At 61.7% G+C, this 40,731-nt stretch carries 33 protein-coding genes (1 of these 33 only partly in view); 21 read left to right on the top strand and 12 right to left on the bottom strand.

Annotated elements, in window-relative coordinates; genetic code table 11:
- Positions 1 to 1,330, bottom strand: a protein-coding gene (locus QSV36_RS12940) for an IS3 family transposase (RefSeq protein WP_289132088.1) whose coding sequence is annotated in 2 segments (ribosomal slippage) — positions 1 to 854 and positions 857 to 1,330 — 1,328 coding nt annotated over the 2 segments. Because the reading frame shifts where the segments join, the coding sequence is not laid out codon by codon here. This gene is flagged as partial in the annotation.
- A gap of 93 nt (positions 1,331 to 1,423) precedes the next feature.
- Positions 1,424 to 1,717, bottom strand: coding sequence for a DUF1330 domain-containing protein (locus QSV36_RS12935; RefSeq protein WP_225777299.1), 294 nt, complete (start codon positions 1,715 to 1,717; stop codon positions 1,424 to 1,426).
- A gap of 78 nt (positions 1,718 to 1,795) precedes the next feature.
- On the opposite strand from QSV36_RS12935, the gene ribBA reads away from it, so the two are divergent.
- From ribBA to QSV36_RS12900, 7 genes are all read left to right on the top strand, one after another.
- A complete protein-coding gene (ribBA, locus tag QSV36_RS12930; protein ID WP_289132086.1) occupies positions 1,796 to 2,917 on the top strand; it encodes a bifunctional 3,4-dihydroxy-2-butanone-4-phosphate synthase/GTP cyclohydrolase II in 1,122 nt (373 codons plus the stop codon).
- A gap of 256 nt (positions 2,918 to 3,173) precedes the next feature.
- A complete protein-coding gene (locus tag QSV36_RS12925; RefSeq protein ID WP_289132085.1) occupies positions 3,174 to 4,199 on the top strand; it encodes a polyamine ABC transporter substrate-binding protein in 1,026 nt (341 codons plus the stop codon).
- Positions 4,196 to 5,113: an ABC transporter permease gene (locus tag QSV36_RS12920; RefSeq protein WP_289132083.1), complete on the top strand. Its 918-nt coding sequence runs from the start codon at positions 4,196 to 4,198 to the stop codon at positions 5,111 to 5,113. Before QSV36_RS12925 ends, QSV36_RS12920 begins: the two co-directional genes overlap by 4 nt.
- 6 nt (positions 5,114 to 5,119) lie before the next feature.
- On the top strand, positions 5,120 to 5,929 hold the full coding sequence (locus tag QSV36_RS12915; RefSeq protein ID WP_289132081.1) for an ABC transporter permease: 810 nt from the start codon (positions 5,120 to 5,122) through the stop codon (positions 5,927 to 5,929).
- Between the two features lie 19 nt (positions 5,930 to 5,948).
- Positions 5,949 to 7,097: an ABC transporter ATP-binding protein gene (locus QSV36_RS12910; protein ID WP_289132080.1), complete on the top strand. Its 1,149-nt coding sequence runs from the start codon at positions 5,949 to 5,951 to the stop codon at positions 7,095 to 7,097.
- A 384-nt stretch (positions 7,098 to 7,481) separates the two neighbouring features.
- Positions 7,482 to 8,783: a substrate-binding domain-containing protein gene (locus QSV36_RS12905; protein WP_289132078.1), complete on the top strand. Its 1,302-nt coding sequence runs from the start codon at positions 7,482 to 7,484 to the stop codon at positions 8,781 to 8,783.
- Positions 8,784 to 8,963: 180 nt separating this feature from the next.
- Positions 8,964 to 10,028 carry a TerC family protein gene (locus QSV36_RS12900; protein WP_289132076.1) on the top strand — a complete coding sequence of 355 codons (1,065 nt, stop codon included), beginning with the start codon at positions 8,964 to 8,966 and terminating at the stop codon, positions 10,026 to 10,028.
- 204 nt (positions 10,029 to 10,232) lie between these two features.
- On the opposite strand, the gene QSV36_RS12895 is transcribed toward QSV36_RS12900, so the two are convergent.
- The 4 genes from QSV36_RS12895 to QSV36_RS12880 all read right to left on the bottom strand — a co-directional run bounded on the left by QSV36_RS12895 (position 10,233) and on the right by QSV36_RS12880 (position 13,136).
- The gene (locus tag QSV36_RS12895) at positions 10,233 to 10,424 is read right to left on the bottom strand and encodes a hypothetical protein (RefSeq protein WP_289132074.1); all 192 of its coding nucleotides are present in this window, start codon (positions 10,422 to 10,424) and stop codon (positions 10,233 to 10,235) included.
- Positions 10,425 to 10,829: 405 nt separating this feature from the next.
- Positions 10,830 to 11,246 carry a hypothetical protein gene (locus QSV36_RS12890; protein ID WP_289132073.1) on the bottom strand — a complete coding sequence of 139 codons (417 nt, stop codon included), beginning with the start codon at positions 11,244 to 11,246 and terminating at the stop codon, positions 10,830 to 10,832.
- Complete coding sequence (locus tag QSV36_RS12885) at positions 11,227 to 12,627, bottom strand: PAAR domain-containing protein (RefSeq protein WP_289132071.1); 1,401 nt, start codon at positions 12,625 to 12,627, stop codon at positions 11,227 to 11,229. Before QSV36_RS12885 ends, QSV36_RS12890 begins: the two co-directional genes overlap by 20 nt.
- Positions 12,628 to 12,767: 140 nt before the next feature.
- Positions 12,768 to 13,136, bottom strand: coding sequence for a histone-like nucleoid-structuring protein, MvaT/MvaU family (locus QSV36_RS12880; RefSeq protein WP_289132069.1), 369 nt, complete (start codon positions 13,134 to 13,136; stop codon positions 12,768 to 12,770).
- Between the two features lie 172 nt (positions 13,137 to 13,308).
- Here QSV36_RS12880 and QSV36_RS12875 point away from each other — a divergent pair, with 172 nt between their 5' ends.
- Positions 13,309 to 14,103, top strand: a complete 795-nt coding sequence (locus QSV36_RS12875; protein WP_289132068.1) for an OBAP family protein — start codon at positions 13,309 to 13,311, stop codon at positions 14,101 to 14,103.
- Positions 14,104 to 14,191: 88 nt separating this feature from the next.
- Here QSV36_RS12875 and QSV36_RS12870 read toward each other — a convergent pair whose 3' ends face one another.
- Positions 14,192 to 15,421: an acyl-CoA dehydrogenase gene (locus QSV36_RS12870; RefSeq protein WP_289132066.1), complete on the bottom strand. Its 1,230-nt coding sequence runs from the start codon at positions 15,419 to 15,421 to the stop codon at positions 14,192 to 14,194.
- Positions 15,422 to 15,561: 140 nt separating this feature from the next.
- Here QSV36_RS12870 and QSV36_RS12865 point away from each other — a divergent pair, with 140 nt between their 5' ends.
- Together QSV36_RS12865 and QSV36_RS12860 are read left to right on the top strand one after the other, a co-directional pair.
- Positions 15,562 to 16,488: a LysR family transcriptional regulator gene (locus tag QSV36_RS12865; protein ID WP_170029332.1), complete on the top strand. Its 927-nt coding sequence runs from the start codon at positions 15,562 to 15,564 to the stop codon at positions 16,486 to 16,488.
- Between the two features lie 194 nt (positions 16,489 to 16,682).
- A complete protein-coding gene (locus tag QSV36_RS12860) occupies positions 16,683 to 17,837 on the top strand; it encodes a cysteine desulfurase family protein (RefSeq protein WP_289132064.1) in 1,155 nt (384 codons plus the stop codon).
- A gap of 5 nt (positions 17,838 to 17,842) precedes the next feature.
- On the opposite strand, the gene QSV36_RS12855 is transcribed toward QSV36_RS12860, so the two are convergent.
- The 3 genes from QSV36_RS12855 to nfsB all read right to left on the bottom strand — a co-directional run bounded on the left by QSV36_RS12855 (position 17,843) and on the right by nfsB (position 19,524).
- Positions 17,843 to 18,280 (bottom strand): RES family NAD+ phosphorylase, encoded by a 438-nt coding sequence (locus QSV36_RS12855; protein WP_289132063.1) that lies wholly within the window; start codon positions 18,278 to 18,280, stop codon positions 17,843 to 17,845.
- Complete coding sequence (locus tag QSV36_RS12850; RefSeq protein WP_225777285.1) at positions 18,277 to 18,726, bottom strand: Xre family toxin-antitoxin system antitoxin; 450 nt, start codon at positions 18,724 to 18,726, stop codon at positions 18,277 to 18,279. Before QSV36_RS12850 ends, QSV36_RS12855 begins: the two co-directional genes overlap by 4 nt.
- A 144-nt stretch (positions 18,727 to 18,870) precedes the next feature.
- Positions 18,871 to 19,524, bottom strand: a complete 654-nt coding sequence (gene nfsB / locus QSV36_RS12845; RefSeq protein ID WP_200626111.1) for an oxygen-insensitive NAD(P)H nitroreductase — start codon at positions 19,522 to 19,524, stop codon at positions 18,871 to 18,873.
- Between the two features lie 104 nt (positions 19,525 to 19,628).
- On the opposite strand from nfsB, the gene QSV36_RS12840 reads away from it, so the two are divergent.
- The 3 genes from QSV36_RS12840 to QSV36_RS12830 are packed head-to-tail and all read left to right on the top strand — an operon-like array spanning position 19,629 to position 22,062.
- Entirely contained in the window at positions 19,629 to 20,552 is a 924-nt protein-coding gene (locus QSV36_RS12840; protein WP_289132060.1) for a LysR family transcriptional regulator, read from the top strand.
- A 47-nt stretch (positions 20,553 to 20,599) separates the two neighbouring features.
- Positions 20,600 to 21,430: an AraC family transcriptional regulator gene (locus QSV36_RS12835; protein WP_289132058.1), complete on the top strand. Its 831-nt coding sequence runs from the start codon at positions 20,600 to 20,602 to the stop codon at positions 21,428 to 21,430.
- A gap of 50 nt (positions 21,431 to 21,480) precedes the next feature.
- Positions 21,481 to 22,062, top strand: a complete 582-nt coding sequence (locus QSV36_RS12830) for a LysE family translocator (RefSeq protein WP_289132056.1) — start codon at positions 21,481 to 21,483, stop codon at positions 22,060 to 22,062.
- A gap of 61 nt (positions 22,063 to 22,123) precedes the next feature.
- Here the strand turns inward: QSV36_RS12830 and QSV36_RS12825 are convergent, their stop codons facing one another.
- Positions 22,124 to 23,323 carry a sugar transporter gene (locus QSV36_RS12825; RefSeq protein ID WP_289132054.1) on the bottom strand — a complete coding sequence of 400 codons (1,200 nt, stop codon included), beginning with the start codon at positions 23,321 to 23,323 and terminating at the stop codon, positions 22,124 to 22,126.
- A 206-nt stretch (positions 23,324 to 23,529) separates the two neighbouring features.
- Between QSV36_RS12825 and QSV36_RS12820 the strand changes: the two genes are divergently transcribed.
- From QSV36_RS12820 to tssJ, 4 genes are all read left to right on the top strand, one after another.
- Positions 23,530 to 24,846: a PQQ-binding-like beta-propeller repeat protein gene (locus QSV36_RS12820; RefSeq protein WP_289132099.1), complete on the top strand. Its 1,317-nt coding sequence runs from the start codon at positions 23,530 to 23,532 to the stop codon at positions 24,844 to 24,846.
- Positions 24,847 to 25,367: 521 nt separating this feature from the next.
- On the top strand, positions 25,368 to 26,378 hold the full coding sequence (tssG, locus tag QSV36_RS12815; protein WP_289132052.1) for a type VI secretion system baseplate subunit TssG: 1,011 nt from the start codon (positions 25,368 to 25,370) through the stop codon (positions 26,376 to 26,378).
- A complete protein-coding gene (locus tag QSV36_RS12810) occupies positions 26,375 to 26,953 on the top strand; it encodes an FHA domain-containing protein (RefSeq protein WP_289132048.1) in 579 nt (192 codons plus the stop codon). The genes tssG and QSV36_RS12810 overlap by 4 nt, the downstream gene beginning before the upstream one ends.
- A complete protein-coding gene (gene tssJ, locus QSV36_RS12805; RefSeq protein WP_289132045.1) occupies positions 26,950 to 27,699 on the top strand; it encodes a type VI secretion system lipoprotein TssJ in 750 nt (249 codons plus the stop codon). Before QSV36_RS12810 ends, tssJ begins: the two co-directional genes overlap by 4 nt.
- Positions 27,700 to 27,907: 208 nt before the next feature.
- Here tssJ and tssM read toward each other — a convergent pair whose 3' ends face one another.
- Positions 27,908 to 31,585 (bottom strand): type VI secretion system membrane subunit TssM, encoded by a 3,678-nt coding sequence (gene tssM / locus QSV36_RS12800; RefSeq protein ID WP_289132042.1) that lies wholly within the window; start codon positions 31,583 to 31,585, stop codon positions 27,908 to 27,910.
- Positions 31,586 to 31,875: 290 nt separating this feature from the next.
- Between tssM and tssF the strand changes: the two genes are divergently transcribed.
- The 4 genes from tssF to QSV36_RS12780 all read left to right on the top strand — a co-directional run.
- Entirely contained in the window at positions 31,876 to 33,639 is a 1,764-nt protein-coding gene (tssF, locus tag QSV36_RS12795; protein ID WP_289132039.1) for a type VI secretion system baseplate subunit TssF, read from the top strand.
- A gap of 15 nt (positions 33,640 to 33,654) precedes the next feature.
- The gene (gene icmH / locus QSV36_RS12790; protein WP_289132036.1) at positions 33,655 to 34,458 is read left to right on the top strand and encodes a type IVB secretion system protein IcmH/DotU; all 804 of its coding nucleotides are present in this window, start codon (positions 33,655 to 33,657) and stop codon (positions 34,456 to 34,458) included.
- Positions 34,459 to 34,698: 240 nt separating this feature from the next.
- Positions 34,699 to 37,440, top strand: coding sequence for a type VI secretion system Vgr family protein (locus QSV36_RS12785; RefSeq protein ID WP_289132033.1), 2,742 nt, complete (start codon positions 34,699 to 34,701; stop codon positions 37,438 to 37,440).
- Positions 37,437 to 40,731: the 5' portion of an RHS repeat-associated core domain-containing protein gene (locus QSV36_RS12780; RefSeq protein ID WP_289132030.1), read on the top strand. It continues 1,193 nt past the right edge of the window; the window shows 3,295 of its 4,488 coding nt (coding positions 1–3,295); its start codon is at positions 37,437 to 37,439; the stop codon falls past the right edge of the window. The genes QSV36_RS12785 and QSV36_RS12780 overlap by 4 nt, the downstream gene beginning before the upstream one ends.

Genomic DNA, 40,731 nt, shown 5'->3' with positions numbered 1-40,731 from the left:
TCCACAGGGCTCAGGCCATTGAGCCTCAGCTTGATGCGATCATGGTTGTAGTAGTGAATGTACTCATCCAGACCCGCTCTCAGCTCATCAATGCTCTCGAAACGCTTCAGGTAGAAAAACTCAGATTTGAGCGTGCCGAAGAAGCTTTCCATGGCCGCGTTGTCCAGGCAATTGCCTTTTCGAGACATGCTCTGCTTTATCCCGCATTCGCTTAGCTTACGGCGGTATTGCGCCTGCTGGTAATGCCACCCCTGATCCGAATGCAGCACGAGCTTCGGTTTCTCTCCCAGGCAATCGAGCGCTTTGCCAAGCATGTTCCCAACCAGGCTATAGCACGGGCGGCTGGCCATTTCGTAGGCCACGATTTCGCCGTTGTACAAATCCATCACGGGCGACAGATAGAGCTTCTGTTGAGCTACTTTGAACTCGGTTACGTCAGTTACCCACTTCTGGTTTGGGCGTTGAGCGACAAAATTTCGCTCCAGCACATTCGCTGCCACTTTGCCGACGGTACCTCGATAGGAGCGATATTTCTTGGGGCGCACTACTGATTTCAATCCCTGCTCAGCCATCAGCCGTTCAATGACCTTTTTGTTCACCCGCTTTTCCTTCCTGATTACGAGTGCGATACGGCGATAACCATAGAGCCGTTTCTGCTCGTGATAGACACGATGCACCAATGCCTTGAGCTCAGCATGCCGGTCTGGCTTCTGCTGAGCTTTGAGCTGGTAGTAGAAGGTGCTGCGCGCCAGCTCGACCAACTGAAGGAGGTCAGGCAAAGGAAACCTGCGCTTGAGTTTGGAAACGATCAGGACTTTTTCCCGCGTATTCGTTCTTTTTCCTCGCGCAGAGCCTTGAGCTCCTTTAGGACAGCATTCTCCATGCGCAGGTACTCAAGTTCAGCCATCAGCTGATCTCGAGACTTCTGATCATCATTGGTATCGGTGGGTTTGACAGGCTTGATCTTCTTCGACACGTCGATTGGCTTTCTTGGCTTGATGGCAGTAGAGGGTGCAGGACTGCCACTGTAGTACTGCCGCTGCCAAATGCCTATCTGAGAGGACTGCCCAAGACCAAAGTGGGCAGCGGTCTGGCGCAGCGAAAGCCGATGCTCGCGCATATAACTGAGCACCTGCTGTTTGAAATCACTGGTATAGCGCCGCCCATGCGAGCCTGGACCAATGCCATTATTGGCCTGATATCTGGCCACCCAGCGTCGAAGCAGGCTGAAATCGATACCTAAGTGTTGAGCCACCTTTCGGAAACCGTTGCTGCCATCCAGGTAGGCTGTGATCGCTGTGAGCTTGAATTGCTCGGTGTACTTACTCATAGATCCCCCCAAGGGTTGGATTGGTGTCCAACTTCTTGGGGGCAGTCCAACCTGTGGGAGCGGGTTTACCCGCGAAGAGGCCGCAAATCCAACTCAGGACTCGACCCCTTCGACGATGATCACTTCGGCTTTCGCCACCCCCTGGCGATGGCTGCATGCCTCCTGGTACAGCGCCGACCGGTAACACGCCAACGCCTGCTCGTACGAATCGAACTCGATCACCACGCTACGCTGAGGGGTAGGCCGCCCTTCCAGCGCCTCGCTGCGCCCGCCACGGGCCAGGAAGCGGCCGCCGAACGCCTGGAAGGCAGCCGGGGCGCGCTGGGTGTACTGCTGGTATTGCTCGGGGTCGGTCACGTCCACATGGGCGATCCAGTAGGCCTTCATGCGCTGCTCTCCTGTTACGGCGATATTTATGTATGATGGTATACCATAATAATCACCCTATCATCGTGAGCGTGCAACATGGCATTCAACAGCATCGAGGAACTTCTCGACGATTACCGGCAGGGCAAGATGGTCCTGCTGGTGGATGACGAGGACCGGGAAAACGAAGGCGACTTGCTGATCGCCGCCGAGCGTTGCGACGCCCAGGCCATCAACTTCATGGCCCGCGAAGCGCGTGGCCTGATCTGCCTGACCCTGACCGAAGAACACTGTCAGCGCCTGGGCCTGGAACAGATGGTACCGGCCAACGGCAGCGTGTTCAGCACCGCTTTCACCGTGTCGATCGAAGCGGCCAGCGGCGTGACCACCGGTATTTCCGCCGCCGACCGGGCGCGCACCGTGGCCGCCGCCATGGCCCCCGGCGCCCGCCCCGAGGACTTGGTGCAACCGGGGCACATCTTCCCCCTGCGCGCCCGCGAAGGCGGCGTGCTGACCCGCGCCGGGCACACGGAAGCCGGCTGCGACTTGGCGCGCCTGGCCGGTTTCACCCCGGCTTCGGTGATCGTCGAGGTGCTCAACGACGACGGCACCATGGCCCGCCGCCCCGACCTGGAGGTATTCGCCGCCCGGCATGGCATCAAGATCGGCACCATCGCCGACCTGATCCACTACCGCCTGAGTACCGAACAGACCATCAAGCGTATCGGCGAACGCGAACTGCCGACCGTGCATGGCAGCTTCCGCCTGGTCACCTATGAGGACCGCATCGAAGGGGGTGTGCACATGGCCATGGTCATGGGCAACATCCGCCGCGAGCAACCGACCCTGGTGCGGGTGCATGTGATCGACCCGCTGCGCGACCTGGTCGGTGCCGAATACGCCGGGCCGCCCAACTGGACGCTGTGGGCGGCGCTGCAGAAAGTGGCCGAGGAAGGCGCGGGGGTGGTGGTGATCCTGGCCAACCATGAGTCCTCCCAGGCCTTGCTCGAACGCGTACCGCAGCTCACGCACCCGGTGCGGCCTTACCAGCGAGGGCAATCGAAGGTGTACTCCGAGGTCGGCACCGGGGCGCAGATCCTGCAGGACCTCGGTGTCGGCAAGCTGCGTCATCTGGGCCCTCCGCTGAAATATGCGGGGCTGGCCGGGTACGAACTGGAGGTGGTGCAGAGCATTCCCTTCGAGCCTGGGCTGGTGGGCTGATACGGAGCCTTGCAAGAGCGGCCCTTTCGCGACACGAGGCCGCTCCCGTACGGGATGGAGTGATGGCCGGTAGCCCATACCTCTTGCCAAAAGTTTGGAATACCATAATATGATATCCCGTAGACCTTAAATCTGCCGGCCGGCTCCTACAATTACAAACGGCCATCAGACACCTTGTTTTAGCGGCTCCCCGAACACGATTGGCGGGCGCACCACAAGCCCCGCCTCGAATAACAAAAGCAACGAGGGCGTAACCATGCTGTTGAGCAAACGTGTAACCGCAGTGCTGTCCGCCAGCCTGCTGACCCTGGCCTGCCAGGCCGCCCAGGCTGCCGACAGCCTGAACTTCGTCAGTTGGGGCGGTACCACCCAGGACGCCCAGAAAGAAGCGTGGGCCGTACCCTTCACCAAGGCCACCAGCATCAAGGTGGTGCAGGATGGCCCCACCGACTACGGCAAGCTCAAGGCCATGGTCGAAAGTGGCAACGTGCAGTGGGACGTGGTCGATGTCGAAGCCGACTTCGCCCTGCGGGCTGCCAGCGAAGGCCTGCTCGAACCCCTCGATTTCAACCAAATCAAACGCGACAAGATCGACCCACGCTTCGTCTCCGATCACGGCGTCGGTTCGTTCTTCTTCTCCTTCGTGCTCGGCTACAACGAAGGCAAGCTCGGCGCCAACAAACCACTGGACTGGACGGCGTTGTTCGACACCAAGACCTACCCGGGCAAACGCGCCCTGTACAAATGGCCTAGCCCTGGCGTGCTGGAACTGGCCCTGCTGGCCGATGGCGTAGCCCCCGACAAGCTCTACCCGCTGGACCTGGACCGCGCCTTCAAGAAACTCGACACCATCAAGCAGGACATCGTCTGGTGGGGCGGGGGCGCCCAGTCGCAGCAGCTGCTGGCCTCGGGTGAAGCTTCGCTCGGCCAGTTCTGGAATGGCCGCGTCTACGCCTTGCAGCAGGACGGTGCGCCGGTGGGCGTGAGCTGGAAGCAAAACCTGGTCATGGCCGACTTTCTCGTCGTGCCCAAGGGCGCCAGGAACAAGGACGCAGCCATGAAGTTCCTGGCCAACGCCAGCAGCGCCGAAGGCCAGGCCGAATTTGCCAACAAGACTGCCTACGCGCCGGTGAACGTCGACAGCGTGGCCAAGCTGGACAAGGACCTTGCACAGAACCTGCCCACCGCCTACGCCCAGGACCAGGTCACCCTCGACTTCGCCTACTGGGCCAAGAACGGCCAGGCCATCGCAGCCCGCTGGAATGAGTGGTTGGTCAAATGAAAGTCGCCATCAACGCCCTGCATAGCGCACAAGGTGCCCCCATGGGCACCGGCACACCGGGCACGGCCGCGCGCCGCGTCAGCCTGAGCCAGCGCTGGAAAGGCAGCCGCAACCTGCTGCCGGCCCTGCTGTTCCTTGGCCTGTTCTTCTTCGCCCCGCTGGCCGGCCTGTTGCTGCGCGGGGTGCTGGAGCCGACGCCGGGGCTGGGCAATTACGAGCAACTGTTCGCCAACTCGGCCTATGCGCGGGTGCTGTTCAACACCTTCTCGGTGGCCGGCGTGGTCACCCTGATCAGCGTGTTGCTGGGTTTCCCGCTGGCCTGGGCAATCACCCTGGTGCCCAAAGGCTGGGGCCGCTGGCTGCTGAACATCGTGCTGCTGTCGATGTGGACCAGCCTGCTGGCGCGCACCTACTCGTGGCTGGTGCTGCTGCAGAGTTCGGGGGTGATCAACAAGGCGTTGATGGCCATGGGTATCATCGATGCGCCGCTGGAGATGGTGCATAACCTGACCGGCGTGGTGATCGGCATGAGCTACATCATGATCCCGTTCATCGTGCTGCCGCTGCAGGCCACCATGCACGCCATCGACCCGATGGTCCTGCAGGCCGGCTCGATCTGCGGCGCCAGCCCGTGGACCAACTTCTGGAAGGTGTTCCTGCCGCTATGCCGCTCGGGGCTGTTCTCCGGGGCGCTGATGGTGTTCGTGATGTCGCTCGGTTACTACGTCACCCCCGCCCTGCTGGGCGGTGCGCAGAACATGATGCTGCCCGAATTCATCATCCAGCAGGTGCAGTCCTTCCTCAACTGGGGCCTGGCCAGCGCCGCCGCCGCACTGCTGGTGGTCATCACCCTGGTGCTCTTCTACCTGTACCTGAAGCTGCAGCCGGAATCGCCGGTTGGCAACGCGAGGTAAACCGCCATGCTCCTGTCTCCCAATGCCATGGGCCGCCCGTTGCGTACTGGCCTGTACCTGACCACTGGAGTGATCGCGGCCTTTCTGCTGCTGCCGGTGGTGTTCATCGTGCTGCTGTCGTTCGGCTCGTCGCAGTGGCTGGTGTTCCCGCCGCCGGGCTGGACCTTCAAATGGTATGGCCAGTTCTTCTCCAACCCGGAATGGATGAACGCTGCGCTGGCCAGCCTCAAGGTGGCACTGCTGACTACCGTGGCAGCGGTGCTGCTGGGCCTGCCTACCGCGTTCGCCCTGGTGCGTGGCCGTTTCCCCGGCCGCGAACTGCTGTACGGGCTGTTCACCATGCCGATGATCGTGCCGCTGGTGATCATCGCGGTGGCGGTGTACGCGCTGTTCCTCAAGCTTGGCTACACCGGCACGCTGTTCGCTTTCGTGGTCAGCCATGTGATTGTCGCCCTGCCCTTCACCATCATCTCGATCATCAACTCGCTGAAGCTGTTCGACCAGTCGATCGAGGATGCCGCAGTGATCTGCGGCGCCTCGCGGCTGCAGGCGATCTTCAAGGTGACCTTCCCGGCGATTCGCCCGGGCATGATCGCCGGTGGCCTGTTCGCGTTCCTGGTGTCGTGGGATGAGGTGGTGCTGAGCGTGATGATGGCCAGCCCCGACCTGCAGACCCTGCCGGTGAAGATGTGGACCACCCTGCGCCAGGACCTCAGCCCGGTCATTGCCGTGGCCTCGACCCTGCTGATCGGCCTGTCGCTGCTTGTCATGTTCATTGCCGCCGCGTTGCGCCGGCGCACCGAAGTCAACGCCTGAGCGCGCGGAGAAAACAATAATGAGTGCAGTGATGAAAGAAAACGTGCCAGGCAAGACCTTGGTCAGCCTGCGCAGCCTGAACAAGCATTACGGCGACTTCACCGCCGTCGATAACCTCGACCTGGACATCCAGGATGGCGAGTTCCTCACCTTTCTTGGCTCCAGCGGTTCGGGCAAATCCACCACCCTGTCGATGCTGGCCGGTTTCGAAACGCCCAGCAGCGGCGAAATCCTGGTGGACGGCCAATCGCTGGTCAACGTGCCGCCGCACAAGCGCGACATCGGCATGGTGTTCCAGCGCTATTCACTGTTCCCGCACCTGAATGTGCGCGACAACATCGGCTTCCCGCTGGCCATTCGCAAGCTGAGCGCCGCCGAGACCAGCAAGCGCGTCGACGCCATGCTCAAGCTGGTGCAACTGGAGCAGTTCGCCCACCGCAAGCCGGCGCAGATGTCCGGCGGCCAGCAGCAACGCGTGGCGATCGCCCGGGCGCTGGTGTACGAGCCACGCATCCTGCTGATGGACGAACCCCTGGGCGCGCTGGACAAGAAGCTGCGCGAAGACCTGCAGGACGAACTGCGTCAGCTGCACCGGCGCCTGGGCATCACCATTGTCTACGTCACCCATGACCAGGAAGAAGCCATGCGCTTGTCGCAGCGCATCGCCATCTTCAGCCATGGCAAGATCGTCGGCCTGGGCACCGGTTATGACCTGTACCAGAACCCGCCGAATGCCTTCGTCGCCTCGTTCCTGGGCAATTCCAATTTCCTGCGGATCAAGGCCAGCAGCAACGGCGCAGGCAGCTTCGAAGGGCAGCCGGTGGCAATCCGCCTGACACCGGGCCTGGCCGCGTCGCAGGAGGCGCTGATCATGGTGCGCCCGGAAAAGGCCCTGGCCCTGACTGCCGAGCAGGCCGCACGCGAGCCGCTGCCGGCGGGCTGGAACGAGGTCAGCGCCAAGGTTGGCGAGGTGTTGTTCCTGGGCGAAAGCCAGACTTGCCACGTCGTCACTGCGGGCGGTACCGAGCTGACCGTGAAGGCGCTGTCGGCTGCGGGCATGCCGATGCAGCCGGGCGATACCGTGAAGGTGCGCTGGGCGGTGGCGGATGCCTGCATCTACACCGAATGGGCCGAGAGTGACTTGAGCAAATCCGCCGGGGCGCATTGACATAACCGGCAAGGCGGTGCCAGCCACCGCGCTGCCTGCTTCGCGGATAAATCCGCTTCTACAGTTGGCGCTATTCCCGTAGGAGCGGCTTCAGCCGCGATCACCGGCACAGCCGGTGGCAGCCACCGCGTTGTCTGCTTCGCGGGCAAGCCCGCTCCCACAGGGACCGCGCCAGCTTTCAGAAATTGAGCAAGACCGTTGCTCCTACCACGGGTTCGCGCTGACGCCGTACCTATGAGACCTGGCTTGCCGCCGATGAGCTGCTCAGCAGCCCCGGTAACGCTGGGTGGCAGACATCAGCAAGTATCGCCTACCAGCTGTCACATTATCATCACGCCACTGTCGTAATCTGCCGGCCAACTCTATGCCACTGGGCTAACCGGCATGCTCCGCCTGCTTGTCTTGCTGCTTTCCCTGCTTCCGCTGACGGCCCACGCCGAGCACCTGCGGGTGCAGGGATCCAACACTATCGGCGCAGCGCTGCTGCCGGCGTTGATCCAGGCGCAATTGCGCGCCCGACACGCCACGGCGGTCGAACAGCACCCCGGGCAACTGGCCAATGAAACCGTCATCACTGCGCGTGACAGCCAAGGGCAGCCGATACGCGTCGATATCGCCGCCCACGGCTCCAGTACCGGCTTCACCGCCCTGGGGCGGGGCGAGGCCGACCTGGCCGCCGCTTCGCGGCCGATCAACGACAGCGAGGCGGGCCAGCTGCGCGCACTTGGCGACCTGCGCGGTGCCGCCGCCGAGCAGGTGATCGGCCTCGATGGCGTCGCGGTCATCGTCCACCCCGACAACCCGCTACCCCAACTCACTACAGCGCAACTGGCACAGGTCTTCTCCGGGCAGATACAGCGCTGGGAGCAGCTGGGCATTGCCGGTGGCACCATCCATCTCTACGCCCGTGACGACCGCTCCGGCACCTACGAAACCTTCAAGGCGCTGGTGCTGGAACCGCAGCACGAAACGTTGTCGGCCACGGCCAAGCGCTTCGAGTCCAGCGACGAGCTGGCCGCGCAAGTCGGCGCCGACCGCCAGGCCATCGGTTTCAGCAGCCTGCCGGCCGTGCACCGGGCCAAGGTGCTGGCGGTGGCCGAAGGCGACGCGCCGGCCATGCTCCCCGAGCGCGCGCTGGTGGCCAGTGAAGACTATCCACTGTCGCGGCGCCTGTATTTCTACCTGCCGGCTAATCCGAAACCGCAGGCCAAGGCCCTGGCAGACTTCGCCCAGAGCCCGGCCGGCCAGGCGATCGTCGCCCAGCAGGGTTTCGTCTCGCAGCAGATCAATGCCCAGCCTGTCGCACCATTGGCCGACATGCCACCGCGCTATCGTGCCTTGGCCCAGCAAGCGCAGCGGTTGAGCGTGAACTTTCGCTTCCAGGAGGGCAGCGCCAGCCTCGACACCAAGGCATTGCGCGATGTGCAGCGGGTGGCCGAGTACCTGCGCCAGGCCGGCAAGCTGAACGGCAAGGCAGTGCTGGTGGGGTTTGGCGACCCCAAGGAAACCCCCGGCCGTGCCGCCCTGCTCTCCCGCCTGCGCGCTCAGGCGGTACGCCGCGAGCTGGCGCGCGATGGTGTCGAGGTGCTGCAGGTAATGGGCATGGGCGATGAACTACCGGTGGCAGGGAACGAACGGGAGCAAGGCCGCCTGCGCAACCGCCGGGTGGAGGTGTGGGTGAACTGACCGCCGCTGCGGTTCGGCGTTGCACAGCTCCCGGCAAAAAAATGTAACAGCTCGCCATTCGGCATCTCCGGCAATCAGGTCTAGGCTCAAGACCATGTGATACCGGGCCCCTCTGACGGCTGCCAGGCCGCCATGTCGGATCACTGTTGCCATGCAACGTCGACATTCAAGGAGGGGCTCATGACAGCTCTACACACATTTCTCACCACCCCGTTCCTCGGTACCAGCGCCTGGTTGTGGCTGCTGTTCGTGGCTATCGTCGTTGGCCTGCTGGTGCTCGATCTTGGCGTGCTGCACCGCCACGACCGGGAAATCGAAATGCGCGAAAGCCTGTTGCTGTATTCAGGCTATTTCAGCGTCGGCGTGCTGTTCGGCCTCGGGGTCTGGTATTACCTGGGCGCACAACCGGCGCTGGAGTTCTTTACCGGTTTCCTGGTCGAGCAGTCGCTGTCGATGGACAACGTGTTCGTCATGGCGATGATCTTCAGTTATTTCGCCATCCCCCGCCGCTACCAGCACCGCGTGCTGTTCTGGGGCATCCTCGGCGTGGTCGTGCTGCGGGCGATCATGATCGGCGTGGGCGCGGCGCTGGTGCAGAACTTTGCCTGGGTGTTGTACCTCTTCGGCGCCTTCCTGCTGTTTACCGGGGTGAAGATGGCGCTGTCGAAGGAAGACCACCGGCCGGACCTGGCCAACAACCCGATCCTGAAGTTCGTGCGGCGGCACATGCGGGTCACCGAGCAGATCCACGGCGCGCATTTCTTCGTACGCCTTGCTCCGCCCGGCCAAAGCAAGGCGCTGCGCCATGCCACCCCACTGTTCCTGGCGCTGGTGCTGATTGAACTGGCCGACCTGGTGTTCGCCGTCGACAGCGTGCCGGCGATTTTCGCGATTACCCAGGACCCGTTCATCGTCTATACCTCGAACATCTTCGCCATCCTGGGGTTGCGCTCGCTGTACTTTGCGCTGGCGGCGCTGATGCACCGGTTCGTTTACCTCAAGTACGCGCTGGCGATGGTGCTGATCTTCATTGGCTGCAAGATTTTCTACCACGGCATGGTGGGCAAGGTGCCGGCGCTGCTGTCGTTGGGGGTGACGTTCGGGCTACTGTTGGGTGGGGTGGTGGTTTCGTTGGTCAAGACGCGGGGCGAGAAGGTGGCTGTCGTAGATCAGTCAGTCGAACAACCTGCAAATTCCAATCGTACAATCGAGCAGAAAGAGGAAGACCCGCAGATGCGGGTCTGAGGTTTCGTTACCCTTTAATCATAAGGTAACCCATCAACGACCAAAGCAGCGCAATAAGAATCATCCACAACGCAATAATCATCTTTCGCTTCAAGCACGGCGGAAAGTCCTTCAGCTCCTGCTCATCAAGCCAGCCCATATATAGGTGCAGCTTGGGAAACGCAACCAAGGCGCTCACCGTACTTAACAACAAACAGCGGGACCTCAGGCTTCCTCCCCCCAAACAGGCTTCATTTGCTCCAGATAAGGGTTGCTTGTGATAGCGGACAACGCGACTTTATAATCGCGAGACACCGCGATTTGCACATTAATAGCAAGACCTAAGAACCCAATAGCAAACGCCCCAATCAGGAATGCCAGCTTAAATAGCGGCGGCCAACTGTCAAAGTCAGCCATTTGTCAGATCAGTCAACACAACATTAATAAATGTCTCCCCCACATACGCACCGACGTTTCCCCACTGTTCCGGCAGCTAGAAAAGCGCAGTTTTAGCCCAGTCAGGATTAAATGGTTAACCAACGCAGCAGAAAAATCCATAACGCAACGGAGCAACTACACTGTCATACAAACATAGGTAACTACCATCCAGACCAGACCGACTATGGTCAGCCACGCCGAGACTTTCAGCATCCGCTTGAGTGCTACTCAAAAGGGCTTAATAGCAGTATTAATTTGGCGAGAGGTTGCCAACCAGCAACTTCAATCCCACAGCCACTCAAAATTAAGCTCTCCCGCTGAATCATCAAAGTTCTTCCGCCCTGCCTTTCTGCAGCCATTCCTCTGGCACCGAAGCTACCCGCCTCAACGAGGCATATCCGTTGTTTTCACCATCGCGCAAGCGATCGCCAGCCATACTGAACCCACTATTACCAACCAACTTGAAACAACCAACTTACGCCGCAGCCTTAACGGAAAGATTTCAATCTCCTCAGCCTTCACAACGCCAGCCTTTAAATGCAGCGAAGGAAAAGTCAGGAACCCACAAACAGCGCAGACCACCCTCCATCGGGCACGATAGGTAGCGATACCCCAGCAGCGCTTTATGCCTTCCAAATAGGCATTGTCTTGTATAAAAGAATCAATCACCTCAAACTCTCTTGACAAAGCGACATAGCCGTTAATTGCAAGACCCACAACACACAAGACAAATGGCACAATTAAGAATATCAATTGAATTTCCAGCGGCCAGCTGGCCAGATTAATGAACGAGGGATTCATAAATCTTTTCACCTACAAACTCACCGACGTTTCCACCAGCCAACCCCCCAGCCAGGGAGCCGGTTCCGACAAGGGCGACGCCACATACTGCGCCGCCAAAACCTGCTGTTCCAACAGCGAGAAAGGCGCACACGGGAGGAATGACCAAGCCTGCAATTAAGCCACCTGCCGTTCCGCCGACAACACCGCCGCTAAAACTCCCAGCCTCTATCAGACGCACGGCCTTGCAGCCCTCGGTTTCTCCAGCTCGACAAACCTCTTGAACCTTTAAGTAAGATGAGAAACCGCCCAGCCCCACCGCCGCATGGCCGCCATATTTGAGGTACTTGCTAAGCCGCGCCACCTTGTCCAAATGCGTCGCATACCCCGGTATCTGCCCCGGCCCGCCCGCCTTCGACCAATGATGCACGAGGCTCTTGGTCGAAATATTCAAGCTCTTCTTCAGCCGTTCGTAGTTGCCCAGGTCCAGTTGCTTGTTAAGAAACGCCACTTTCAACTGGCCATCCAGCTGCTGCAGCAACTGTCGCCGTTCGGCGAAAAAGCCCGGGCTGTTCAGATGGCCATGGCGCATGAACTCCCGCTGGTGCAGTTGTTCGATACTGGTCAAGGTACTGCTGACCTGCTTCAGTCCTTGTTCCAGCATGTCCTTGCCCACGCCCATGGACTGGCTGGCATTGCTGAGCAGACCCGCAATTTCAGCCTGATGCTCCATCATGAAGTCCGCTTCGGCGAAATCGAGCACTGCCAGCGCACGGCGCGCATGCTCGGCCGCCGCCATCAGCTGACCTTCCTCGCGGGTGCAAGCATCACCGTTGTCAGGGTCACCGATGACGAAGATTTCCCCCGCCTTGAAGCCCTGTTCAAACGTCGGGTTGAGCCGTTGCAGCCGTGAGATTGGCAAGGTGGCATCGTGCTCGGCCAATTGCAGCAGCACCTGCGCGAACGACATGCGACGTGGCACTACGTAGAACCCGGGCTCCAGCGTATCGGGCAGCGCACTTGCCAGCGGCTGGGAGAAAGACTCGGGGTAGACGTCGTTTGACGGCTCGGCAAAGTGGGTATTACCCCAGCCCGCAACAGGCTGCGTGGACGGTGGTGCCTCATGCAACGGTGCGACGACCCGATTGCTGCCCGGCGGGCAGCCACAGAGCACCAGCGCACCGTCCACGGCCACCCGCTGGCCGCCGGAAATAAAATGGTCCACGCCTTCGGCGACAGTGCCCACCTGCCCGCAGAGTGGGCATGCCGTGGTGCGGTCACCTTCGCGAAGCACCATTCGGCCCTCGACGAGATAGCCGGCGTTCGTCGCAATACAGACAGCACCCGTAGTGGTGACATCACCATCGACTGCCTGCCCTCTTCCCTCCAGACTGACGCGCATCCACAAGTTCCCTGTACCTGGTTCAGGGATGGAAACCTAGCATCCGCACGGGGACTTCGACGGCAGGGAGTCAAAAATCAGAAGTTTCCTACGGGCTGGCCAAGCTTGCAGTTTCGCCTGGTTTCACCTGCCTGGGCACCCTAACGAACCAGCCAGTTCTCAACTTCAGCAGCGCCATGTTCAGCTTTCCAGGCCTTCATCTTCGCGTGGTTGCCGCCCTTGGTTTCGATCACCTCCCCCGTATGCGGGTTCTTGTACTGTTTCACCTGGCGTGCGCGACGCCTGGCTTTCGGCGCAACGGCGGGCTGCGCCGGGCGACGACCGCCTTGCGGGTCCAGCAGGCTGATGATATCGCGCAGGCTGAACTCATACTTGGCCAACAAGTTGCGCAGTTTGGTTTCAAACTCGATTTCTCTTTGCAATTCGGGGCTGCCTTTCATGGCTTCCAGTTCGGCAAGTTGAGCAGCCAGTTTCTGTTCCAGTTGGCGGAATTCTGCAAGACGAGACATTAGGGGGTACCTTCCTCAGGACGGCCTGGGTTGTCTGGATTGACAACGGATTAGTGCAGCCGGCCAAGGACTAAGTTCCACGCTATTGCACCCGCAGTACCGCCCGTCTCGTGAATTCAATGTAATGCACCAAGCAGCGGTCTTCTGCCCACACCCCATGGAGACCGATTACATGAAGTTCATCACCTGCTGCCTGAGCCTTTCAGTCGCCTGTCTCGCCCTCTGGGGCTGCTCGACGCCCCGAACAGTATCGCCTGTCGACGCCCCCGGAAACCCCGAGTCCGGAACCACCAAACTGCTGGAGGCAGGCGCAGCGCTGTTGCAGGACAAGCCCCCCATCGAAGCGCTCAACGCCTATCTGGATGGCTTCCACTTCTACAACGGCCACCCCGATATTCAGATGGAAGCCCACCATTACTGCTCGCTGTTGAACGAGGATGTCATCCAGTGCGTGATCTACGACGGCAATACCCGTAGCGCCAAGATAATGGGCGTCGAGTACATCATCGACCAGAAGCTGTTCAGCCAATTGCCGGCAAAGGAGAAAGCCATGTGGCACAGCCATGGCTATGAAGTATCGTCTGGCCAGTTGGTTGCACCAGGCATCCCCGCAGCGGCAGAACATGCGCTGATGCAGCGCCTGGCGCATACCTATGGAAAAACCTGGCATACCTGGCATACCGACCAGGACAAGGCGCTGCCGCTCGGCGTTCCGCAATTGATGATGGGCTTTACCGCCGATGGCCAGGCCAACCCGGCGATGGTCGAGCAACGCAACCGGCGCCTGGGCATCGATACGGCCGCGAGCAAGGCGCAACGGGCCGACATCGCGCTACCCGCACCAGACCCGCAGGCCAACGGCTGGCAACGGGGCGATGTGATCCAGCTCATCGACCCGACCGGCGCTCACCTCCACCGCCCCACCCAGGCAACACCGGAAGACGCCAACAGCCGCTCCAGCCGCTAGCCTTGCGACGTGCTTCCTGGCGGAAAGCCGGCTGCCACCGGTGTCGCTGTGCCCCGCCGGTGGCAGCGGGCAGCACAGGCCGGCGAGATCATCGCTCGCCGTGCCCCGTGCGCGCCGGCATGTGCTTGCCGATTTCATACTTGCCAATTGCCGCCCGGTGCACCTCGTCCGGCCCGTCGGCCAGGCGCAGGGTACGCTGCATGGCATACATGTAGGCCAGCGGGAAGTCGCCGCTCACCCCAGCCCCGCCATGGAGCTGGATCGCCCGGTCGATCACCTTCAACGCTACGTTCGGCGCCACCACCTTGATCTGCGCAATCTCGCTGCGTGCCACCTTGTTGCCGACCGTGTCCATCATGTACGCCGCTTTCAGCGTCAGCAGCCGGGCCATGTCGACTTCCATGCGCGAGTCGGCAATCTTGTCGACGTTGCCCCCCAGTCGCGCCAGAGGCTGACCGAACGCGGTGCGCTCCACCGCGCGCTTGCACATCAGCTCCAGTGCACGTTCGGCCATGCCGATCGAACGCATGCAATGGTGGATCCGGCCCGGGCCAAGGCGCCCCTGGGCAATCTCGAAGCCGCGGCCTTCGCCGAGGATGACGTTCTCGTACGGCACCCGCACGTTTTCGAAGAGCACTTCGGCATGGCCGTGAGGCGCGTCGTCGTAGCCGAACACCGGCAACGGCCGGACGATCTTCACCCCGGGTGCGTCGGTCGGCACCAGCACCATCGAATGCTGCTGGTGGCGTGGCCCCTGTGGGTCGGACAGGCCCATGAAGATCATCACCTTGCAGCGCGGATCGCAGGCACCCGAGGTCCACCACTTGCGGCCATTGATCACCCATTCGTCACCGTCACGCACCGCCGTGGCCGCCATGTTGGTGGCGTCCGAGGACGCCACGTCCGGTTCGGTCATGGCGAATGCCGAGCGGATCTCGCCGCGCAGCAGCGGCTCCAGCCACTGGCGCTTCTGCGCTTCACTGCCATAACGCACCAGCACTTCCATGTTGCCGGTATCCGGTGCCGAACAGTTGAACGGCTCTGGCCCAAGCAACGAGCGGCCCATGATCTCTGCCAGCGGGGCATATTCCAGGTTGCTCAGCCCGGCGCCGTATTCCGATTCAGGCAGAAACAGGTTCCACAGCCCCTCGGCGCGGGCCCTGGCCTTGAGTTCCTCCATGATTGCGGTGGGCTGCCAGCGGTCGCCCTCGGCGACCTGGCGCTCGAACACCGCCTCGGCGGGGTAGACATGGGCGTCCATGAACGCGCTGACGCGCTCGCGCAGTGCCTGGACCTTGGGCGAATAGGCGAAATCCATCGGGGCTACCTTCACGGTTCGAAGTACATGGGGCAGAGCCTAGAGCAGCAAGCCCCCATCCACCTAGTCTATTTTCCGTGTGTATAAACATTCATAACCGATATATGATCGGCCGATAATTCCAACAAAGAGCGGCGCCCATGAACCTCAGCAAGGTCGACCTCAACCTGTTCATCGTGTTCGATGCGATCTACACCGAAGCCAACCTGACCCGCGCCGGGCAGATTGTCGGCATCACCCAGCCGGCGGTGTCCAACGCCCTTTCGCGACTGCGCGAAACCTTCAACGACCCGCTGTTCGTGCGCACCGCGCAAGGCATGGTGCCCACGCCCATGGCGCAGAACATCATCGGCCCGGTGCGCAACGCCCTGGCGCTGCTGCGCACTTCGGTGCAGGAAAGCCGCATCTTCAACCCGCAACAGGCCAACAAGACCTTCCGCATCAGCATGACCGACCTGACCGAGGCGGTCATCCTGCCGCCGCTGTTCCAGCGCCTGCGCCGCCTGGCCCCGGCGGTGCTGATCGAAAGCTTCCTGTGCAAGCGCCGCGAGACCACCAAGGAACTGGCCGCCGGGCGCCTGGACTTCGCCATTGACGCGCCGTTGAATACCGACCCGCAGGTACGCCACATCAAACTGATGCAAGACCGCTATGTCTGCGCCTTGCGCCAGGGCCATCCTTTGGCAGACAGCAAGCTGACCCTCGAAAGCTACCTGGGCATGACCCATATCCATATCTCCAGCCGCCGCAACGGCCTGGGCTATGTCGACCTGGCTCTGGGCAAGATGGGCGTGCAACGCAAGGTTGCCTTGCGTTCGCAGCATTACCTGATGGCCTCGCAGGTGCTGCAGCAGACCGACATGGCGATGACCGTTCCCGAGCGCTTTGCCCGCCGCCATCAGTTGCGCTACCAGCCACTGCCGGTGGAAGTACCGGCGCTGGAGACCCACCTGTATTGGCATGAAAGCACCGACCAGGACCCGGCCAACCGCTGGATGCGCGAACAGATCACCGAGTTGTGCGAGCGCGTCGTGGCCGAGGAGGAAAAGGCGCTGGCGCCCGCCTGAAGGGGTTGCCAATGGCATTGGGGCCAAACCTACGCTGGCGAGAGAAAAATTTTCTACTAATCCTGCTTGAGGTAGAAATACCCATTTAACGATCCGGAAAATGTCGGCGCAAGAAGCAAAAACCATCGCCCAAGCGGCGGGTACGCTTGCTCCAACGAACGCCAAGATCACGGCAACAACACGGACCCGCCCCAATGCCTAGCGCCCCGCTCTATTTCGACTATGCCGCCACTACTCCGGTCGACGACCGGGTCATCGAAACCATGCTCGCCTGCCTCGGCAGCCAGGCCAACTTCGGCAACCCGGCATCCACCGGCCATGCCTTTGGCCAGGCCGCCCGCCAGGCTGTGGAGCAGGCCCGTCAGCAAGTGGCCGAACGCGTCGGCGCGCAGGCTGACGCACTGGTCTGGACGTCAGGCGCGACCGAATCCAACAACCTGGCACTCAAGGGCATCGCCCAAGGCCTCGGCCAGCCCGGGCACCTGATCACCAGCCAACTGGAACACAAGGCCGTGCTCGACACCGTGGCCGAACTGGAGCGCCAGGGCTGGGCCGTTACCCGCCTGGCACCAGATGCCGCCGGCCTGATCCAGCCTGCAGCGGTGCAGGCGGCGTTGCGCGCCGACACGCGCCTGGTGTCGCTGATGGCGGTCAACAATGAGCTGGGTACGCTCACTGACGTTGCTACGATTGGCGAACAGGTGCGCGCCCACGGCGCCCTGCTGCACGTGGATGCGGCGCAGGCGGTAGGCAAATTGGCCATCGACCTGAATATGATGGCCGTGGACCTGATGTCGTTTTCGGCGCACAAGGTCTATGGCCCCAAGGGCATCGGTGCGCTCTACGTCGGGCCGCGCGCCCGCCCGCTGATGTGCGCGCAGATGCACGGTGGCGGGCATGAACAGGGCTTGCGCTCTGGCACCCTGGCGACCCACCAGATCGTCGGCATGGGCAGCGCCTTTGCCTTGGCCGGCCAGCCCGGCGACAGCGAGCACCGCCGCCTCGCGCAATTGGCCGGGCGCCTGCGCGAAGGCCTGCTGGCGCTGCCTGGCGTCACCCTCAATGGCTGCTCCCGGCAGCGCATTCCGCATACGCTGAACCTGTGCATCGACAACCCGCATTTCAACAGTGTCGCACTGGCCAGCGAACTGGCATTGTCGACCACCTCTGCCTGCAATTCGGCAAGCAAGGCGGCCTCGCACGTGCTGCTGGCAATCGGACTGGACGAACGCCGGGCACGCAACAGCGTGCGCCTGAGCATCGGCCGCTTCAGCACCGAGGCTGAAGTGGACACCGCGATCAAAGTATTTGCCGGGGTGCTGGCGGCGGCTTCGGCGGCATTCTGGTAAGCCGCCTAGAACAGCCGGCTGTCCGGGGTGAAGTCCTCGACTTCGAGCCTGGCACTGTGCGCCTGCGGGTGCCGCGGGTTGAACAGGTAATTGGTGGTTCTGGGCATGATCGCGCTGGGCACCGGCAGCAGCAACGCCGAACAGTCATCAAGGAAGCGATTGCCCAAACCGCGGGTAAGTTCGGTCTGCGCTGACCAGCCAGGCTGCAAGGGTGGCAGCTGTGCCTGCGAAACCGTGTCGGGCAACTCGATGCGCAGCAAGCGCATGGTGGTGGGGAAATCCTCGGGGTCGATCTCCAGGTGCACCAGCACCTCGAGCATGGCACCGGCCGGGCTGGTGGCGGCATAGACCACCGGCCGCCCGGCCTGGTGCCAGTGGCCGCTGACACGCAGACCGCCAGTTCCGCTCAGGTCGGCATAGGCGCTGATTCGCCACAGGATCACAAGCCAAAGCCTTCGGCGATCTGCAGCAGCATTTCCTCGACCTGGGTAGTACCTTGCTGGGTAGTGAGCATCTGCATCGGCGTCAGCCCCGCGAAGCGCTCCTTGGGCTTGGACAGCCAGCGCTTGGCCTTGGCCGCGTCGCCGAACACGGCTTCGGCCATGGCGGTGATATGCGCCGAGCGGAACAGCCGGTCACTTTCCTCGACGGTCAGTGGCTGGTCACGTTCGATGCGCGACTTCAGGGTGCGCAGGGGAATGATCTGGTCACGCTCCACTGGCGTGAATACCCCGAGCTCGGTCAGCTTTACCAGCCAGGTGGCGGCAAACCCATGGGTGATGCGAGTGTGGATCTCGAAATCACTGGCAAGCTCGGGGATTTCCAGCAACGCATGCAGGCGCGCCCGGTACTCGTGGTAACCGTTGTCGCGAAGCACTTCGGCAAGCATGGCAAGCTCCTTTCCGGCGTTTGCCGACAAGTATGCGGTATTTGCCGAATAGTTGCCAACCCGGTTGTCGAGCGGTTGAGCGCGTGAGCGTGTAAACGTGAGCTTGATAAATTTGCAGGGGCCGCTGAGCGGCCCCCGGCCATGTCACAGGAAGGTGAACACCTGCGAAGCCGGCAAGCGCGACTTGTTCAGCCCGGCATTGAAATCCGTCTCGCTGCGATACCCCAGGCTGAGGAGCACCACGCTGGTGAAGCCACGCTCGCGCAGGCCCAGCTCGGCATCGAGGATCTTGCTGTCGAAGCCTTCGATCGGTGTCGCGTCCAGGCCATGGGCCGCAGCCCCCAGCATGGCCGTGCCGAACGCCAGGTAGGTCTGCTTTTCCATCCAGTGCTGCAAATCTTTCTGGTCAAAACGGTGCAGGTCGACGTAGTGCCGGCGGCTCTGGTTCTGCGCGGCACGCGCCTGCTCATCGCGGAAGCGCCCATCCGCTGCCTCCTGCTCGAGCACTGCGTTCAGGTGGGCCTCGCTCATCTCGGTGCGCGTGCAGAACACAATCACGTGTGACGCATCGAGGATCTTCGGCGAGTTGTAGGCAAAGCGTTCGGCAGTGCTCTTGGCCAGGCGCGCCTTGCCTTCGGCGCTGTCGGCGACGATGAAATGCCACGGCTGCGAGTTGACCGAAGACGGGCTGTGGCGCAGTTGCTCGAGCAGGGCGTCGACAGTGGCCTGGGGAATGCGACGCGAGGCGTCATAGGCTTTGGTGGTGTAGCGGCGCTTGGCCAGCGAGACGGTATCCATGCAACAACTCCTGGAATCAACGAGGGATTTGCTGGCCATCCTATCTTCCCTGCAAAAAAGAAAAACCGGCACAATGCAACAACACTTTAACGCCTGGAGTGAAAATGCTGCGCATCGCCGACCTCGAACTGTTCGTCCGCAGCAGCGTACTGGGCAGTTTCACCGCCGCCGCCCACGAGGCCGACGTGTTACCCGGCCAGGTGGCTGCCGCGATCAAGCGCCTGGAGCGTGACCTCGATGTGCGCCTGTTTGCCCGCACCACCCGCAGCCTGCGCCTGACGGCCGAAGGCGAGCTGTATCTGCCGACCGCAGTGAATGTGCTGGAAAGCCTGCGCCAGGGCCGTGAAGACCTGCATGGCAGCTCCACCGTGCTGCGTGGCACGCTGCAGGTGTCGGCACCTTCGGATCTGGGCCGCAACATGCTGCTGCCGTGGCTGAGCGCCTTTCGCCGTGAGCACCCGTCATTGCACCTGCGCTTCTTCCTCTCCGACCAGATCGCCGACCTCAACCGCGACCCGGTGGACGTGGCCATCCGCTACGGCCTCAACCAGGACGCCAACTACATTGCCCTGCCACTGGCCGACTGGAACCGCCGGGTGCTGGTGGCCTCGCCCGATTATCTGGCCCGCCATGGCCGCCCGCTCACTCCTGAAGCCCTGCAGGAGCATGCCTGCCTGCTGTACATGCAGCACAACCGGGTCTACGACAAATGGCGGGTGGGCAACCGTACCGTGCAGGTGCGCGGGCCGCTGGTCAGCGACGATGCCGACGTGATTCGCCGCCTGGCCCTGCAAGGCGAAGGTATCGTCTACAAGTCGTGGCTGGACGTGAGTGCCAACGTGGTCGCCGGCGAACTGGAAATCATCCTGCCGGAGCACCTCGGCGAGGCCGCTCCGGTCACCCTGGTGTGCCCGCACCGCAAGCAACTCACCCCCGTGGTCGTGCAATTGCACCTGTGGTTGCGCGAACGCTTCGAGGCCCTGCGCACCCGGGCCCTGAGCAACGGCTGCACAATCGTTCCAGACTGAGCCGGGTCATTACGCTAAGGTAGGGGTTTCCGTTACGGCACGCCCCCATGAGCAACTGGATCGACCTCAAACAGGACGCCGACACCGGCATCGAGTCGGTCCGCGCGCATTTCGTCGGGCATGCCTACGATCCGCACTGGCACGACAGCTTCCTGGTTGGCGTGACCGAACAGGGTGTGCAGCAGTTCAACTGCCGCCGGGTACGCCACCGCAGCACACCGGGGCAGGTGTTTCTGCTCGAACCCGGCGACCTCCATGACGGCCTGGCACCGACCGCGGAAGGCTTCACCTATTCGACGCTGTATCTGCAGCCCGCCTGGCTGGACCAGCAACTGCGGGCGCTGTTCGAGCACGTGCCAGGCGACAGCCTGCCCAGCTTTGCCGATACCCTGTGCCACGATGAATGCCTGGCGCGGGCCACCGCCCTCGCCTTCCGCGCCGTGCACGGGCAGGACTGGCGCATCGTGCGCCAGACAGCCATGGACGACCTGCTGGCCTGCCTGACCCGCCACCTGCACTGGCGCCGACGCCTCAACCCCGATCCGCGCCTGCCGCTGACCGCGCAGCGTGCGCGCGATTATCTGCACGCCAACCTGGCGAGCGACATTGGCCTGGAAGACCTGGCCCAGGCCTGTGGCATCGACCGCTTCCGCCTGACCCGCGCGTTCAAGGCCGCATATGGCCTGGCGCCGCACGCCTACCTGATCCAGCTGCGCCTGGCTCGTGCGCGGCGCCTGCTCGCCGAGGGCCAGACACCCACCGAGGTGGCCATGGCCCTGGGCTTTGCCGACCAGAGCCACCTGGGGCGCTGGTTCCGTCGCGCCTACCAGCTGACTCCAGCCGACTACCGCAAGCGCTGCTCAAACCTTCCAGACTGAACGGCGGCAGCCAGCCAACATGGTGCTTCGTTCATCCGGAGCCGTTGATCATGTCGCAGTCGCTGTTGCCTTTCATCCTGTTTGCCCTGGTGTCCAGCATCAGCCCTGGGCCAACCAACCTGTTGATCCTTGCACATGGCGCCCGCGCCGGCCTGCGCGCGAGCCTGGCGCCGATCGTGGCGGCCTGTGGCGCAGCCGCCGCGATCGTGCTGATGGTGGGCCTGGGCTTGGGTGAGCTGCTGCGCCACCCGCTGGCCCAGCAGTTGATGGGCTGGGCCGGGGTGCTGTGGTTGAGCTGGCTGGCGTGGAAGATGCTGCGCAGTGCCGGCACCCCGCTGCAGGCAGCCACGGCGCAAGGTTTCAGCGCGCTCAGCGCGGCGGCGTTGCAGTTGGTGAACCCCAAGGTGTGGCTGATGGCCGTGGCAGTGGTCGGGGTGTTTACCGCGCCGTCGTTGCCGGTGTGGCAACTGGCGCTGGTGTTCCTGCTGGTTGCCCTGCCGTGCATGACGGCCTGGGCGCTGCTGGGTGCGGGCAGCGCGCGTTGGCTGCAGGCGCCGCAGCGGTGGCGGCTGTTCAACCAGGTGCTGGCCGTGGTGCTGCTGGTGTCTGCCTGGGCTGCCGTGCTGGCCTGAGCGGTCTGCACCCCCGCTCCAGGTCTGCAGGTAGCTGCAGGATACGCGTGCCAGGGTCAGCTCAGTGGGCCAGTGCCTGGCGGAACCGCGCGGTACTGGCAACCGCCAGCAGCAACCCGAGCACCGCCACGCTTCCGCCCACCAGGCCGATGTAGGCCACGTCCAGCTGGCTGCTGACAATACTCCCGAGCAATGCACCACCGCCGATGCCGATGTTGTAGATACCCGAGAACAACGCCATGGCCACGTCGGTGGCATCGGACGCCAGCTTCAAGGTCTTCGACTGCAGCGACAGGCTGAAGCTGAGAATGGCCACACCCCAGAACATGCTCAGCGCAGCGAACGCATAAAAGTTGCCCGACAGCGGCAACAGCAGCAACAGGCAGGCCGCCAGCAGGCCGATCGAACCGACCAGGAAGCCATGCGGGAAGCGGTCGCTGTAACGGCTGAACAGCAACGAGCCGAATACCCCGGCGCCGCCGAACAGCAGCAATAGCAAGGTGGTGCGCTCACCGCCGATCTGTGCCACGTGCAGGGCAAACGGCTCGATGTAGCTGTAGGCAGTGAACTGCGCGGTGATCACCAGCGTCACCAGCACATAGGTAATCACCAGCGCCGGGCGCTTGAACAGGATCGGCAGGCTGCGCAGCGAGCCGGAGTTCTGGCTGGGCAACAGGGGCAGCGACTTCATCAGGCAGAGCATGGTCGCCAGCGCCACCACGGCAATGCTCAGGAAAGTGATGCGCCAGCCCAGCGCCTCCCCCACCACCCGGCCCAGCGGGATGCCCAGGACCATGGCCAGGGTAGTGCCGGTGGCCAACAGGCCCAGCGCCTTGGCCTGCTGGCCCGGCGGTGCCACGCGCACCGCCAGCGAGGCGGTAATGGCCCAGAACACCGCATGCGCCAGGGCAATGCCGATACGGCTGACCAGCAACATGGCGAAGCTCTGCGACAGCCACGACAGCAGGTGGCTGACGATGAACACCAGAAACACCAGCAGCAACAGGCGCCGCCGCTCGATGTTGCGGGTCAGCAGCATCATCGGCAACGAGGCCAGCGCCACCACCCAGGCGTAGATCGTCAGCATCAGGCCGACCTGGGCGGTGCTCATGGCGAAGCTGCGGCCAATGTCGCTGAGCAGCGCCACCGGGACGAACTCGGTGGTGTTGAAGATGAACGCCGCCAGGGCCAGGGCAATCACGCTCAGCCAGCTGCCGCTGCCTGCCGTGGGGGGCATGTGGGTGGGTATGGGTCCATTCATGGGTTGAAACCGGTTCTCCGCAGACAAGGCAACAGACCGCACGCCAGCCACCCGGTTGCACTGGGTGTCGACGTACGCTTTGTTATTGGAAGGAATGCCCGGCATGGTACGCGTCACACCCGGGCGTCACAACCGCGCATCGGGCAGAAGGAGTACCATGCGCGCTTTGTGTGAAACGTATATGCAACCTGGAGCCCGACCCGCGCATGGACAAGCAGCCTCCCCAGCAACAGTGGCAACAGGCGGTCACCGCCTATGCCCAGGCCGTCAACGACTACGTCGCGCAGGGCCGCGCGCACGGCTGGGACCACCTCGAAGCACCGCAGGCCGCCGCGACCGAGCATTTGCTGGAGGCCTGGCTGGCAGCCTTGCAAGCGGCCAACCGCCCCGGCGTGGATGACCAGCAGCGCCAGGCCTTCCGCGAGGCCTGGCCGCCTGCGCACCATCCCTTGGTGCCGTTGCTCGATGCCCACGGCCAGGGCATCAGCAACGTCTTGCTGCTGGATGACGGCAGCGTGCTGGCGCGCATCGGCATGCCTTGTGACAAAGGCCAGGTAGTGCGTATCGACAGCCACGCGGTAACGCCGGTGATCGGGGTCGAACATTTCGGCCGCTGCCCTGGGCGTCGCTACTTCGCGCTGGCCAATGCCGAAGGCATACGCGTCACTGATGGCTGGGGCGGCCCCCAGGTACAGCGGCTAGCCTGGCCGACGGGGCTGGAAGGGTTGCCGGCAGGTTACCCGTTCGAGCCGTTCGAGTTGCCACCCACTCCCTCCGCACTGATCCCCTTTCCGGATGGCCAGCGGGTACTGCTGGTAAGTGCCGACGGTATCTTCCTGCTCACCTGCCAGGGTGCGACCCGGCTGCTGCCGCCGCAGGCACGGATACTCGATGAGCTGGCCGAGGGCACCGACCCGGACGACATCAGCCTGGGGCTGAGCATGGAGCACGGTGCGGTATCGGCGGATGGCCGCTTGATCGTGGTCGGTGAGCAGGGCAGCCGCCACCTGGTACTGGACGACCAGCTCAGGCCCGTGGCGGCAATCGGGCCAGCCAGCGAATACCCGCACTTCGCCCTGTTCAACCGCACCGGGGACCAGTTGATACTCAACGCCTGCCATTTCTACAGCGGTGCCACGCTGGCGGTCAGGGTGGCCGACCTGCCGGGGCTGGATACCGACTACTACAGCCAGGACCCACGTACGCCGGTGGTACAGGATGGCGCACGGGTGTATGCCGCCGTGGCGCGCGATGGCGAGTATATCGTCGGCGATGCCTATGGCTACTTGCGGGCGTTTGGCGAAGATGGCACGGAGCATTGGCAGCATTACCTGGGCTCGACCATCAGTGCGCTGGATGTCAGTGCCGATGGGCGGACACTGGTGGCAGCCAGCCATGCCGGGTTCGTTTCGTTGATTGCGCTGGATGGCGGGCGGCCCGCCTGGCAGATCGGCACCGGCGACCATGGCGAGGTGCGGCGCTGGTTGTTCTGGAAGGGCTGGGACAGGCCGATGGCCTGGTAACCGCAGGTGCCCCGCTCCCATCGGGACGAGTGTGGTGTTGCAGAAATGCCGCTGAAAATCTGAGCCAGGCTTGGTAGAAGCTCACTATCCAAGGGCACCCCTTCACGCTGACCTCGGCGTCATGGCTGAGGTTGAGCGTTTTTTCAATGCGGAGCGAGAAGTTTCGACAACCGTGTCGTAAAGCAAACCCATCCGCAGTCATCGAGCATGCAACTCGGAGTTCTGTATTACCCCTGCGCATCACAGAATGAACAGCAGCAACCAACACGACCGAACATTCCACGCACCAGACTTACCTGGCACAGGAAAAAGCTGTGACCTGCGCGATAGGGTGGTGACCAACTTCCTGCAAACATCTGCTTACACTTCGCACCTCGACCGGAAGCCCTTCCTCATTGCATGGTTTTCTTTTTAGCGAAACTACCGCCGAGTCATTTGTTTAATCAATGCCTACTGACTGGTAATTATTCTTACAAACACGTCTTACATATAGAAACCACACCACTCCCTGAGGATTTGACATGGACGATGAATCAGAACATAAAGTCCAGGATGCTGTGGACCGTATGTTGCCTGAGGCCCATCAGTACTCGTACTTCCAGCTTCTGGAGTCAATGTACCAGATACACGGCGATGATCTTGAGCAACGCCCCCTCTCCCGCGAAACCCGAAGACGCTTGCGGCTGGAGGTCTCTCCGAAACTGTCATTCCCCGTCGCCGATGTAATCAGTGCTGAGCGCATTGGGGACGATCGCTACAGCATTCAAGCCACCTTCCTTGGCCTGCATGGGACCGATTCACCGCTGCCCAGCTATTACCTTGACCAAGTGGCCTTTGAGCATGCGCAGGGCATTGGTGTACGCCCGGCCTACTTCAACTTCTTCAACCATCGTCTGCATACCCTGTTGCATCAGGGTTGGCGCAAGTACCGCTATTACCGGCGCTTCCAACCGGGCGCCACAGACGGTTTCTCTCGTTACATCTTCGCCATGATCGGCCTGGATGACGCGGCGTTGCGCGGGGCGACCGCCTTGCCCTGGAGCCGCTTGCTGAGCTTCGTGGGGATGATAGCCAGCCGCAGCCGATCACCGGGCATGGTGGCAGGCATGATCGCGCACTGCTTCGATCTTCGGGACGTGACGATCCGCGAGTTCGAGAAACGCGTCGTGCAGATACCGCAGTCTCAGCGCAATGGCTTGGGTTCGCGCAATTGCACGCTCAATGACAACTTCCTGGTGGGCGGCAGCACCGTGTCACGTAGCAGCAAGTTCACCATCGTGATCGCGGGACTGGACCAACAGCAGTTTCGCGAGTTCCTGCCCAGCGGTGACAACTACCACCGACTGGCCCGGCTTGTGGAGTTTCTGCTGCGCGATGTCGGAGCGTATGACCTGGAATTACGCATGCGTGCCGAAGAGGCACCGCCCTTCAGCCTCAGAGCCGAGCATGGCACCCACCTCGGCTGGACCAGCTTTTTAGCTGACCGCAATGACCCCACACCTCCCCCTGTTCGCATCACGGTACGCGCATGAGTACACATGTTCTCGCCCCCAGTCTTACCCTGGCCGTCCTCAACCCGGAAACACTCCTGCAAGGCAGCGAGCCGCAGTACCGCTTCGACAAGGCAGGCGGCACCCTTGGCACGCAAGCGACCTGGCGGCTGCATGATCGCGAGGCGCGCATCCTGCCGGTGCACTGCGAGATCCGCTGGCATGAAGGCCATTTCTGCCTCATTGACCACAGCGGCAAGAGCTTCATGAACGGCAGTGACACCGCACTGCTATCAGGCACACCTATACGGCTCAGGCACAACGACAGGCTGCAGATCGGCGATTACCAGATTGCCATCCGCTTGGGCCATGAGGACGAGGCAGAGGAACGGCTGGAGCTTCATTCTGCCAACAATCCGTTTTCAGCCCTGCAGGCCACACAGCCTCTGTGCCCACTGCAGGTTCTCGGCGAACCAGCTATCGATGCAATGAGTCTGTGCCTCCCCTCAGACCCCGTGCATACAGATGAGCTTGATCCCCAAGCGTATCTGGACCGTGTGGCGCAATCCCGCATTGACCCCACCATCGCCGAGATCTTCGGCATGGAGATGCGATGAACAAGCGCATCGGTGTGGTTCTCGCCTGCCTGACACTCAGCGGCTGTACCTCGATCAGCAAGGCATACCAGGTGATCAGGGACCCGACGCTCCCTGTCGGCGGCCCTACCAATGACATCAGCCATGTGGGGCTCAGTCTATATGCCGCTGATCCACCTACTGTCGCCAGCTCAGCTCACACGACGCTGGAGGAGCCTGCTCCGCCGTCTGACCAATCGGCGAGGCTGGCGGTGACCCTCAGTGCCACGGATGCCGTTGGGCTAACTGACAAGGTCGGTGCGCTGGCTGAACAACTGCACCAAAACTACCCAACATCACCCAGTGCGCCTGCCCAGTTGGCCAGTTACACAGCAGCGCAATCCGAAGCCCCCGAGCCCCCCATCCAAGCGCAGCGACAAGCACGCGCTTCCATCGCCTTCAAGGTGCTTCAACTCCGGGACGACTCCCTGTTGCTGGACGCCACATATGAGCAAGTGGAAGAAGATCTGGACAAAGCACTGGGCAGTACCCTGATCAGCGTTGACGACTTCCGGTTGGTGCCGGGCCATTTCAAGTTCATCGAACATGAAGAGATCAACGAGGGCACGCGTTACATCGCTGTCGTGGCGCACCTGGATGATCCTCAGGGCAAGTGGAAGGATGCCATACGCATCAAACCCCGCGGTTACCGCCACACCGTGCACGTCCACTTCGAGAACAACGGCGTCGAGCTGCGTCAGGACAGCGAATTTCTCCGCAACCAGTAACGCCTACTGAAAGAAGGAATAGCCGATGACTTCACGTAACGCTGTGCTGTGGAAAGAGTGCCACCGCCCGCACACTGGAAATTCCCCGGGGAGTTCCCGAATCTTGAGAGGCAACTCTGGGCGATCAGGCCGGACTGAATCGCTGTAGCAATCAAAGAAGAACCCCGATGCCAGTACTGGCATCGGGGTTCTTCTTTTATGAGCTATGTCAGCGCTTTGCCACTTCGTTGGCTACCCCTTCGCGCAACAACCGCTGCGGCAATTCGAAACCCGCAAACAGCTGGCGAGTGAACGGATTGTTCGCCCCTGTGGCGTGGAATTTGTAACGTGCGGAATCGCCGGCAATCCTGAAGCTCAAATCGACGCTGGTCCGCGTGCGAACGTTCAGCTCGCCGCGACTGAGCAGGCGATAGAACGACCATGGGCCGTGGTAGCCCAAGCTCACTGTCGCACCGGCGCTCTGCACCAAGCTGACTCGGCTTCGCCCATCCTCCCCGGCAGTGCCCGGCCAAGTCATGCCAATCGGGTCTTTGCCCTTGTCGGCAAATGCCTGCAATTGGCCGTCCACCGCCAAGACACTTCCCCGCAATCCATCGCTGATGGCCACCGGCTCCAGACCAAAGCTCACGTTCAGTTCACCGCGGTTGTCGAAAAACGCGTTGCGGATCGCTTCCGCCTGCTTCAGTTGCTCCATCACCTCCGGTCGGACCAGATACTGGTCATCGGCGCTGGAATAGAGCGCATTGAGGTTGTCCTTGAGGAAAACCGTGAGGTACTGGTCCTGAAAGCGCTTGAGTTGGCCTTGCGGGCCAAAGAAGGCTTCGAAATCCTTGAGCGAGGCATCCGGCCCTGCCGGGTCGATGGGATAGCGTGAAGCCAGGCGCTCCTGGTAGACGCTGTACACCTCCGCCGCCCAGCGCTGCTCCAGCTCGCGCAGCGCCATGACCATCAACACCTGGGAGGTCTGGTCCGCCAGTTGGCGAACATGCCGGTTCAGCGGTTCCGGCAAGCCCGTGGCAACGCGCTGCAGGTTGCGGATGGGATCGGGTTCTTTCTCGGAGAACCGGGTCAGCGCCACCGCCAGCGCGGCCTTGCCTTGATTCGGGTTGTCCTGCACCGCTTTCACATAGTCATACACGGCGCTGACGGCCTGCAGCGTTTCGTCATGGAAGGACGGCTTGTCGCCCTGCACATCGAGCATCCCCGAAAGCCCGGCAAACGACCGATAAATCCCCATGGCCTGTACGCGACCTGGTGGATTGCCTTGTGGCTGCTTCTCGTTGTCCACGGGCTCAGGGTAGATCAGCGTGTTGCCGCGCACCGTTTCCAACAATCGCCGCATGGGGGCTGCCGGGCCGGTGACCTGCTCCAGCACACTCACCGCATGGGCCAGGTCGGTGAACTCTGTAACCGAAAACTGGTTCAGCACCCGCCGCCAACTATCGATGTAATCGGCGCTGTACAAGGCACGCAGGCGTTCCGTCAGGGCCTGGCGGTCCACCTCGGAATAGTCGAGGGTGCGCCGCTCGCCCAATACCCACTGGTCGATCAGGGCGAGGTCGGCCACGTTCTGGCTGTGTTGGTCGAAGTAGTCCCGAAAGCCCCGCGCAGTGAGCAACGGTGGCAGCGACAGACTGCCATCGACGGCCGCCTGGTAGTTGCGCTGGTTCAACGGCACATAGACGATATCGAAGGCGGGCCCGATCTCGTTGCGCAGGTCCAGCGCACCGTGCAACTGCTGGGCAGCCTGGTGCTTCAGGCTGATGTAGACGCGCTGGGCCAGGGGCAGTTTGCGCAGCTGCTGTTGTGCCTCAGCTACCACGCGCCGGTAGCTCGGCAGCTCGACATCAGCGTAAGCGAGGCCGTACTGCAGATGACGCATCAGCGCCGCCTGCAACTGGCCTTGACCCGGATAAGCCTTTTGCCATTCACGGGCCATCCACTGCTCAACCAGTTCCGGTCGGCGATTGGCGCGATCCTCAATCATGCGGTACACACGCAGGGCGGCCAGCTGTTCGTCACTACCGGGCGCCGCCTGCTGGATGGTCGCCGCCACGCCGCCCGCAATCGCCGGTAGAAAGCGCCGGGCCAGTGCATTCAGGTAGGCCTGATCCACCTGTGGGCCGATGGCTTTACCCTGGTACAAGCCCATGTCCGTGAACACGGTCCAGCCTGAGCGATAGCCACCGTACAGGCTCACCGCATCGCGGATCTCATCCAGTGGTGCCAGCAGGTTGCGCCCGCTCAGGTCAGCTTTGCCGTCGGCGCTGGTGTTGGTGAACGCCTGGCTTTTCTCCAGCACCTGTTCGGCCTTGTCACGGTTGACGCTGTAGAAGTACAGCCAACCACCGGCCATGGCCAACCCGCACACGCTCGCGGCGATGGCGCCGCCTCGCAACAGGCGGACCTTGTGCTCGACAACCCGCTGGTTGTCGCCGGCCAAGCCGGCCTCGGGATAGACCACGCGTTGCAACAGTTGCTGGGCGAAATAGACCACGGAAGTGCCTTGTGGCTTGGTCGACAGTGCTGGCGGGCTGAAGGCAAAAGCACGGGCGGAGGCATCCGCGAGCAGGTTACGTACCTCTCCGCGCTGGTAGACCGAGGAAAAATACACGCCCCGCACCAACGCAGGCGTGGTGTATCGATCGCTGCTCAGCACGTCGCCCAGGAAACTCAGCAACATCTTGCGGGCACCACTCAGCTCCCTGAGCAGCGAGTAGGCACGTTTGCGCGCCGCTGGAGGCATTGCACCGCAGGCCGACTCCAGCGTGTCCTCAAGCTGCTCGATGAAGTGCTGGTAGGCCTCGCCCAGTTCCTCCAGCCAGCTGTCGAAATCCTTCACCGATGCCAGCGTAAAGGTGAAGCCCTGCACTTCTTCGCGCTCGCGTGCCGGCAGCTTGGCAAACAGTTCCTCAAAGCCGTCCAGCAGGTCAAACTTGCTCATCACCACGTACAGCGGCAGACGCGTGCCTAACTCAACACCCAGTTCCGTGAGGCGTGCGCGCAGCACGAAGGCCAGGTCACGACGCTCTTTTTCGGTTTGCGCGAACAGCTTGGTCATGTCCACCAGCAGAACCACGCCATTGAGCGGCCGACAACTGCGATTCTGCGCCAACCAGCCGATCATGTGCCGCCACAACCGGCGCTCAAGACCTGCTGGCAGCCCTGGCGGATTGGCTGGCTTGAGCGCGACTGGGGCGTTTGCCTCTACGGCTACAGGCGCATCCTCCTGAACGTCCTCAAGCGTCGCCGGGGGCGGCAGCGGATCGGGTGCCGGCACGGGCCGCTCCGGCTGGCTGATGAACTCACCAGGCGGATCGATCAGCACCGCATCGTCGCCCACCCACCAGTCGATATCGAACATCAGGTCCGGATCGGCGCTGGCCCCTTGAGTCGAGCTGCGCTCGGTGCGGGTCAAGGCAAAGCGTTGCTCCGAGCGACTGACGAAGCTGGACTTACCCGCGTTCTCTTCGCCCAAAATCAGGTACCACGGCACATCGTAGCGATACCCGCGGCTGCCCTGGCTGTCACGCAGGCGAGCCAGGCTGCCATCGAGGGCGCGCTGCTGGGCCTGCAGGTACACCAGGCTGGGGTCCTCTACCTCACGCCGCTGCCGTTGCTGCTCGCGCATGATCGAGCGATTGCGACGGTGCACCCACGCGCTCCACACCAGCAGCGGTAACACCACCAGCAGCACGGTGACGGCAATACGCACGGGCTGCTCGGCCAGTGGCTGCTGGTCACGCCACTGCCACTGCGGCCCCCACCACCATACCCCGATCACGGCAACTGCCACGCAGAGCACTGTGGCGATAACAACTACGGGCATCGCCTGACGCTGCAACAACGATAAACCACGCAGCAGACTGTCCTTTTTCACTTTCATAGCGGCAAACCTTACCGACTGCACTTTCGATGAATTGACGCACGCTCGAGGCACGAACGGCAAAAAACAGTAACAGCACCCGAAATTACTTATCAACGCCTAGCACTACGAAATAAGCGCTAACACTTTTTTTGAAGACGCCGCACGGCGATCTGCAATAAAGATTTAATAGCCGCACGCCACCACGGCATTTAAACCACGAACTTGTGGGAAGTTTCCTACAAGTCGCCCCGATCAATTTTTATTGCGTCGGGCTCGCCCCCTTAAATAGAGCGCTCGAAACAACAAACATGAAGTTTAAAGATTGGTTCAGGCAGGAGCTGCAGACCCTCCGGGAGCTGGGTGACGACTTTGTCGAAGACGAGCCGCGCCTGGCGCCTTTTCTCGGGCGCACCGCTTCGGACCCGCAAAGTGAGCACGTGTTGGAACACTTCGCCTTCCTGACCGCTCGCCTGGTCATGAAGCTCGAAGACCACCTGCCCGAGCTGACACACCCTCTGCTGCAACTGCTCTACCCCAATGTGCTGCGGCCGCTGCCGAGCATGACGGTGATGCAATTCATGCCGGTCGACCATGCGCTGAGCGAAACCCAGGTGCTGGCCAAAGGCACGCCGGTGTATTCCCGGCCGGTTGACGGCGTGAGCTGCGAATTCCGCACGTGTGCAGAGCTGGCCATCGCACCGCTGGAGATCCGCAGCATCGCGACGCAGCCCAGTGCCGAAGCCCCTGTGGTGCACATCGACCTGGGTGCCCTGTCCGAACAACCCCTGCGGCGCATGAAGTGCGACCGTTTGCAGTTCCATCTCGCCGGTGGCAACCGCAACGCGCTGCACCTGTACCAATGGCTGGCACGGCACCTGGACAAACTCTACCTGCACATCGGCCAACACCGCTTCGCACTGCCACCCGCCGTGACCTTCGTCGGTTTCGAGGTCGATGAAGCGCTGCTGCCAAGCGCAGGCGAGCAGATGGACGGCTACCGCATCCTGCACGAGTTCTTTTGCTTCCCCGAACGCTTTCATGGCTTTCGCATCGAGGGGCTGGAGGCCTACTGGCCGGATGAAGCCGCCGAACAGATCCAGCTGGAATTGCGCTTCAACACGCCCCTGCCACCTGACATCCAGATCGATCAGACGACGATCCTGCTCAACTGCGTTCCCGCCATCAACCTGTTCACCTGCAAGGCCAAGCCCATTCCACTCAATGAAAAGGCAAGCCACGCGCTTGTAAACGTGGGCCGCCAAGGCAGCGATAAAGACGAGATATTCAGCATCGATCACGTCAGCAGCCAGCGGCAGAAGTCCAAGGACCATGTACAGGACTTCAAGCGCTTCGAGGCCCTGTACCGTGATTTCCCACTGGGCGAACGGCTACCCGCGCTCTACTACCAACTGAACATCGAACAGGAGCCGGTCAACGATAAGGTGCAACACAAGATTGGCGTGGTGCATCACAACCTCGTGCCGTATCTGGGTGACCAGGAAGAACTGAACATCGAGCTGACCTGCAGTAACGGCGCCCAGGCGCAACAGCTGAAGGTGGGCGACATCGACCTGACCACCCAGGACACGCCCTCGTACATCACTTATCGCAACCTGACCCCACCCACTCGCAGCTACCCGCCCATGCTGCAAAGCGGTGGCCAGGGTGAGCGTCACTGGGCGCTGATCTCCAACCTGGCCTTGAACAACCTGTCGCTGTCCTCCCCGGCTGCGCTCGCTTCAGTGCTGCGGGTCTATGACTTTGTCGGTGCTCATGACCTGCAGCAGGCCCGCAAGACCGCTCAGCGCCTGGGCGCCATCAAGAAAGTGCACAGCGAGCCCTACGACTGGCTGATCAAGGGCCTGCCCGTACGCGGCATGCGCACCACCCTGCACATCGACCCTGACGGCTTCGAATGCGAAGGCGAGGTGCAGCTGTTCGGCAACGTGCTGTCCCACTTCATGGCGTTGTACGCCAGCAGCAATTCCTTTCATCAACTGCAGATCGTCAACACCGCCAATGCCACCCGCCAGCTATGGCCCGCCCGGGCCGGGCGGCAACCAGTAATGTGACCAGGAGGTCCGCCCATGAACAATGTGCCCGAGCAAGACTACGAAAGGGGCCACGCCGATGCCCGAACGTCTCCACCCCCGAACGCACTATTCCCCCAGGTTGACGCGCTTGGATTCGACACCCGCTCGAACACTGGCAATCCCATCCTCGACATTGCCGCGCCGCTGTTCGGTTTGGTCATTCGCCTGGAGGGCACCGAAAAGTACGAGCACGTCGAGCCGTTATATGGCCACGTCAAGACCATGATCCATGGCATGGTCGAGGAAGTGCGCCAGCTTGAGCACTGCGATGAGGGCGACCGCGTGGTGTTTTCCTACTGCCTGTGCTGTGTGGTCGATGAAGCGGTGATGACCACACCCTGGGGACGTGACTCACCGTGGAAGGCCCAGTCCCTGCTCAGTGCCATCCATCAGGAGACCTGGGGCGGCGAGAAATTCTTCAATGTGCTGGAGCGCCTGCTAGGGGCGCCGGAAAAACGCCGCGACCTGTTTGTGTTCCTGTTCTGGTGCCTGTCATTGGGCTACCGCGGCAAGTACGCCAACCAGACCAATGGCGACCAGGAACTGGAACACTGGATGGCGCGTCTGCGCAAGCGGATCGTGGAACTACGCGGCCCCAAAGCCCACTCACAACGGTTGACCGACCCTTTCACCAATGTGGCGCCCCGCCACTATCGCATGAACCGCCAATTGCCGTGGTGGACACCGTGGGCCGTCATGGGCGTGTGTTGTACCGCCGTCTACATGTACTTCGCCAGCAGACTCAACGGTATCACTGAACAAGTTCTGGCTTCGCTGCAAACGCTGTTGCAGCCATAACTTTCACCAGAACGAACCGACATGATTCAGCAGTCACTGTGCCTATCGGCGCAGCAAGTACGGCTTCACCATAAAAACGATAAGCGCTGCATTTAGCGAAACTTCCTACACGACTCTAGGAAACCACTGCAGCGACCTGGAAGGGATTCCTCGCTACGGTCTTGAGTGCACTTACGCCGCGCGTTCCATAACGCGTTCGGCTTCATGAACCTGCCGAAAGGATGAACAGCAGGAGTCTGCATGAGCAACTTGAACGATGTACGTTTCACCTTCAGCACGCCCGCCGATGAGGCAATAGCATTTGATGTGGTGTCCTTCGAATTGAAGGAAGGGATCAGCGAACTGTACCGACTGGAAATCGAACTTGTCAGCTTCGCCGACGACGCCGACTTTGCCACCCTCCTCGACCAGCCTGCTGCTTTGACCATCTGGCAACAGGATGAGGCTGTGCGCCATGTGCACGGCCTGATCAGCAGCTTCGAGCAAGGCAGGACTGGCCATCGCCGCACCCGCTACCGCGCCGTGATCGAACCACAACTGGCGCGCGCCGGCCTGCAATCGGACTGGCGCATTTTCCAGCACCGCCCGGTCCCGCAGCTGTTGGAGGAACTGTTCCGCGAACGCCAGTGGGGCACGTTGGCCCAGTACATGGTCAACCCGCACCAAAGCCGTGAGTTCTGCGTGCAGGCCGGCGACCTGGACCTGGACTTCTTCTGGCGCCTGTCAGCCGAGGAAGGCCTGATCTCGATCTTCGAGCACAGCGAAGGCAGCCATGGCGTGGTGCAGGCGGACAGGATCAACCAGTTCGGCAGCCTGGAAGGTGAGCCGGTGCTGTACGTCGCCAACCGTGGCGGCACCGAGCAGCAGCCCTGCCTGCACCATTTTGCCTACCGCGAGCAGGTGCGCAGCAGCCGCCAGGTCCAGCGCGACTACACCTTCACCCACCCGCGCTACAACCATGAGCACACCATGCTCCCTCAGGAGAGGGGCAATCAAAGCAACGATTACGAACGTTACGACTACCCTGGCCGCTACAAGCACGACAATGCCGGCAAACCATTCACCCAGACCAAGATCGATGCGTTGTTCAGTGATGCACGCGTGGCCGAGGTCGAAGGTGACGATGCCCGCCTGCAGCCGGGTATCGCCTTTCAGCTGAGCGGCCATGCCCGCGAGGACATGAACATTCTCTGGCGCCCCCTGCGCATCACGCACACGGGCCGCCAGTTCACCGCACTGGAAGAGGACGCGGCCGAGGCCGAGGTTGGCACGTCGTACTCGCTGACCGCCACCCTGATTCCGGCACAAGTCGAATGGCATGCCCCTGCCCGCCCCAAGCCGGTCATCGAAGGCCCGCAGATGGCCAAGGTGGTCGGGCCGCCCGGTGAGGAAATCTACTGCGACGAGCATGGCCGCGTGCGGGTACAGTTTCCCTGGGATCGCTTCGGCCAGGGCGATGACAAGAGCTCCTGCTGGGTGCGGGTCACCCAGGCCTGGGCCGGTGCCACCTGGGGCCACATGGCCATTCCGCGCATCGGCCAAGAGGTCGTGGTCAGCTTTCTCAACGGCGACCCCGACCAGCCGATGATCACCGGGCGCAGCTACCACGTGGTCAACCGCCCACCGTACCGCCTGCCCGAGTTCAAGGCCGTCAGCCCGATCCGGAGCAAGGAGCACCACGGCAAGCGCCATAACGAACTGCGCCTGGACGACACCACCGGGCAGATCAGTGCAGCGCTGATGAGTGATCACGATCACTCGGCACTGAATCTCGGCTACCTCACCCATCCCCGCCATTTTGGCGGCAAACCTCGTGGGCAAGGTTTCGAACTACGCACCGATACCCACGGCGTGGTGCGTGCGGGTGGCGGGCTACTGTTGACGACCGAAGCTCGCGCTCGCGCCAGCGAACACCATACGGACCTCGCCGAAACCGCCGAGCGCCTGAAGGCCGCTCAGGAATACCACACCACCTTCGCCAGTGAAGCCCGCGACCACCTTGCCCAGGAAGGCGGCGATCAGGATGAAGTGGGCGATGCCCTCAAGGCACAACACGACGCCATTCGCGGCAGCGGCGGCAACCCTGAAGCCAATCGTTTCCCTGAACTGGCCGATCCGCAACTGGTACTCGCCAGCCCAACCGGCATCGCCGCCAGCACCCCGGAATCCACCCATATCGCCAGCGGCGAACATCTGGGTTTGAGCACGGGTGGCCATACCAGCATGGCCATCGGCAAACGCCTGCTGATCAGTGCCAGCCGTGGCGTGCGGCAGTTCGTGCAGAGCATGGGCTGGCGTTTGGTGGCCGCTTCCGGCGACATCGACCTGCGCGCCCTGAAGGACAACATCAACTTGGTGGCCAAGCTCAAGGTCAGCGTCACCGCCGAACGCATCACCCTCAGTGCCAAGGAGGAACTGGTGATCCAGGCCGGTGGCAGCAGCACGACCTACAACGCGGGCGGCATCGTGCATGCCACGGCGGGCCAGTACACCGCGCACGCGACTGACTTCATCTACAAAGGCTCGAAGAGCGAAGCAGCAGCGTTTCCCGACGAGATCAAGGCGGGCCAGGGTAATCTGGAACTGTTTCAGCACTATGCGAGCCGCCATGCCTACGAGATGGCGGACTACCGCGTCGAAGACGCATTGGGTCGGGTGTTCACAGGAAAGCTGGATAGCGAGGGCTTCGCCAGCGTGGCAGGGCTCGCCGCCGGACCGGCCAAGGTGACATTGGGCAAGGATCCGACTGATACATGGTCGCCAGCGAGCGAGATCAAACAGTCTGGCGATGCCGCCATTAGCTCGAAAACCGCCGAGCTCGCAGCCAAGGCGGCGGAGCAGGTTGCAACTGCAGTTCTCTCGAATGCCGCCCCCCCAAATGCCTCGGTAGCCAAGGGACTGCTCAATCAGCCTCTGATGAACCGCGCCCCCGAAGAACTGGAGAGGTTAGTCACCGCCGCCGTGGGGAAAACAAGACGATGACCGCACCTTCCGCACGTCCACACGAGACGGCCGTCGCGCCTATCAGAGAGATCCCCCCGGAAGACATTGCAGAAAGTGCAAACAATGTTGACCTCTGGCTCAGGCAACTCAGCGAAAACAGGCTGACCCTCGCCGATCTGAAGATGGCTGCTGAGTTCATTCCCATCGCTAACAACATCATGGCGGCTGTTGACGCCGTCAGCGATATGATCACGCTCGCAGAGAACAAGAACAGAACGCTGCTCGACTGGGTCAGCCTCGGCATAAACCTGATCGGTGTAATTCCAGTCCCTCCCGTTATGGCCTTTGCAAGAAAGAGCCTTAGACCTGCCTTGCACCTAGCCAAGCAGCAGGTCAAAGCAAATCCGAAAGCAGCGATCGGCGAAACCATAGTAACCGTCCTGACCGGACACCTGAACGCAACGATCCTCGGCGAGTTGGAGAACTTCGTTACCTTTGCAGAAGCCGAACTGTCGCAAATGCTTGCGAAAAGCGGCGCGTCTGCGAAGGCATTGATGCTTACGATCGCCAAGGGTATCGACGACTTCCTGAAAGGACAATTGAAGCATGCGCCGGCAACCAAAAGCGACGAACTTTCGTGGCTGGAGGAGATTGCAAAACATGCGACGCTTCCCCTGGAAGTCGCTACCGTTGCGGCGCTCAATAGCTTATCGCGACTGATCCCCCCTTACATAAAAGCCATTGGCTTCAAATACGTTGCATTACTTCGACACCTCGCTACCGAGGTGGAGCAAAGTCTCAAGGACCTTGGCAACGCTCAACTAGCCAACAGCATTGGCCACATCCTGTTAATGCTGCGAAACGCCGCTGGGCGCAAACGTGCTCAGCTCAATACCAGTGTTCCTCCAACCGGCATAAGGCAAGCCAGAGGGGTTAGCCGCCAGAACGAACTGGGCGCGATCAACAGGCAGCCTGGCCCGAGGCAGGATGCAAAGCCCGAGAAGAATGGCGCCTGCGCTAGTACATGCCACAACATCACTTTCGCGCGCGGCTCTGAACAGTTGATTCACACTGATTTTATGCTTCTTGGATCCTTCACAGTTTCTTGGGCACGCAACTACCGATCCAGTCAGTCCGCCCTTGACGGCGGCCCATTGGGTGCACGATGGATATCTCCCTACACTGTCTACTTTGAAGTCACCGATGAAGCACTGTGCTACCAGGCTGCTGATGGTCGTTCCCACAGCTACCCACTGCCCAAAGTCGGAAAATTCCATCATGACCCCGTCGAAGAAGTCGTACTCGTTCGGACGGGCGAGCGAACGCTTTCACTCGCCAGAGGACATGCGCTCGAAGAGCAGTATGAGCGGGTCGGCGACATGTTCAGGCTCATCTGCATACGCCAGCGCGGCGGAGCCAGCATCGCCCTCCACTACGAGCATTTTCATGAAGGAACCCAAGTCCTCTCTGATCTGCTGACCTATCAGAACGACCAGCCCCATCAACACGTCCAAACTCAACTTGATCGTACCGGACGCATCGAGAGCTTGTGGTTGATGAAGGCTGGAGAGCCGGTTCGACAGCTGGCCGCCTATCGCTATAGCGACGATGGAGACCTGATAACTGCCCTGGATGAGCATGGCAGGCAGTGGAACTACGAGTATCGGCATCATTTGATCACCCGGTACACCGACAGGACTGGCCGGGCAATGAACCTGGCATGGCTGGGTGAAGGGCCGGATGCCAAAGCCATCCACGAATGGGCAGACGATGGCAGCTATGAGGTGCGCCTGGAGTGGGACAAGCACATCCGCCTTACCTACGTCATGGACGCCCTGGGCAACGAAACCAAGCACTACTACAACATTCAGGGCTACACCTATCGCATCGTCCACCCCGACGGCAACGAGGAATGGTTCTTCCGCGACGATGCCATGAACGTGGTCCAACATGTGCACCGCGACGGCAGCGTTGACCACTATGCCTACGATGAGCGCAGTAACCTGTTGCAGCACACTCGTCCAGATGGCACCTCGGTCCACCACGCCTACGATGACCTCGACCAACGTTTTAAAACACGGGATGCCGAGGGGGGATTATGGCGATATGACTACGACCAACGCGGCAACATCATCGAAACCACAGACCCACTGGAGAACAAGACCCAGTACACCTACAACAGCGACAACCTGCCCATTGCCATCACCGATGCCAACGGGGGCGAGAAAAAGCTCACGTACAACCACGACGGTCAGCTGGCTAGCTACACCGACTGCTCTGGCAAAACGACTCAGTGGAAATACGACGCGCTCGGCCAACTTACCAAGCTTATCAACGCTGCCGGTGAGGTAACCGAGTATCACTACGACGCAGGGCACCTCACCAGTGTCGTCCATCCGGACCAGACCCGAGATCGCTTCGAATATGACGCTGAAGGCCGGCTGCTCAGCTTCACCGACGCTCTGCACCGCCGTACCCGCTGGGACTATAACGAAGCCGGGTTGATTCATCAGCGCCACAACCCCAACGACACCACCCTCACCTACCACTGGGACAAGCTCGGCCAACTGGTGCGCCTGCGCAACGAGAACAACAGCGAAGCCACCTTCGCCTACGACCCCGTAGGCCGCTTGCTCAAGGAGACAGGCTTCGACAAGCAGGCCACCGACTACCTCTACGACAACGGCAGTGACTTGCCTACCCGTCGCCTCGACGGCGACCGCATCACGCACTTCAACTACGACCCCATGGGCCGTTTGGTCGAAAGCAACGCTGGGCAGCGTGGCGGCAAGGAGTGGGAAACCGAAACCTTCGCTTACGACGGCAACGGCAGACTGCTGCTCGCCGAGAACAAGGACTGCAAGCTGCAGTGGTTCTACGATCTTGCGGGCAACAATACCCGTGAGCACCAGCACTTCAAGTACATGCAGCAGCCGAAGGTCGCCGTCTTCACCCACGAATACGACGCCCTCAATCTGCGGGTCGCCACCACGCGGCCTGATGGCCATAGGGTCAGTTGGCTCACCTATGGCAGCGGACACCTGCTTGGCCTCAAGTTTGATGATCGCGAACTGCTCAGCTACCAACGCGATGACCTGCACCGGGAGATTGGCCGCGAACAAGGCAATGGCCTGATTCAGCGTCAAACCTGGACTGCGAATGGTCAATTGCTCGAACAAACCTTGGCGCACCATGGTGCCACCAGACGCATTGCGGCTCGCAATTATCGATACGACGAAAGCGGCCAGCTTACCCATGTCAACGACCTGAACCGGGGTGACACGTACTACCGTTACGACCCAGTGGGCCGACTGCTCGAAGCCACCCACA

The sequence above is a fragment of the Pseudomonas sp. BCRC 81390 genome, assembly GCF_030341915.1.
Classification (GTDB): domain Bacteria; phylum Pseudomonadota; class Gammaproteobacteria; order Pseudomonadales; family Pseudomonadaceae; genus Aquipseudomonas.
The sequence above is the reverse complement of the archived record's forward strand: the minus strand, read 5'-3'. Positions and strand labels throughout refer to the sequence as shown.

What these genes read in the sequence shown, in the direction of transcription:
- QSV36_RS12935 (WP_225777299.1), bottom strand. Translation starts at nt 1,717, where the DNA reads ATGAAGGCCTACTGGATCGCCCATGTGGACGTGACCGACCCCGAGCAA.
- ribBA (WP_289132086.1), top strand. Translation starts at nt 1,796, where the DNA reads ATGGCATTCAACAGCATCGAGGAACTTCTCGACGATTACCGGCAGGGC.
- QSV36_RS12925 (WP_289132085.1), top strand. Translation starts at nt 3,174, where the DNA reads ATGCTGTTGAGCAAACGTGTAACCGCAGTGCTGTCCGCCAGCCTGCTG.
- QSV36_RS12920 (WP_289132083.1), top strand. Translation starts at nt 4,196, where the DNA reads ATGAAAGTCGCCATCAACGCCCTGCATAGCGCACAAGGTGCCCCCATG.
- QSV36_RS12915 (WP_289132081.1), top strand. Translation starts at nt 5,120, where the DNA reads ATGCTCCTGTCTCCCAATGCCATGGGCCGCCCGTTGCGTACTGGCCTG.
- QSV36_RS12910 (WP_289132080.1), top strand. Translation starts at nt 5,949, where the DNA reads ATGAGTGCAGTGATGAAAGAAAACGTGCCAGGCAAGACCTTGGTCAGC.
- QSV36_RS12905 (WP_289132078.1), top strand. Translation starts at nt 7,482, where the DNA reads ATGCTCCGCCTGCTTGTCTTGCTGCTTTCCCTGCTTCCGCTGACGGCC.
- QSV36_RS12900 (WP_289132076.1), top strand. Translation starts at nt 8,964, where the DNA reads ATGACAGCTCTACACACATTTCTCACCACCCCGTTCCTCGGTACCAGC.
- QSV36_RS12895 (WP_289132074.1), bottom strand. Translation starts at nt 10,424, where the DNA reads ATGGCTGACTTTGACAGTTGGCCGCCGCTATTTAAGCTGGCATTCCTG.
- QSV36_RS12890 (WP_289132073.1), bottom strand. Translation starts at nt 11,246, where the DNA reads ATGAATCCCTCGTTCATTAATCTGGCCAGCTGGCCGCTGGAAATTCAA.
- QSV36_RS12885 (WP_289132071.1), bottom strand. Translation starts at nt 12,627, where the DNA reads ATGCGCGTCAGTCTGGAGGGAAGAGGGCAGGCAGTCGATGGTGATGTC.
- QSV36_RS12880 (WP_289132069.1), bottom strand. Translation starts at nt 13,136, where the DNA reads ATGTCTCGTCTTGCAGAATTCCGCCAACTGGAACAGAAACTGGCTGCT.
- QSV36_RS12875 (WP_289132068.1), top strand. Translation starts at nt 13,309, where the DNA reads ATGAAGTTCATCACCTGCTGCCTGAGCCTTTCAGTCGCCTGTCTCGCC.
- QSV36_RS12870 (WP_289132066.1), bottom strand. Translation starts at nt 15,421, where the DNA reads ATGGATTTCGCCTATTCGCCCAAGGTCCAGGCACTGCGCGAGCGCGTC.
- QSV36_RS12865 (WP_170029332.1), top strand. Translation starts at nt 15,562, where the DNA reads ATGAACCTCAGCAAGGTCGACCTCAACCTGTTCATCGTGTTCGATGCG.
- QSV36_RS12860 (WP_289132064.1), top strand. Translation starts at nt 16,683, where the DNA reads ATGCCTAGCGCCCCGCTCTATTTCGACTATGCCGCCACTACTCCGGTC.
- QSV36_RS12850 (WP_225777285.1), bottom strand. Translation starts at nt 18,726, where the DNA reads ATGCTTGCCGAAGTGCTTCGCGACAACGGTTACCACGAGTACCGGGCG.
- nfsB (WP_200626111.1), bottom strand. Translation starts at nt 19,524, where the DNA reads ATGGATACCGTCTCGCTGGCCAAGCGCCGCTACACCACCAAAGCCTAT.
- QSV36_RS12840 (WP_289132060.1), top strand. Translation starts at nt 19,629, where the DNA reads ATGCTGCGCATCGCCGACCTCGAACTGTTCGTCCGCAGCAGCGTACTG.
- QSV36_RS12835 (WP_289132058.1), top strand. Translation starts at nt 20,600, where the DNA reads ATGAGCAACTGGATCGACCTCAAACAGGACGCCGACACCGGCATCGAG.
- QSV36_RS12830 (WP_289132056.1), top strand. Translation starts at nt 21,481, where the DNA reads ATGTCGCAGTCGCTGTTGCCTTTCATCCTGTTTGCCCTGGTGTCCAGC.
- QSV36_RS12825 (WP_289132054.1), bottom strand. Translation starts at nt 23,323, where the DNA reads ATGAATGGACCCATACCCACCCACATGCCCCCCACGGCAGGCAGCGGC.
- QSV36_RS12820 (WP_289132099.1), top strand. Translation starts at nt 23,530, where the DNA reads ATGGACAAGCAGCCTCCCCAGCAACAGTGGCAACAGGCGGTCACCGCC.
- tssG (WP_289132052.1), top strand. Translation starts at nt 25,368, where the DNA reads ATGGACGATGAATCAGAACATAAAGTCCAGGATGCTGTGGACCGTATG.
- QSV36_RS12810 (WP_289132048.1), top strand. Translation starts at nt 26,375, where the DNA reads ATGAGTACACATGTTCTCGCCCCCAGTCTTACCCTGGCCGTCCTCAAC.
- tssJ (WP_289132045.1), top strand. Translation starts at nt 26,950, where the DNA reads ATGAACAAGCGCATCGGTGTGGTTCTCGCCTGCCTGACACTCAGCGGC.
- tssM (WP_289132042.1), bottom strand. Translation starts at nt 31,585, where the DNA reads ATGAAAGTGAAAAAGGACAGTCTGCTGCGTGGTTTATCGTTGTTGCAG.
- tssF (WP_289132039.1), top strand. Translation starts at nt 31,876, where the DNA reads ATGAAGTTTAAAGATTGGTTCAGGCAGGAGCTGCAGACCCTCCGGGAG.
- icmH (WP_289132036.1), top strand. Translation starts at nt 33,655, where the DNA reads ATGAACAATGTGCCCGAGCAAGACTACGAAAGGGGCCACGCCGATGCC.
- QSV36_RS12785 (WP_289132033.1), top strand. Translation starts at nt 34,699, where the DNA reads ATGAGCAACTTGAACGATGTACGTTTCACCTTCAGCACGCCCGCCGAT.